General features: G+C 43.0%; 36 protein-coding genes. 29 read left to right on the top strand and 7 right to left on the bottom strand.

All coding sequences use genetic code 11. The features are described from left to right. Positions 1-146: 146 nt before the first annotated feature. From FD12_RS02725 to FD12_RS02740, 4 genes are all read right to left on the bottom strand, one after another. Positions 147-1,106 carry an ADP-ribosylglycohydrolase family protein gene (locus tag FD12_RS02725; protein ID WP_056981547.1) on the bottom strand — a complete coding sequence of 320 codons (960 nt, stop codon included), beginning with the start codon at positions 1,104-1,106 and terminating at the stop codon, positions 147-149. Between the two features lie 63 nt (positions 1,107-1,169). After that, entirely contained in the window at positions 1,170-2,120 is a 951-nt protein-coding gene (locus FD12_RS02730) for a diacylglycerol/lipid kinase family protein (RefSeq protein ID WP_056981550.1), read from the bottom strand. Positions 2,121-2,405: 285 nt separating this feature from the next. Beyond that, the gene (rnjA, locus tag FD12_RS02735) at positions 2,406-4,094 is read right to left on the bottom strand and encodes a ribonuclease J1 (RefSeq protein ID WP_056981552.1); all 1,689 of its coding nucleotides are present in this window, start codon (positions 4,092-4,094) and stop codon (positions 2,406-2,408) included. After that, positions 4,091-4,312 carry a DNA-directed RNA polymerase subunit epsilon gene (locus FD12_RS02740; RefSeq protein WP_056981554.1) on the bottom strand — a complete coding sequence of 74 codons (222 nt, stop codon included), beginning with the start codon at positions 4,310-4,312 and terminating at the stop codon, positions 4,091-4,093. Before FD12_RS02740 ends, rnjA begins: the two co-directional genes overlap by 4 nt. Positions 4,313-4,502: 190 nt before the next feature. On the opposite strand from FD12_RS02740, the gene FD12_RS02745 reads away from it, so the two are divergent. After that, on the top strand, positions 4,503-4,988 hold the full coding sequence (locus tag FD12_RS02745; RefSeq protein ID WP_054749084.1) for a hypothetical protein: 486 nt from the start codon (positions 4,503-4,505) through the stop codon (positions 4,986-4,988). Between the two features lie 147 nt (positions 4,989-5,135). Here the strand turns inward: FD12_RS02745 and FD12_RS02750 are convergent, their stop codons facing one another. Next, positions 5,136-6,047 carry a helix-turn-helix domain-containing protein gene (locus FD12_RS02750; RefSeq protein WP_054749083.1) on the bottom strand — a complete coding sequence of 304 codons (912 nt, stop codon included), beginning with the start codon at positions 6,045-6,047 and terminating at the stop codon, positions 5,136-5,138. A gap of 352 nt (positions 6,048-6,399) precedes the next feature. On the opposite strand from FD12_RS02750, the gene FD12_RS02755 reads away from it, so the two are divergent. Beyond that, positions 6,400-7,683 (top strand): MFS transporter, encoded by a 1,284-nt coding sequence (locus tag FD12_RS02755; protein ID WP_054749082.1) that lies wholly within the window; start codon positions 6,400-6,402, stop codon positions 7,681-7,683. A 135-nt stretch (positions 7,684-7,818) separates the two neighbouring features. Here FD12_RS02755 and def read toward each other — a convergent pair whose 3' ends face one another. After that, positions 7,819-8,385, bottom strand: a complete 567-nt coding sequence (gene def / locus FD12_RS02760; protein ID WP_054748713.1) for a peptide deformylase — start codon at positions 8,383-8,385, stop codon at positions 7,819-7,821. Between the two features lie 287 nt (positions 8,386-8,672). Between def and pdhA the strand changes: the two genes are divergently transcribed. The 16 genes from pdhA (at position 8,673) to holA (ending at position 25,405) form a co-directional block, all read left to right on the top strand. Further along, on the top strand, positions 8,673-9,794 hold the full coding sequence (pdhA, locus tag FD12_RS02765) for a pyruvate dehydrogenase (acetyl-transferring) E1 component subunit alpha (protein ID WP_054748710.1): 1,122 nt from the start codon (positions 8,673-8,675) through the stop codon (positions 9,792-9,794). Positions 9,795-9,796: 2 nt separating this feature from the next. After that, positions 9,797-10,774, top strand: a complete 978-nt coding sequence (locus FD12_RS02770) for an alpha-ketoacid dehydrogenase subunit beta (protein WP_054748708.1) — start codon at positions 9,797-9,799, stop codon at positions 10,772-10,774. Positions 10,775-10,809: 35 nt separating this feature from the next. Next, positions 10,810-12,135 carry a 2-oxo acid dehydrogenase subunit E2 gene (locus tag FD12_RS02775; protein WP_056981556.1) on the top strand — a complete coding sequence of 442 codons (1,326 nt, stop codon included), beginning with the start codon at positions 10,810-10,812 and terminating at the stop codon, positions 12,133-12,135. Between the two features lie 7 nt (positions 12,136-12,142). Next, a complete protein-coding gene (gene lpdA / locus FD12_RS02780; RefSeq protein WP_056981558.1) occupies positions 12,143-13,567 on the top strand; it encodes a dihydrolipoyl dehydrogenase in 1,425 nt (474 codons plus the stop codon). 496 nt (positions 13,568-14,063) lie between these two features. After that, a complete protein-coding gene (locus tag FD12_RS02785) occupies positions 14,064-14,363 on the top strand; it encodes a UPF0223 family protein (protein WP_056981559.1) in 300 nt (99 codons plus the stop codon). Next, positions 14,353-15,132, top strand: coding sequence for an inositol monophosphatase family protein (locus tag FD12_RS02790; protein WP_054748704.1), 780 nt, complete (start codon positions 14,353-14,355; stop codon positions 15,130-15,132). Before FD12_RS02785 ends, FD12_RS02790 begins: the two co-directional genes overlap by 11 nt. Positions 15,133-15,224: 92 nt before the next feature. Then, positions 15,225-17,072, top strand: coding sequence for a translational GTPase TypA (gene typA / locus FD12_RS02795; RefSeq protein ID WP_056981561.1), 1,848 nt, complete (start codon positions 15,225-15,227; stop codon positions 17,070-17,072). 165 nt (positions 17,073-17,237) lie between these two features. Beyond that, positions 17,238-18,413 carry an FtsW/RodA/SpoVE family cell cycle protein gene (locus FD12_RS02800; RefSeq protein ID WP_056981563.1) on the top strand — a complete coding sequence of 392 codons (1,176 nt, stop codon included), beginning with the start codon at positions 17,238-17,240 and terminating at the stop codon, positions 18,411-18,413. Positions 18,414-18,433: 20 nt separating this feature from the next. Further along, the gene (locus tag FD12_RS02805) at positions 18,434-18,715 is read left to right on the top strand and encodes a DUF2129 domain-containing protein (RefSeq protein WP_054748702.1); all 282 of its coding nucleotides are present in this window, start codon (positions 18,434-18,436) and stop codon (positions 18,713-18,715) included. A gap of 15 nt (positions 18,716-18,730) precedes the next feature. Next, a complete protein-coding gene (gene rsmD / locus FD12_RS02810; RefSeq protein WP_054748700.1) occupies positions 18,731-19,288 on the top strand; it encodes a 16S rRNA (guanine(966)-N(2))-methyltransferase RsmD in 558 nt (185 codons plus the stop codon). 4 nt (positions 19,289-19,292) lie between these two features. Then, positions 19,293-19,769, top strand: coding sequence for a pantetheine-phosphate adenylyltransferase (gene coaD / locus FD12_RS02815; protein WP_056981565.1), 477 nt, complete (start codon positions 19,293-19,295; stop codon positions 19,767-19,769). Positions 19,770-19,784: 15 nt separating this feature from the next. After that, on the top strand, positions 19,785-20,822 hold the full coding sequence (locus tag FD12_RS02820; protein WP_056981567.1) for a SepM family pheromone-processing serine protease: 1,038 nt from the start codon (positions 19,785-19,787) through the stop codon (positions 20,820-20,822). A gap of 58 nt (positions 20,823-20,880) precedes the next feature. Then, complete coding sequence (locus FD12_RS02825) at positions 20,881-21,609, top strand: helix-hairpin-helix domain-containing protein (protein WP_054748698.1); 729 nt, start codon at positions 20,881-20,883, stop codon at positions 21,607-21,609. A gap of 48 nt (positions 21,610-21,657) precedes the next feature. Next, positions 21,658-22,134 carry a ComE operon protein 2 gene (locus tag FD12_RS02830; RefSeq protein WP_225427285.1) on the top strand — a complete coding sequence of 159 codons (477 nt, stop codon included), beginning with the start codon at positions 21,658-21,660 and terminating at the stop codon, positions 22,132-22,134. A 50-nt stretch (positions 22,135-22,184) separates the two neighbouring features. Further along, positions 22,185-24,386, top strand: a complete 2,202-nt coding sequence (locus tag FD12_RS02835; protein ID WP_307725451.1) for a DNA internalization-related competence protein ComEC/Rec2 — start codon at positions 22,185-22,187, stop codon at positions 24,384-24,386. After that, positions 24,386-25,405: a DNA polymerase III subunit delta gene (gene holA / locus FD12_RS02840; RefSeq protein WP_056981569.1), complete on the top strand. Its 1,020-nt coding sequence runs from the start codon at positions 24,386-24,388 to the stop codon at positions 25,403-25,405. The genes FD12_RS02835 and holA overlap by 1 nt, the downstream gene beginning before the upstream one ends. A 181-nt stretch (positions 25,406-25,586) precedes the next feature. On the opposite strand, the gene rpsT is transcribed toward holA, so the two are convergent. Next, complete coding sequence (rpsT, locus tag FD12_RS02845) at positions 25,587-25,841, bottom strand: 30S ribosomal protein S20 (protein WP_054748696.1); 255 nt, start codon at positions 25,839-25,841, stop codon at positions 25,587-25,589. Between the two features lie 241 nt (positions 25,842-26,082). Here rpsT and rpsO point away from each other — a divergent pair, with 241 nt between their 5' ends. The 11 genes from rpsO to FD12_RS02900 all read left to right on the top strand — a co-directional run. Further along, positions 26,083-26,352: a 30S ribosomal protein S15 gene (rpsO, locus tag FD12_RS02850; RefSeq protein WP_008855546.1), complete on the top strand. Its 270-nt coding sequence runs from the start codon at positions 26,083-26,085 to the stop codon at positions 26,350-26,352. Positions 26,353-26,527: 175 nt separating this feature from the next. Then, positions 26,528-28,258 (top strand): ribonuclease J, encoded by a 1,731-nt coding sequence (locus tag FD12_RS02855; protein ID WP_056981570.1) that lies wholly within the window; start codon positions 26,528-26,530, stop codon positions 28,256-28,258. Positions 28,259-28,343: 85 nt separating this feature from the next. After that, a complete protein-coding gene (locus FD12_RS02860; protein ID WP_056981573.1) occupies positions 28,344-29,258 on the top strand; it encodes a hypothetical protein in 915 nt (304 codons plus the stop codon). Positions 29,259-29,440: 182 nt separating this feature from the next. Beyond that, positions 29,441-30,628, top strand: a complete 1,188-nt coding sequence (gene tuf / locus FD12_RS02865; protein ID WP_056981575.1) for an elongation factor Tu — start codon at positions 29,441-29,443, stop codon at positions 30,626-30,628. 350 nt (positions 30,629-30,978) lie between these two features. Beyond that, positions 30,979-32,310 carry a trigger factor gene (gene tig / locus FD12_RS02870; RefSeq protein WP_056981577.1) on the top strand — a complete coding sequence of 444 codons (1,332 nt, stop codon included), beginning with the start codon at positions 30,979-30,981 and terminating at the stop codon, positions 32,308-32,310. A 152-nt stretch (positions 32,311-32,462) separates the two neighbouring features. Next, positions 32,463-33,710: an ATP-dependent Clp protease ATP-binding subunit ClpX gene (clpX, locus tag FD12_RS02875; RefSeq protein ID WP_186825955.1), complete on the top strand. Its 1,248-nt coding sequence runs from the start codon at positions 32,463-32,465 to the stop codon at positions 33,708-33,710. A gap of 80 nt (positions 33,711-33,790) precedes the next feature. Next, the gene (gene yihA, locus FD12_RS02880) at positions 33,791-34,369 is read left to right on the top strand and encodes a ribosome biogenesis GTP-binding protein YihA/YsxC (protein WP_054748688.1); all 579 of its coding nucleotides are present in this window, start codon (positions 33,791-33,793) and stop codon (positions 34,367-34,369) included. 1 nt (position 34,370) lies between these two features. After that, a complete protein-coding gene (locus FD12_RS02885) occupies positions 34,371-34,682 on the top strand; it encodes a nucleoside triphosphate pyrophosphohydrolase family protein (protein WP_054748687.1) in 312 nt (103 codons plus the stop codon). Positions 34,683-35,288: 606 nt separating this feature from the next. After that, positions 35,289-36,584: an argininosuccinate synthase gene (locus FD12_RS02890; protein WP_056981579.1), complete on the top strand. Its 1,296-nt coding sequence runs from the start codon at positions 35,289-35,291 to the stop codon at positions 36,582-36,584. Beyond that, positions 36,585-37,967: an argininosuccinate lyase gene (argH, locus tag FD12_RS02895; protein WP_056981581.1), complete on the top strand. Its 1,383-nt coding sequence runs from the start codon at positions 36,585-36,587 to the stop codon at positions 37,965-37,967. It begins immediately after the preceding gene. A gap of 244 nt (positions 37,968-38,211) precedes the next feature. Continuing rightward, positions 38,212-42,494: KxYKxGKxW signal peptide domain-containing protein (locus FD12_RS02900; RefSeq protein WP_156404063.1), on the top strand; the 4,283-nt coding region annotated here is incomplete at its 3' end.

The following is a 42,494-nucleotide window of genomic DNA, read 5'->3' on the forward strand; positions in this document are numbered from 1 at the left end:
TTATGTGCCTGAAAATTATTAAATATTATCTCCAACTATTGGGGTTCACTTCAAAATGAATGCATTACTTTTTTGGCTTAAATTCTGGGATCAAAACGCCTATTATCCCAGTTTCGTTTGTTAATTAAGTTATTTTCGCTGTAATCTCAAAAATATTTGGATAATAACGCAGAAGATACCGCTACTTTGATCTGATTGCGCCCTTTAAGCTCGTTTAACCATTCCCTGGGGAAAGTTACCGGGGCGAACAATAAGGACGCTAGCATCGACGTTATGGACCCAATTGTGTCGGCATCGTTTCCCAAGTTGACTGCTCGGGTAACAGCTACTGAATATTGCTCAGAATTCATCAGACACCAAAAGACCGAATTCAGGGTATCAATCACGTATGGCGAACTTTCAATCAAATTGCTTGGCTGCCTTAAGAAATGGGGATCTTCAAGCTGTGAAAAGAGATCAGCATCCTCAGCAAATTCTTCTTTGGTTCGATAATAGTCCAGACACTCTTTTACTGCCCTTAGCATGGCGTATTTGTTTGGATTGTACACCAACCTGATAGTCACGTTCGTTAAGATGCCGGAAGCAATTAAACTCCGTGGATGACGGTGAGTCGTGGATGTGTATTCATGAACCAAGTTGGCGACATCATCGTTATACTTATACCCATTTGTACTAGTTAAAATATAGAACGCTAATGGCATCATCCTCATCAGTGCGCCGTTACCATTGTCCATTTCAGAATCGCCGCCACATAATTCCGGCTTGATACCGGAATCAAATCGGCGGATCGCATCCCCGGTTGTTTTACCAACGCCAAAAGTCATGCCAAATGGCGTATAGTCACCAAAGTGGTACCACTGGGAGTAGCGCATCATTAAGTCGTAAAGATTGTATCCTTGCGTCAGGCTAACCAGTGAAGCAAGGGTTAATGAGGTATCGTCCGACCAAGTTCCTGCAGGCACGTCATTTTCCTTGTGACCAATCATGGCATGGATGGGGTTTTCCAGTAAATCTTGTCGTTTTTCGCACTGAAAAGGAACGCCCAAAGCATCGCCTAAAGCAACGGCTGTTATAGATTGAAATAGTAGGTAGCTGGTTGAATACATGAAATTACCTCGTTTTAGGATTTCTTGATGAAATGTGGGGGTGTGGCGTTCTAACTGGATCGATTACCGGATCCAAAAGGGATAGCTGGCAGTTTCAAACTTGAGATTATAAGTCCGCTCACCTAGTTCTTCACCATCAATTTGACCGTATCTGGAGTCTTTGGTGGAAATTAAAAGTTCCTTTTGAACGTAGTGGTGGATGAATCGCAAACTTAAATGTCTCTTTAAAAATATCATACTTACGAATAAAAGCAATTGAATTGGATTAGGTTTTTCAACAATTATCAGGTCCAATTGATTTTTATACGCTGACGCATCTGGGGCAATCTTAATCCCACCGCCGAAGTAGGGCAGATTAGTCGTTGTTACTAAAAAGGCATTTTGGTAGACATCCTCTGGCTTGCCGGGAATCTTAACGTGGGTGTTAAAGCCTTGAAAGGTTCTTAATGCATTGATAACTGAAATCCAGTATGAAAATTTCCCAAAGTAGCGGCTGTTTTTTAGGGATGACCTGTTGGCATCGTGGACGACCGTGGCATCAAATCCAATGCCAAAATTGTTGGTAAAATAGCCCTCATCATGAGTATCCAGGTTGGTGTACTGACCAACGGTTAACGAGGCGGCCTTTGAGCAATGTAAAATTTGCTCCAGGGCTTTATCCCAATGTAAGGGGATCTTGAGCGCTCTGGCGAAGTCATTTCCCGAACCAATTGGTAAGAAAGCAATCGGGATCTTGGACTCGGAAGGATAAGTTGCATAGTAGCCGATGCAGCCCAAGAGGGTTTCGTGGAGAGTGCCGTCACCACCGGCAGCCATAACGACCGCATCGGAATGATGGGCGTGAGTTATTTGGCTCAGAATTTGGTTTGCTAATTCGACCGCATGACCGTCATATTGGGTAACAAAAGTGCGATAAGAAATATTTAATTGTTTTAGCCGGGCTTCAACTTTTGGCCATAGCAAACGTGCTTTATTACCACCGGCACATTTGTTCAAGATGATAAAATATTCCATCGGTTAATGATTACCCCCATAACAGTTAATTATAGTTAAAATTAAAAATATGTAGTAGAAAAGCTTGAGGTTGAGACAGTGTTGACAAATGCTCTATCAATGCAACTGAAAAGTACATTCTTATATTGATAAAACTTGCGACAAATGGCTGATCTTCGCCATCTAAGCAAAAAAGCAATGCATTCCAAAACCAGAATGCACTGCTTTTTCACTTAGATTCTGGGATCAAAGTGATTTTTGTCCCAATCTCAAGCCTACTAAGTCATTATGGAATCAGTTGAAAACCTATTTTTGATTTCCATTCATGATAAGCATTGGTAAAATCATTGGATGACGTTCCGTCTTATCATAGAGGAATTCTTGTAAGTCATCGATAACGGCGTTTCTAATTGAAGATTCCGTTGCTTTTTTAGCACGCATTGCTTTTCGAATGGTCTTGAAAACAAGTCGCCGGCCTTCATCAAGCAACTCGCCAGATTCTTGCATGTACACAAACCCACGGGACAAGATATCTGGACCAGATTGAATTTCCTGGTTGTGTAAATTGATTGTGGCAACGACAACAACGATGCCTTCTTCAGATAATAATTGACGGTCTCGCAAGACGATACTGCCAATATCACCGATTCCACTGCCATCAATGTAAACATCACCGGCTTGGAAATGACCAGCCATTCGGGCATTATCTTTTGAAAGAGCCAAAACATCACCATTTTGCATGATGAAGCTATGATCCATTGGAACCCCACATTGTTCTGCGAGTTCCGTGTGAATTTTCAACATTCGATACTCACCGTGAATCGGCATAAAGAATTTCGGCTTCATTAAACGGAGCATCAGCTTTTGTTCTTCCTGGCCACCATGACCAGAGGTGTGAATATTGTTTACTCGACCATGAATAACGTTGGCGCCGGCTTCTTCAAGCTTATTAATGACGCTGTTAACGCTGGTTGTGTTACCAGGAATTGGATTACTTGAGAAAATAACCGTATCACCTGGTTGAATTGAAATCTGACGGTGGGTCCCGTTGGCAATCCGTGAAAGGGCAGCCATTGGTTCACCCTGTGATCCCGTACATAAGATCAACGTTTTATTGGCAGGAAGTGATTGGAGATCATGGGCATCCACAAACGCATCGTCTGGAATATCCAGATAGCCAAGTTCGCGACCGTTAACGATTGCCGCATCCATACTTCTGCCGAAGACGGCGATTTTACGACCGTGAGCCATCGCGTTGTCACAGGCGGTCTTAATCCGCGAAATGTTCGAAGCGAAAGTGGCAAAAATAATTCGATCCTGAATCTGATCAAAAATATGCGCAATCGAATTACCAACCCATTTTTCGGAGTGGGTCCAAATTGGCTTCTCAGCGTTCGTACTATCAGACATTAAGCACAGAACGCCTTCAGCACCCAATCGGGCCATTTCTTGTAAATCAGGCGGCTGGTTGGTCACTGGAGTCAGATCGAACTTATAATCACCAGTTTCCACTATGACACCGACCGGAGTGTGAACGGCAATTCCGACTGTATCTGGAATTGAATGGGTCGTCCGGAAGAAAGAAACCTTCATTTTTCTAAACTTGAGCACAGATTTATCGCTAATCTCATGTAATTCAACCGAGTTCAGCAAACCGTGTTCTTCCAACTTGTTCTTGATAAGTGCCATCGCTAATGGGCCAGCGTAAATAGGAACATTCAAAACCTTCATCAGGTAAGGAACCCCACCAATATGGTCTTCATGACCATGGGTGATAACAAGCGCCTTGATTTTGTCCTTATTGTCCACTAGATATTGATAGTCAGGGATAACGTAATCAACCCCCAGAAGGTCATCTTCCGGGAACTTGATGCCGGCATCGATTAAAATAATTTCATCTTGAAACTGAATTCCATAGGTGTTTTTACCAATTTCACCTAGACCACCAACGCCATAGATAGCTGCTTCGTTATTTTTGACGTTTAATTTTTTCATTTATTATTGAACTCCGTTAACTTGTAGTCTTCATTGGCTTGCTCATATTCGAGGTGCTTACCTTGTAACGGCTCAATAAACTCAATTTCGTAATCGGTATGATCTTCGACAAGTGCATGAGCCTCTACTTCAGTATCTGCCTCCACATAAAGGGCATGGGTCGTTTCCCGGCGAGGGCTTTGCGTCTTGCTGGGTTGATATAGTACTTTCCAAATCATAAAAAAACTCCTTTAAAATTATACTTTATTTAAGAAACAGTTGGGTTTCTCTTCGGACTAGTGGTTGTGAAAACACAACTAATAACGATATATTACCATATTATAAAACATAAGTATATAAAGTTGAAAGTAATCGTCTTGATGATGTCATGGTAGAATTAGTGTAACGAAAAGAAATGGGGAGCTAAGTATGGAATTAATTATCCAAATTGTCATTGGCCTGGTTGCAGCGTTTGCCATCTATAACTTGATTCATTACTTATTCGTTACCCGGCCAAGCCGCAAACGAACAGCGTTAGCCCAACGAGTCTGTAACGAGGCGGTGAAAACGGCCGTTCACGAGCTGATGAAATCCGGTGATCTGGAGCCGTTTGACGATTCCGACTTACGCTCCGAACAAATTGCAGAAATTTGGGGGCGGGGGGTCATGGCCTTTGAATATCATCTGCCAATTAGTAAGATGAAAGGCACAATTCCTGAATTTAAAAAGCTTCTCGCCACGGCATTGGTTGATTATGGGAATAATCACCACATGCACGTTCATTTTGAAAACGTGGATCAGCCAGTCTTTATGGTTACAGATATGTGGCAGCTGGATGATCGGCTCCACTTCGATGTGGCCTACTTGGTGAACTTGACGACCGTGGAATATGTGGATGATTTGAAAAGGTTGTAATGTGTGGAATTTAAATACTTAATAGTTGATAAATCACTCTCCCCAAGCAGAAATTCTTGCTCGGGGATTTTTATTTTGAAACGACTTATTAATGATGTAGCACAGATAAAATTCGATAGACGACAACTTTCTTTCATGTAAAGCCAACTAATCAGTTGCCTGTTTACCCAATTCTTTTCGATATTGTTTCGCCAATTTCCGCCGAATTTCAATAATTCCCATTGCGTTATGATCGATCGGCGGTGAATACAGCCGCTCAAATTGTTCAATTGCTTTTAGAATTTGATCACCTTTTGTTTCGTCACCAAAATATAGTTGCCAAACGCCGTTAATCAGTTGCTGCATGATTCTCCCATCTGCTGATAGGGTGTGGGGATCAATGACCGTCACTTTATCGATGAGTTTTCTGGCACGGTCATATTCAGTCAAATTAAGCTGAATCTGAAAGACCGTCAAATACATATTCATTAATTCAGTTAACATGTCAAACGGATCGTTTTCAAGCGAAATGTATTGTTTACAATTCTTTTCAAATTGATCAAATATTTTAGGGATTAGCTCGGCTTTCCCTTTACTGATTGCAATGACAAATAGAATATCTGCAAACTTAATTTCTTGAATGGTCCAAGTCCTGGATGAAAATAGTTTATTCCAAAGATTGTCGATTTCTGGTGTAACCGTGATGGTTTTGGAATAATAAGACTCAATCAAAATTTCACCGGTCGCTGCCAAAGACCGTAACCCGAGATTTGGGCTTTCTTTATGATCGGCGACAATCTTGCCCATGATTTGAAGATTGTGAGCATCGTAGGCTTTCCGAAGTCGATTATCAAGTTCCTGAGCAACCGTCTGATGGTAATCATTTTGAATAAAGCGAAACTCATTGACTGAAATTGATAAGTTATCGAGAATGGCAAACAGTTTGGATGCACTGACATCATTGAGCCCGCGTTCAAATCGATTGGCGAAGGATCGTGACACGATGCCCGAATACACTTCTTTTTGAGTAAAGCCTTTGATGTTGCGAATTTTCTTAACCGTTTCCCCGATAGATGTCATCTTTATCCTCCTATGTCGCATATTTGCAACATATTTTAATCCTTTTAGCGCTGGATGGCTAGTAATATTCAAGTTAATCAATTAGGACAGCTCCTCCAGGCAGCAACCGGCACGTAAGCACCTCCAAGAAAAATTCCAGGACCGGGAATTCCCCTCGGAGGCGACTTACGTTCCGGTTACTAACCGCCTGGATCCGCTCACTATTCTTAGGACAGCTCCTCCAGGCAGCAACCGGCACGTAAGCACCTCAACCCAAAATTCCCAAACCCGGAATTTCTGTTCGAGGAGACCTACACTCCGATCTCTAACCGCTTGGATCCGCTCACTTTTGTCACTCAGGGAGGATTAACCGATGGAAATTAGTGATCATCAATCGAATATTCAAATCATTAAAGACTTTTCCAGCAATCTCATCAGTGCGTTTTCAGCGGACATGTTTTCGCTGGCGATGGGGTTGATGTTACTTGCCGAAACCGGGATGTCACTGAGCTTTGGATTATCGATGATCATCATGCCGCTGGTGAGCTTGTTGGGATTAATGCCAATCGGCAATCTGGTTGATCGGCACCGCCACAAACCATTACTGGTGATCAGCATCCTGATTCGCTTAATTGCCTTGGTCGGGTACGCCCTCACGATCGGTTATTTTCACGGCGTGGGTAAAATTATCCCAACGGTGTTATTCCTGATTATTAATTACATTGTTCAAAGTGTGATGACAACTGGTTATAATGCGGCTATTCATGAATTGGTGAATGAGAAGCATATTCAAAAATTAAGCTCGCTCACCCAATCAGCGACGTCATTTGCCAATATCTTTTCACCGATTGTTGCGACCTCTTTTTACGCGTTATTAGGATTCAGAACATTTATTGCCTTTTCGATTGCGGCTAATGCCTTGACCTTAGTGATCCTTCTTTCAATGAAGTTTCATTATCAACCCGTTGCTCAAATTCACAGTGACAATGAGTCGTCTCAGTGGACACTGTTTAAAGACGGGTTACACTATATCAGTTCCAATCGGTTTTTAAGGTACGTAATGAGCGGCGGCGTCTTTTTAAATCTGATGATTTCCGCGTTAAATATTGGGATGCCGTTCATGGTGGTGCATCAACTGCACGCTGGTGATCTATCCCTTGGAATCTTAAATTCACTCTATGCTTCCGGTGTGTTGATCGGGAATCTCGTCATTGCGATGTTGCCGCCAATTAAACGGCTGACCAGGATTTTGACGTCAGCATTCATGCTGGTTGGCGTGACCTTATTGATGTTTGGCTTTGTGGTCATTCCAGGATTGGGTGTTAAGACGCTCCGAGTGGTAGGGGGACTGATTCTATGTATCAGTGGGATTTCGTTGGCATTTCTAAATACGCCAATGGGGATCTATATTCAAAAGACAGTTCCTACTGACTTATTGGGGCGGGTTTCATCAACCGTCATGTCGATTAATATGGCATCAACCCCAATTGGCATTATTATCTTCACGGTCATTTTTCAAGTTTGGCCGAGTTGGCTTAACTTCACAGCCAGTGGGGCGATCTTAATCGGATTCACCTTGGTTCTAAGTCGGCTAATGTATCGTGAAGAACGTCGTGAGCCAATGGGTGCGAATCAGCCGATTGAGGAGAACCGTTAAAACGATTGAGCTGGTTGGTCGAAAAGCCGTTAGTTCATAAAAAATAAGCCACCCTCATCGACGATCCCGGCCGGGGATTGTCGATGAGGGTGGCTTATGTACGTGCCTTAAGCTGTTGATTCTGCGAATTAGCAACTAATAAATAAAAATTTCATCATCCGATTTGGCAAACGGATTATCTTTATTGATGTGATCATAGAACAACGTCCCGTGTAAATGGTCAATCTCATGTTGGCAGACGATGGCCGGGTAATTTTTCAGTCGGATCTTATGATCTTCACCCTTAACGTCCGTATATTTGAGTGTGATTCTGGCTGCTCTGGGAACGTATCCGGGAATATCTTTATCGACTGATAAGCAACCTTCCCCCTCGGTCAAAGCACCGCGTTGGACCGAATTTGAAACAATCACCGGATTAATAATGACATCTTTGAAAAGTGGCTTATCGCTTTCATTTTCGTCTTCATTAGGTACCAATACCGACGCCATCATTTCTGATACGCCGACCTGGGGAGCTGCCAAGCCAACCCCAGCACGCAATTTGTATTTTTCACACAGTTCAGGATTCTGACTAACCTCCAAGTATTCCATGAGGTCATGAGCTAGCTGTTGATCTTCTTTACTTAAGGGGAACTTGACTTTTTGAGCTTGTTTGCGGAGAACTGGATCTCCATCTCGAACAATATCTTTCATTAAAAACACTACAAAGACCTCCGAATAAATTTTGAACTAAACGCTAACAACCATTTTAGCGTAAATCTGACAAAAAAACTATCCGCAAATTATTTTGTGAATTTTCACAATCTCTTACTGCGACAAGTCATTTCAAATGTGATTTCAGTAACTTGTTAAAACGTTTCGAAAATGTTGTTTCATAGTAATGTAAGGGCTTGCAAACGGTTGCGAAAAATGCTAAATTTGAAGTGTGGTTTAGAAAGATTCGATTGTGCATCACAAGTCGAGCTTCACAGGAAAGGAAAGTGTTATCTATGGCAGCAGAAGACAAGCAAGTTGTTGATTTTGCCAAAATCAAATCCACAATGAGCGATCCTTATAAGAAACCGATTCAAGTTATTGATGAAAGCGGAAAAATCGTTAACCAAGAATTATTTGATCGTTTTAGCGACGACGAATTAGTTACTTTGATGGAAAAGATGGTTTGGGAGCGGGCCCTCCACGAACAAACGATGAACTTCTCTCGTCAAGGCCGTTTGGGTTTCTATGCTCCTACTTATGGTGAGGAAGCTTCTGAAATGGGAATTGCCTCCGCTATGAAGAAGCAGGATTACCTTTTCCCAGCATACCGTGACCTACCACAATTGATTCAACATGGCGCAACCGTTAAGGAAGGCTACCTGTGGTCCAAGGGTCACTATCAATGCTACGACTACTTCAGAGAAGGCGTCCGTGCTTGGATTCCACAGATCATTATCGGTGCCCAATATGTTCAGGCAGCGGGTGCGGCTCTTGGTATTAAGAAGAATGGTGAAAAAGATACCGTTGCTTATGCCTTTACAGGTGATGGCGGTACTTCACAGGGTGACTTCTATGAAGGGGTTAACTTTGCCAGTTCATTCCAAGCTCCGGCTGTCTTCTTTGTTCAAAATAATGGCTGGGCAATTTCAGTTCCTAGAAGCACCCAGACTGCGGCTGAGACATTGGCTCAAAAAGGGGTTGCTTCAGGAGTTCCTGGAACCCAAGTTGATGGAATGGATATCTTAGCAACTTACTTAGTTGCCAAAGACGCCCGTGACTTCGCTGCGGCTGGAAATGGCCCTGTATTAGTTGAAACTTTGACCTACCGATTTGGTGCCCACAGTTCAGCTGGTGATGACCCAAGTCGTTATCGAACAAAGGAACAAGAAAAGCCATGGTTCGACCGTGACCCATTGATTCGGTTGCGAAAGGTACTGACCGATAAGAAACTTTGGGATCAAGATAAAGAAGATAAATTAGTCGCCCAATATAAAGATGAATTTAAGCAAGCAATGAAAGATGCTGAAGCCGCTCCTAAGCAAAAGATCAGCGACTTCTTGAAGCACACATTTGAAGTTCCAACCCCAGATGTAGCTGCTGACATCAAGAAATTTGAAGCAAAGGAGTCGAAATAATCATGGCTAAATTAACGTATATTAAAGCAATTACCGACGGGCTTGACCAAGTATTACAAAACGACCCTAAAACGCTGATTTTCGGTGAAGATGTCGGCAAGAACGGCGGGGTGTTTAGAACAACTGAAGGCCTCCAAGACAAGTATGGGACTGATCGAGTCTTCGATACCCCATTGGCAGAATCAGGAATTTTAGGGATGTCCATTGGCCTATCATTGACCGGTTGGCGACCAATTCCAGAAATCCAATTCATGGGATTCACAATGGAAGCTGTTGACTCAATTGGTGGTCAAATGTCTCGGAACCGTTTCCGTTCTTCAGGCGATATCTCGATGCCGATTACGATTCGGACACCATTTGGTGGTGGAACTCATACCGCTGAACTTCACGGTGATTCGTTGGAAGGGTTATTCATTGGCATCCCAGGGTTGCGAGTTGTAACCCCTGCTAATCCATACGATGCCAAGGGAATGATTATTGCTGCTGTTGAAAATAACGATCCAGTTCTGTTCATGGAGAACTTGAAGCTTTATCGTTCAATGAAGGCCGAAGTTCCAGAGGGCCACTACACGGTTCCACTAGACAAAGCAAACGTTGTAAAAGAAGGATCTGACATTACCGTTGTTGCTTATAGTGCTGAAGTTAACGAGGCACTTAAAGTCGCAGACAAATTAGAAAAAGAAAACATCTCGGTTGAAGTGATTGACTTACGCTCATTATCACCAATTGACGATGAAACGATCTTTGCTTCAATTGATAAGACTCACAAAGTTGTCATCGCTCAAGAAGCCCAGAAAATGACCGGTGCCGGCGCAAAGGTTGCTGCAGACATCGCTGAAAAAGACATCATGTCACTGGATGCGCCGATCGGCCGAGTTGCTGCGCCAGATAGTGTTTTCCCATTTGCTATGGCAGAAAACGACTGGCTTCCGGATGCAGATGATATTGAAGACAAAGTTCGAGAAATTTTGAACTACTAAAATTCTAATTTGGTAAAGAAAGGAAGTTAGATCCCATGGCTTATAAGTTTAAACTACCAGAAATGGGAGAAGGAATTACGGAAGGTGAAATTGCCGCCTGGGACGTGAAGGTTGGCGATAAAGTTAAGGAAGACGATGTCTTAGTCGAAATCCAAAACGATAAATCCGTCCAGGAAATGCCATCTCCAGTTGCTGGAACCATTAAAAGTATTGATAAAAAAGAAGGAGAGACGGCTGAAGTCGGCGATGTCCTAGTCACCATTGATGATGGGTCTCCAGATACCGGCGATGATACGGCGCCTAAAGAAGCACCTGCTAAAGAAGAAGCTGCTCCCGCTCCAGCCAAAGAGGAAGCACCTGCTCCCGCTGCTGCTCCAGCGCCTGCCGCAACGGTAACCGCTCCGCCGGCTGCTTCAAACCCAAACGCAATTGTGAAGGCAATGCCATCAGTTCGTCAGTATGCTCGAGATAAAGGCGTTGACATCACGGCGGTTCCTGCGACCGGAAATCATGGGCAGGTCACTAAAGCTGATATTGACAACTTTAATCCTGCCGCCGCTCCAGCTGCTGCACCTGCTGAAAAGGCTCCTGAAGCTGCACCGGTACAAACAAAGGCCAGTGGTCAGGCAGTCAAACCATGGAAGTCTGGTGAACCTGATCTTGAGACCAGAGAACCAATGTCCATGATGCGAAAGACGATCGCAAAAGCAATGCGAACATCCAAGGACATCTCACCGCATGTTACTTCATTTGATGATGTTGAAGTGAGTGCCTTGATGGCTAACCGGAAGAAGTACAAGCAAATGGCTGCCGATCAGGATATCCATTTGACCTTCTTACCATATATTGTGAAGGCAATTGTTGCGGTCATGAAGAAGTATCCTGAATTTAACGCCTCCATTGACGACAGCACTCAAGAAATTGTTTACAAGCACTATTACAATGTTGGCATTGCAACGAACACTGATCACGGCTTGTACGTTCCAAATATCAAAAATGCAGATTCCAAAGGGATGTTTGAAATTGCCAAAGAAATCCGTGAAAACAGTCAGGCAGCCTATGATAACAAGTTGAAGGCTGACACGATGCAAGGTGGCTCCATTACGATTAGTAACGTCGGCTCAATTGGCGGTGGCTGGTTCACACCGGTTATTAATCAACCTGAAGTTGCAATTTTGGGAGTTGGCAAGATTGCCAAAGAACCAATTGTCGATGAAGATGGCGAAATCAAAGTGGGTAACATGATGAAGCTTTCATTGAGTTATGATCACCGGTTAATTGATGGCGCCCTTGCTCAAAATGCCTTGAATTACATGAATCAATTGCTTCATGATCCAGCAATGTTGTTGATGGAAGGATGATCGAATAATGGCAGATGTTGAAAAGAAAGAAACGGTTATTATTGGCGCTGGCCCTGGTGGCTACGTTGCCGCAATCAGAGCATCTGAATTGGGGCAAAAAGTAACCCTAATCGAAAAATCAGATACCCTGGGTGGGGTCTGTTTGAACGTTGGTTGTGTTCCGTCAAAGGCTTTGATTGCTGCCGGACACCGATTTAGAGAAGCAAATGACGCCTCGACTTATGGGATTACAACCCAACCAGCCACAATTGACTTTAAGAAGACTCAAGAATGGAAGCAAAAAAAGGTTGTTGATCGGATGACCAACGGCGTTAAAATGCTCCTTAATAAGCACAAGGTGGAAATTATCCACGGGGAAGCCGTTCTGGATAGTGACACCCAACTGCGGGTCATGCCGACTGGGCCTCAGCAGTTCATGAGCGCAGATACTGGCACGACCATCCAGTTTGAGAATTTGATCATTGCCAGTGGGTCTCACCCCGTTGAAATTCCTGGCTTTAAGTTTGAAGGCCGAGTAATTGATTCGACGGGTGGTTTGAATTTGCCGGAAATTCCGAAAGAATTTGTGGTGATTGGCGGTGGCTACGTTGGAACTGAATTGGCTGGCGCATATGCTAACCTTGGCGCCCATGTTACCATCATTGAAGGACTCGACTCCATTCTGAATGGCTTTACCAAGGATATGGTTGCCCTCGTCTTGAAACAATTGAAGAAAAAGGGTGTTGATGTTCATACCAGCGCCAAAGCAATTTCTTCAAGCCAAGACGATAACGGCGTGACTGTTACCTATGAGGAAGATGGCAAACAAACCACAATTAAAGCCGATTATTGCATGGTTACCGTTGGTCGCCGGCCAAATACCGATGACTTAGGGCTTGAATATACCAAGGTTAAGGTTAACGATCATGGTATTGTCGAAACCGACGAACAAGGCCGAACGGCTTCACCACACATTTTTGCGATTGGCGATATTGCCTCTGGGCCAGCGTTGGCCCATAAGGCCTTCTTCCAAGGCAAAGTGGCTGCTGGGGCAATTGCTGGTAAAAATACTGCTAACGATTATATTGGCGTGCCAGCGGTCTGCTTCTCCGATCCCGAACTCGCCGTGGTTGGTTTAACGGAAGCCCAAGCTAAGGATCAAGGATTGGAAGTTGCAACGGCGAAGTTCCCATTTGCAGGGAATGCCCGAGCAGTTTCTTTGGATCAAGCGGATGGCTTCGTTCGGTTGATTTATACGAAAGATGATCAAACAATTGTCGGTGGCGAAATTGCCGGCCCAGGTGCCAGTGATTTGGTCGCAGAATTAAGTCTGGCAGTTAACGGCCGGATGAATGTCGAAGATATTGCCTTGACGATTCATCCACACCCAACGTTAAGTGAACCTGTCCAAGAAGCAGCGGATATCGCATTGGGATACCCAACTCATATTTAGGGATGGAATAAGCAAAATTTGACGTGTTTTTATAAGGAGACTGAGACATAGGCGTTTTGATCCCAGAATTTAACGAAAATGACCAATTATTCCTGATTTTGGAATAGTTGGTCATTTTTGTTAAATGGCAGGGATCAGCCGTTTGGTGCAGCTTTTATCTAGGTGGCTATGGTGATCTATGTGAATGATCATCGATTGAAAATTAATATATGTCCAACCTTTTCGTTAAATAGCCGGGATCAGCCGTTTGGCGCAGCTTTTATCCAAGTGACTACAGCGATCCAAACGAATAATGACTGATTGAAAAATTAATATATGTCCCAACCTTTTTGGGTTCCGAAACAAACGATTTGATTGGCACGTTGACGAGGCTTTATCAGGGAACCAAAACACCAGTTTCCTAAAATCCGGCAAACTTTACCACAATAATATTTCACAAACTTTCAATTTCATCTATAATGACATCAAGAGTAAATAATGATCGGAGTTGATTTTCATGGCCGATGGATACGAATATCCATTGATCGATGGATTAGACGTGGACGAAGTCATCACCGTTGTGGGATTCTTCCAAAAAGTGGAGGAAGCTTATGAACAGCGGGAAGGCGTTGACCGAGCTGAGTTGATGAAGGCCTACAATGGTTTTCGGACAACGTTGCCGGCCCAGATGGAACAGAAACAATTGGAAAAAGAATTTTTGAAACGTTCTGGATACGATGCCTATGCCGTTGTTAAAAAAGCCAAGGCATCAGAAGTTAAGACTGTAAAAATGGATGGCGCAAACAATGGACGTTAGTGAAATTAAAAGAATAGATAAAACGGTTAAGAGTTGGTTAAGGGAGTCGCGGGACAACGTTCTCAGAAAGATCGATACCAGATTGACCGTAGATACCAAGACAAGCAGAACGGACTTAGTGACCAATATTGATAAACAAAACGAAAAATTCATTGTTGGCCAAATTCGAGCGTTTGATCCGGACGCCCAAATTCTGGGTGAAGAAGGTTCTGGTGACGATGTTCAATCGACTCGCGGTCATGTCTGGATAGTAGATCCGATTGATGGCACCATGAATTTTGTTAAGCAACGGAATCATTTTGCCATTATGATTGCCTTGTACGTGGATGGCAAGGGCGTCTTAGGCTATATTTTAGACGTGATGGGGAACCGAGTATTATCAGGCGGCCCTTCAATTGGTGTGTCTGATAATGGCCAGCCCTTGGTTGAAGTTGCTGACACCCCATTGCGGGAAGGCTTAGTGGGGCTAAGTGGTCCAATGGTTCTGCATAATGATTACAATATGGTCGATATTGCCAATCAATCATTAGGGATGCGAGTGTATGGCAGTGCTGGGATTGATATTATTTCTGTCCTGAGAGGTGAACTGGTCTGCTATATTTCATACCTGAAACCATGGGATTTCGGTGCCGGTCGGATATTGTGTGAAGCCGTTGGCATTAAGGTAACAACTGTTGACGGGCAGCCCTTAGATGTGTTATCATCAACCACGGTATTGTTAGCAACACGAAAGGCACATCGAGACATTCTTACAATTGTAGGTCAATAGTCATACTGTGACGGTTGTCACAGTTTTTTTATGCCAATAGATTAAGATGTGTATCATTCGGTAACGTTTTATAATGAAGGGAAGCAAACGACTTGGATACAAAACTAAAAACACGTGACGACATTCGTAACATCGCAATTATTGCCCACGTTGACCACGGTAAGACAACTTTGGTTAACGAACTATTGAAACAATCAGATACTTTGGATCAACACGTCCAGATTGAGGATCGTGCCCTTGACTCTAATGCAATCGAAAGAGAACGAGGCATCACGATTCTTTCTAAGAACACTGCTGTTAAGTATGGTGATAAGCAAATTAATATTTTGGATACACCAGGGCATGCTGATTTCGGTGGTGAAGTTGAGCGGATCATGCGAATGGTTGACGGTTGTTTACTAGTCGTTGATGCTTTCGAAGGAACCATGCCACAAACTCGATTTGTGCTTAAAAAGGCATTGGAACAACATTTAACACCAATTGTTGTCATTAATAAGGTTGACCGTGAGGGTGCCCGTCCTGAAGAAGTTGTGGATGAAGTCCTTGATCTCTTTATCGAATTAGGTGCTGATGAAGAACAATTGGACTTCCCAGTTGTTTATGCTTCAGCTATGAACGGAACATCAAGTTATGATTCCGATATTAGCAAGCAGGAACACACGATGAAGCCAATTTTCGACACCATCATCAAAAACATTCCGGCTCCAATTGATAATTCAGACGAACCATTACAATTCCAAGTTGCAATGCTTGATTATAACGATTTCGTTGGCCGAATTGGAATTGGCCGAATTTTCCGAGGAACTATCAGAGTGGGAGATAACGTTACTGTTATGAAGCTTGATGGTTCTAAGCAAAACTTCCGGGTAACTAAGTTAATGGGATTCTTTGGCCTCAAGAAAGAAGATATTCAAGAAGCCAAGGCTGGTGACTTAATTGCCGTTTCTGGGATGGAAGATATTAACGTTGGTGAAACGGTTGTCGATCCAAAGACACCAGAACCACTTCCAATTCTGAGAATCGATGCACCAACCCTGCAAATGACATTTGGAACCAATACTTCACCATTTGCTGGCCAAGATGGTAAGTTTGTAACTGCCCGTCAATTGGAAGACCGATTGAAGCGTGAATTGCATACCGATGTATCACTTCGAGTTGAAGATACTGATAATCCTGGTTCATGGACAGTTTCTGGTCGTGGTGAACTTCATTTGTCAATCTTGATCGAAACGTTGCGTCGTGAAGGCTTCGAATTACAAGCTTCTCGTCCAGAAGTTATCTATCGAGAAGTTGATGGCCAAATGTGCGAACCATTCGAGTCCGTTCAAATTGATACGCCTGACGAATATACCGGTTCGATTATCGATACCCTTTCACAACGTAAGGGTGAGATTCAGAACATGGAAACAACTGATAATGGCCAAACTCGGTTGACATTCTTGGCACCTTCTCGTGGCTTGATTGGTTATTCAACTGAATTCCTATCAATGACTCGTGGTTATGGTATCTTGAACCATACCTTTGAAAAGTACATGCCAGTTATTAAGGGTTGGAACCCTGGCCGTAAGAAGGGAACCCTTGTTTCAATGAACGCCGGTAAAGCCACTACCTATGCAATGATGGGGATTGAAAGCCGAGGTACTTTATTGATCGATCCGGGTACAGAAGTGTACGAAGGAATGATCGTTGGTGAAAATAACCGTGAAAATGATATTACGGTTAACATCACCAAAGGGAAGAACTTGACTAACGTTCGGGCCGCCGGATCTGATGATATGGCGCGGATTAAGACACCAACTCATTTAAGTCTTGAAGAATCTTTGGAATTCTTGAACGAAGATGAATTGTGTGAAGTAACGCCTCACCATATTCGTTTGCGGAAAAAGATTTTGAACTCCAGCTCTCGTGAAAAAGAAGCTAAGAGAAGAAAGCACAGCTAAGATAAATTTAATAAAACCTTTTCAACTAAGAGGATCAGGTAGCCTTCGGGTTTACTTCGGTCCTCTTTTTTGACCACTCGAACTTCAGTCATTTCAAAGAGATAGATATGATATAATGAAGTTCGATGTGGATACATAAACAAGTGGAAAAGTGGAGTGGAGCCAATGTCTCGTTTTAAGAATTTAGATTATTTTCTATTTATTCCGTATATCATCATGTCGGTGATCGGAATTATTATGGTATATTCAGCTAGTGCCAATATTGGTATCCAAAACGGCGGTAGTCCACTTAGCTACTTTAAAAAGCAACTATTTTACGTTATTCTGAGCGTGATCATTGTCGTCTTGATGAGTCGATTTAAACTCTCTAAACTGAGGAACAAACAATTCCTGTCTTCGTTAGAAATTATCTTTTTCATAGTTTTAGTCGGGTTATTGGCTTTTGGTGCCACGGTTAACGGGGCTGCGGGTTGGATTCGAATCGGTCCATTTAGCTTGCAGCCGGCTGAATTTGTCAAATTTTTTCTGATTATCCGGCTGGCAAATATCATTGATGCCAAACAAGCTATCATTACGCGGTCTGCCGCAGATTGGTGGGGCCAACTTTGGCCGACGATGGTGCGGTGTGGAATCTTGATTATCTTGATTTTTGCTCAGCCTGATGCCGGTGGCGCTGCAATCAATTTTGCAATTGTGTTTGTAATCTTCATGACCAGCGGGATTTCTTGGAAAAAGGCAGTTTCCTTCTTATTTGGCGGCGTGGTACTGGTTTACGCAGCCATTAATTTCATTTTAGTCCCGATGTCTAAGAGCAGTATGTTCTCTAATTCGTACCAACTCCAACGGATTATTGCCTTTACAAATCCGTTCGGTCACGCAACTGGAGCGGGTCAGCAACTGGTCAATTCTTATTATGCGATTAGTAACGGTGGTCTATTTGGCGTTGGTTTAGGAAATAGTGTCCAAAAAACGGGTTACCTACCAGAACCCAATACTGATTTCATCATGTCAATTTTAACCGAAGAATTAGGCGCCATTGGGGCGATTTGCGTGATGGCCTTATTAACGTTCATTATTGCCAGAACGGTTTTACTTGGCATTCGGAGTAACAGCACGTATCAAAGCTTAATTTGCTATGGCGTTGCGACCTATTTAACGATACAGACATTATTTAATATGGGTGGCGTCCTCGGTGCCTTACCAATTACCGGGGTAACTTTCCCATTCATTAGTTACGGTGGTTCCAGTATTTTGACGTTATCGCTTTGCCTCGGGCTGGTACTAAATGTTTCTAACCGGCAACGAGAAGCCCGGCGAGCGTTGCAAGCCACTACCAATTAAGTTTCAAAGGAGATGTCAATTTGGCATTTGAAATTCAACCGACAATCGGTTTGATTGTGTATTTACATTCAGTTAAACATTCAAGAAGCTTGAAGCAATTCGGTCGCCTCTACTACGTATCAAAGCGGATGAGGTATGCTCTGTTGTATGTGAACAAGGATCAGCAGGAAGAAGTCACGAAGAAGCTCACATCCGAAGGCTATGTCAAACAAGTGGTCCCGTCTCACCTGAACGAGCTCGTGAGTGAGGTTGAGGGCAAGAATTCGGTTGAGGATGATGATTCGTTTGATGAAGATTTTTAAGATGAGGTTAGTAGATTGAGAATTGTATCTGGAAAATATGGTGGCATTCGGTTAACACCCGTCAAAAGTGATAAAACGCGGCCAACCACTGATAAAGTCAAGGAATCGCTCTTTAGTATGACCGGTCCTTATTATGACGGTGGGGTGTTTCTTGATCTATTTGCGGGCTCTGGCGCCGTTGGCATTGAGGCCGTTTCTCGTGGGATGACCAAAGCAGTTTTGGTGGATAAGCAATTTCAAGCTATCAAGGCAATCAAAGAAAACGTTGAAAAGATTCATGCCGCCGATCAGTTTGACATTATCAAAGGAAATGCGGAGACGGTATTAAAGCAACTGGCAGATAACCAACAGAAGTTTGATATGGTCTTTTTGGATCCGCCTTATAAAAAGCAACGGATCATCGACACAATTGACAGTTTATTTGAGCTGGGGTTGCTAAATGACGACGCGATCATTATCTGTGAGACGGATAACCAAACTGACTTACCGGCAACTCACGGTTTGTTTAAAGCGATCAAGCAGAAGAATTATGGATTAACAAATTTAACGATCTATCGATTTGGTAAGGAGTAACGACATGACAGAGGTTTTGTATGCAGGCAGTTTCGATCCGATCACTTTGGGTCACGTTGACGTGATTCAGCGGGCGAGCCGGGTGTTTGACAAAGTGTATGTTGCGATTAGTATTAATACCCACAAAAAAGCAACGTTCACCCCTGAACGGCGGGCGGATTTTGCCAAAGACGCCTTGGCCGATCTCGATAACGTTGAGGTCATGATCTCTGATGAATTAACGGTTGAACTTGCTAAGAGCCTTGGGACAACTGTCCTATTGAGAGGTGTCCGCGGAAGTTCTGACCTGGATTCAGAAATGGCGATTGCCGGCTTAAATGAAAAACTGGATTCACATATTCAGACAGTTTTCATTCCAACGGCTGCTGATTACCGAGATCTTTCATCGAGTATGATTAAAGAGATTGCCAAGTTTCATGGAGACATTTCGAAATTTTTGCCTGCCAAGGCTGCAAATGCACTTAAAAATAAATACCTTTAGAAAAGTGGGAAAACAATGAAAAATTCCAAGCTCAAACGGTACCTGTTAGGGGCGGTTATTTTTGTGATCGTTCTGGCAGGACTGTTCTGGCCGCTGCCAAACTACATAGAAGGGCCTGGGGATGCTTCCAATTTAAGCAAGATTGTCTCAATTAAGGATCATCCAGATAAGCATAAGGGTCAGTTCATGCTGATGTCCGTCAGCATTGCCAAGGCGCGGCCAGTGACATATTTGTACGCTAAATTAAGCCCATATTATTCAGTGGTTTCGGATGCGAGTGTAACTGCTGGGCAAGATATGCAGGAATATGACAAGGTCCAGCATTTCTACATGGAAAGCTCGATTGGCCAAGCAATCTACACGGCTTATAAACATGCCCACAAGGAAGTTAAGTTGGACTACCGCGGCATTTATGTCTTGGATATTCAAAAGAAGTCAAAATTCCGTCATAAATTGCATGTCGGTGATGTTGTCGAATCGATCGACGGTCATCGTTTCAAGAGTTCAACCGGTTTTGTGAACTATGTTAAAAAGCAAAAATTGGGTCAGCGACTTACCGTGACTTTTCGGCGAAACGGCCATCTCCATAAAGTAACGGCCCCGCTGATTATGATTGCCAAGCATCGGGCAGGAATTGGGATTACTTTGACCGATGATGTGAAGGTCCAAACCAATATCCCAATCAAAGTGAACCCAGGCGATGTTGGCGGCCCCTCAGGCGGATTAATGTTCTCACTGCAGATATACAGTCAATTAACAAACAAAGATCTGCGCCACGGACAAAAAGTTGCCGGTACCGGGACCGTTGATGGCTTTGGAAATGTCGGTGAAATTGGCGGGATCGATAAAAAGATTATCACGGCTAAAAAGCACGGCGCAAAGATCTTCTTGGCACCGTACATCAAACCAACTAAAGAAATTTTGAAGTTAGAACCGGGTCATCAAACTAATTATCAATTAGCTAAAGAAACTGCGAAGAAATATGCCCCGAACATGAAAGTCATTCCGGTTCAAACTTTTGCTCAAGCAGTCAAAATTTTAGAAAAACAATAAAGGATTAGATAATTCTAGTCCTTTTTTTCGTATATAAAAGATAGAAGGGAGGAACAGTATGAATAGGATACGTGAGTTTATTGATGAATATCTTTATCAAGTATTGATCGGGTTGGTTGGAATCATTGTGGTGTTTATGTTCGTAATTGGTGGCTTGTTGATCAGTCATGGTGATAAGCAAACGATGGATGATGCCAGTGCGATTGAATCGACGTCGTCTCAGAGTGGGCAAGCGACGTCCCAATCAGCAGTTCAGGAGAGTACGCGACCGATGGCATCCAGCAGCACTGCGGCTCAACAAATGTACGTGGACGTTAAGGGAGCGGTTAAGAATCCCGGCGTTTACCAGATTAACGCCAATATGCGGGTGGTTGACGCGATCAATTTGGCCGGTGGCTATAATCGCTCTGCGGACAAGAAACAAATTAACCTCGCGCAAAAATTGAGTGATCAGCAGGTCATTTACGTCCCCATCCGCGGTGAGAAGGGGGCGCCAGTGACCACGACGACAGCCCCTCAAGCTCCGGCCAGTGGTGGCGACACCGCGGCAGAAGCAACGAGTTCAGCTGACGGAACTTCTGATTCCCAAAGTGGCCAACAAATCAATTTGAATACGGCGGATAAAACCAAGCTGCAAGAACTCAGTGGGATTGGTGACAAGAAGGCCGATCAAATCATTGCTTATCGCCAAGCCCACGGCCAATTCAAAAAAATTGAGGAGTTGAAAGATGTTCCTGGCTTTGGTGATAAAACCTTCGCAAATTTAAAATCTTCAATCTGTGTGTAGCCCAGATGACGTTTTTGAGATATGATTTACATCATGGAAGGTGAAACTATGGATAAGCGGATCAAATGGGACCAATATTTTATGATGCAGGCAGTATTGCTTGCCTCCAGGAGTACCTGTGAGCGGCTATCAGTCGGCGCCGTGATCGTTCGAGACAAGCGGATCATTGCAGGTGGCTACAACGGCTCAGTTGCCGGTGATGACCATTGTATTGATGTCGGTTGCTATCTGGTGGATGGTCATTGTGTCAGAACGATTCATGCCGAAATGAATGCGATCTTGCAATGCGCGAAGTTCGGTGAAAGCACAGACAACGCAGAGATCTACGTAACGGATTTTCCCTGTCTTCAGTGCACCAAAATGCTGTTGCAGGCAGGTATCCGCAAAATTAATTACCTTAGGAACTATCACAATGATGAATACGCCCAAAAGCTCATCAAACTAAAAGATATTGCATTAAATAAAATTGAATTAACTCAATCTGATATGGATCGAATTCCATTTGGGGCCTATTTATCTGACTAAGGATTAGAAATTGGTTAATTATTCCATCACTGGCGATGCTCTTCTTGAGTATGGCCTTGTTTGGGAATAAAATCATTGGGATTATCTTGCTCATCCTGTTAGTGATTCGGTTGCTGGCACTCAGAAATGTTGGGTTGCTGGTGATGACGATTGGGGTTTCTCTGGGCTTCATTGTGACTTCGACGAGCATTAATTCGAAGCTGAAAGTCGATTTACCCGATCAATTAGAAAATCAAGTGTTGAAAGTTTATCCGGACATGGTGAAAACCAACGGGGCCAGCTTTAGCTATATTGGTAAATTGACGGGTGATGCTCACAAGTTCGTTTTTTATGGCCGCTTCAAGACTCAGCAACAGAAACGCCAGCTGTTGGAATCCAATGAGCCGATATTGCTGCGAATAAGCGGTAAAGTGGTCGATTTTAATCCTGCAACCAACGTCAACCAATTTGATATGCGGCAGTATTACCACCATCAAAAGATTGCCAGAGCCGTGGTGGTTGATGAAATTGACTCTTTGGGGCCAAGTCCGCAATTGACAATGGTGGACCGAATTCATCGACTACGGTGCCAATTTAATCACTATTGTGAAACGCTGCCGAAAACATTACAAATCTATGCGATGGGGCTTATTAGCGGCAGTCGCCAAACAGATTTTTTTGATGAGATGACTGGCGTTAAGAAGCTGGGATTGCTGCATGTTTTTAGCATTTCGGGGATGCACGTTTATTATTTCTTGGCAATTCTCAATCAGTTTCTTGCGTGGTTGCCACTTTCTAAATATGGGAAAGCCGGCATTGAGTTGGTATGTATTGCTGCCTACTTTATTTTTTCTGGTGGTTCACCAGGGCTTTTTCGAGCCGTTGTGATGGCGGTAATTGCAATCTCCAATCGATTACTCCAAATCCGGTTGTCGCGGCTGGACATTTGGAGCCTGTGCCTGATGATTAACCTCTTCTTGATGCCTGAAGCCATGTTTTTGATGGGGGTTCAGCTGAGTTATGGGTTGTCACTGGGATTAATTGTGTCTGATGGCTTGTCCTATGTAAAACAAACGGTGTTGCTGAATCTATTGACATTACCAATTCTGCTTTATCACGTATATGAGTGGCATCTGTTGAGCGTGGCCGTGAATATCATTGTATTGCCATTGTTTGGAAAAGTAATTTTTCCGTTGGTGATCTTTGGCGTTATCGCTGGGAAGGTGCTGCCAATGATGGTATTACCAGTAGAATTTGGATTAAAGGCGTTTAATGACGGCCTCAATTGGATCAGTACGCTGCCCGGATTGATTACTTTTGGCAAGCCCAGTTTAGTGATTGTGATCGCGATGCTACTATTAACGTTTTGTCTGGTCCTTAAAAAAGTTAATCATAAACGATTAATGATTGGATTGTGTGGTCTGTATGTTGGAACTTTTCTGGTGATTCATTTCCCACTTACCGGCGAAATTACAATGTTTGATATTGGGCAAGGGGATAGTTTCCTCGTCAGGACACCAATGAATCGTTCTGTGACGTTGATTGATACCGGTGGTAAAGTGGACTTCAGCACCCAGTCATGGCAGCGTGGGGTGAAGAATTATCAGGCGAAACGGTTGTCGATTAACTACTTGAAAAGTATTGGCGTCTCACGGATTGATTACTTGTGTGTCAGTCATCAGGACGCTGACCATTGCGGGGATTTGCCAGCCTACATTCAAGAAATGCAGATTGGCACTATTTTAATTCCGTTGGGGATGGACAAGAACCCTAATTTTATGAAACGAATTGAAGGGCGTCATCGGGCTACCCGTGTATTACCAGTTAACGACGAGATGCGGGTCAATGGGTTGCCATTGTCCATTTATCATCCTTATGAACCGGGTCTGGGTGAAAACCATGATTCGATGGTGCTTGGGGCAACGATTGGCGGCTTAAGCTGGCTGTTTACAGGTGATCTGGATCGGCCAGGAGAGCTTGACACCATTTCCCGCCATCCAGAGCTCCATTCCGATGTGCTCAAAGTTGGTCATCATGGCAGTAAGACGGCTTCAGACCCGCAGTTTGTTGCGCACATCAAACCGAAGATTGCCTTAATTTCGGCCGGAAGAAATAATCGTTATCATCATCCCAACGTTGAAACGCTAGAAACCTTGAAACAGTCGGGGGTGATGGTCTACAATACGCAGACGCAAGGTATGGTAAGATATGTATATCATCACAATTCCGGTCATTTTGAAACCACATTAAATGAACATGAAGGGAACTTGTAATGGATTTTTCAAAATTCAAAAAACAGTTTGATAAGGAGCATCCGGCCACCGTTTACCTGATTTTAGGCGATCAGGAATACCTTGCCCAACAGATTAAAGATATGTTTGTTGACCTGATTCCGGAAGAAGAACGATCGATGAATATCGGCAATTACGACATGGAAGATGTTGCTGTCTCGGCCGCCGTCGAGGACGCCATTTCAGTGCCGTTCTTTGGTGAGCGCCGGTTAGTGATGATCAATCGGCCGTACTTTTTGACCGGGAAGAAGGTTAAGACCAAAGTTGACCAGACCACGGACGATTTTGAAGACTATTTAAAACATCCAGAACAGTCAACTATTATGGTTATTTTCGCCCCATATGAAAAATTAGATTCACGCAAAAAAATAACCAAAGCACTGAAAAAAGTGGCGACCACAGTTGAAATTGGCAAGTTGCGTGAAGCTGAAATCAAGCATTTGGTGACTGAGCGGGTGACGAGTCAAGGCTTCAAGATTAACCCCGACGCACTGGATAGAATGATGCAACTGACCGGTGGCAAGTTGACCTCAATGATGGGGGAACTGCCTAAATTATGCCTCTACAACAACGACACAAAAGTCATCAATATCGATTCGGTAAATGGCCTAGTCAGCCGATCGATGGAACAAAACGTGTTTGATTTGGTGAATATGGTGTTGAAGAAAAATGCCAAGCAGTCCATGGACATCTACCAGCAATTACTTTTGGAAAACAACGAACCAATTAGGATTAACGCCGTATTGGTCCAACAATTTCGCTTGTTGCTTCAAGTGATGATTTTACAAAAGCATGGTTACTCGCAGGGGAACTTGGCATCGGCGCTCAAGGTTCATCCCTATCGCGTGAAGTTGGCCATGCAGACGGTCAGGCAATTTAAGTATGATCAGCTGCGGGATGCCTATATTGGCTTGATTGAGACTGAAAAGGAAATGAAGTCGACAAGTCGGTCACCCGAATTATTGTTTGAGTTGTTTGTGTTGAAGTTTATGAAACACTAGTGTGACGAAAAGTCGTTTAACGTATTTATAAAACGGGCTCACCAGTTAGAATCCTAATTTTGGATTTTAACGGTGAGCCTCTTATAATAGATCTGTCAATAAAAAAGAACCCGCCAAATTGGTGAGTCCTGCAAGAATATGTATCATAAAAGTTGTTAGCTTGACTAACAACTTGGAAGTCTTAATTTGCTAATTTCTTAGTTAAACGTGACTTGTCACGTGAAGCTTTGTTAGCTTTAATTAAACCCTTTGATTTTGCGCGATCAATTGCACTGATTGCGTTGATGTATAAATCCTTGGTATCGTCAGCACCAGCAATTCGAGCTTTTTCAAACTTCTTAACAGCAGTCCGGTATGTACTCAACTGAGCTGCGTTTCTGCGTTGGGCCTTTTCGTTGGTTTTAACACGTTCGATAGCAGATTTGATAATTGGCATTTTGTTCACCTCCGAAGATCATTCTAAATATAACCATTAAATTTCAACAGACATCATTATACAAAAATGACAAGGCGATTGCAAGCAAAACTGAGCGGTATCATGTAAGATATCCTTGTATTACTCGTTAAAATCCGTTATACTATTTTTTGTGCGTTGCACAGACCTTCAACTTAGTTCGTCGGGGACCACTGCCGCTTACTCAGTTGTTGGATCATTTTAGAAAAGGTGGTTGTGAACTATGGCAGTTACACAAACAAAGAAGAATGAAATTATCAAGAAGTATGCGCGTCATGAAGGTGATACTGGATCAGCAGAGGTACAAATCGCTGTTTTGACTGCAGATATCAACGAAATCAACGAACATATGCGGACACATCGAAAAGATTATCATTCACAACGTGGACTTATGAAGAAGATTGGTCATCGTCGTAACCTACTTGCTTACCTTCGTGGTAAGGATGTTGCACGTTACCGTGACTTAATCCAAAGCTTAGGAATTCGTCGTTAATATTTGAAGAGGGATGTTGCAGGGCTTCGGCTTTGTACACATCCTTTTTTTCTGCCCAAATTTAAATTATTCAACAATCTCTTACTAAAAATTCGGTTTTCTGGAAAAATATGGTAAACTAATAGAAGCTGAAAACGAACGTAAAAAAAGAACAAATTATTTTTTGAGGTGAAACATGAAAAGCGAAATAAAAATTATGCCCATTGGCGGAGTCCGTGAAAACGGCAAAGACATGTATGCTGTGGACATCAACGGCGGTATCTATATTTTAGACTGTGGTTTAAGATACCCCGAAAATGAATTGCTGGGAATTGACGTTGTGATTCCCGATTTTAGTTATTTGGAAAAGAATAAAGACCGAATTGTGGGCGTCTTTTTGACGCACGGGCATGCGGACTCAATTGGTGCGATTTCGTACTTCTTGAGTGAATTTGATGTGCCAGTGTTTGGTTCAGAAATGACCATTGAACTCGCTAAATTGAACGTGGCTGACTCTGAACAATTAAAGAACTTTGATGATTTCCATGTTGTCAGCGATCACAGTGAAATCGATTTTGATGACGTTAAGGTCACCTTCTTTAAGACAACCCATTCGATTCCTGGATCACTTGGAATTGCCATTCATACTTCTGAAGGAGCAATTGTTTATACAGGTGATTTCAAATTTGATCAAACGGCCGCTCCACTCTATCAGACCAATTACTCCGCTCTAACCCAGTTGGGTGATGAAGGGGTTCTAGCATTACTGAGTGATTCTGGCAATGCCGAAAATCCCAAGCCAAGCGCCTCGGAAAAGCAGATTGCTGAGTACATTTACGATACATTTAACTATCAGGACAGCCGCATCATCGTTGCAAGTGTTGCTTCCAACATTTTGCGGATGCAACAAGTCTTTAATGCCGCTGCCAAGTGTGGTCGTCGGGTTTATTTGACGGGCCATGATTTGGAACGAATTGTTCGGACCGCAATGCGTTTGAAGACCTTAACCTTACCAGAAGATGATCTCTTGATTGATTCAATCGATGAGTTGAACAAGATGGCTCCAGATAAGGTTGTCATCATTCAGACCGGCAAGATGGGTGAACCGATCAAAGCCCTTCAACGGATGGCTAATAAGGAACAAAGTGACATCAACATTGAGCCCAAAGACTTGGTGTTCATCACAACAACGCCGTCAACTGCCATGGAAACGACCGTAGCCAAAACTCGGGATATGGTTTATCGCGCAGATGGTGAAGTTAAAATGATTTCCGATCAAATGAATTCATCGGGTGATGCCAGTCAGACAGATTTGCAATTGCTCATTAACTTATTACATCCCAAGTACATTATTCCTGTTCAGGGTGAATATCGTTTGCTGGAGGCCAACGCACAACTGGCCAAGCAAATTGGTTACACTGATAAGCAAATTTACATTCCTAATAAAGGTGACAAGATTTCGGTCAACAAAGACGAAATGTGGGTTGGTGGCAGTGAAGATCTTGCTGACACCATGATTGACGGAATCGGAATTGGCGATATTGGTAATATCGTACTGCGAGATCGAAAAGTATTGTCTGAAGATGGTATTTTTGTGGCGGTCGTCACAATTGATCGCAAGAAGAAGCGGATTGTTGCCGAGCCTAAGCTCACTTCAAGAGGATTTGTTTACGTTAAGGCTAACAAGGATCTCATGAAAGAAGCAGCTGGCATTATTGAAAAGACAGTTACCAACAATCTTGAGCATAAAGAATTCGATTGGAGTAACTTGAAGCAGGACGTTAGGGATGATCTAAGTGATTACCTGTATAAGCAAACCAAGCGGCGTCCCGTGATTTTACCAGTTATAATGGAAGTTAATCAACATCATAAGCGTTCCAAGAAAAAGCAAAAGAACAACGAGAAGAAATCGGAATCAGCAAATTAATTTCGATCACATGAATAAAAATGGCAACGAGTGGTTCATTTATTTGAATTACTCGTTTTCTGTCCAAAGATTGTGAGGCGAAGAAATGCAATTATCGAAGAATGATCAAGTTATCCTGATGAGTGCCCAAGAAGACTACGACGACCAGCGGTTTAATCAGGTAATGCATAAGGTTGAACATTTGTTGGCCAAATATCCCAAGCAAATTGACGTTAATTTTCTACGGACCAAAGCGTTGTTTAAGCTAAAGCGGACTGCGGAAGCTCAGTCAATTATTAATCGCTATGAAGATGAATTTGTCAGGGTTGCCGAGTGGATTCCATCATTGATCGAGATATCACTGAAGAATGCCCACTTTATGGTCGCAAGGGAAATCGCTGCTCAATCGGTTGCCGACTGGCGGACACAAATTCTGGCTGCTGAAGAAAATTATCGCCAGCAACATGCTGAATTACTTGATCAGCAGATTAACCAATTTGCACATATTGGTGGTTTGAATGCTTATACCCAGGTGAGGCGGGTGGAGGACGCCAAACAGCTACCGTTTGACGAATATGTATTGGCAGGGAAAAACATTTTGAGGGATCCATTCCTATGGGAAGTTCCGAAAAGTCAGATTTTGTTGGAATTGGTCAAAATAAAAGCCAATGTTTCGGTTACCCTCAATTGGTTGGACAATCGAGACTATGAAATTAATATTCTAAAATTGAAATCCATTGATCAATATTCTTCATTAGTAGCCGTTTTGAATATTATTGAAGACAATTATGCTTCGTCTGATCCAATCAAATTAGCCTTACTTGAAAAGGAACTATTTACACAAAGTAATTATATTTATCCATTTTTCGATAAGGTGATAACTGATCCGGAATATTGGTTCCAAGCCATCGTTGCGCGATCGTTCGGTGATCAAATTGATGTCAACACTTCAGATCAACGGTTAATTATGAAATGGATAAGCATTATTTATGACCAGGAAAGCAAAATTAAATTGATGTAACCAAATTTATTTTCGGAAAATGAGCATAATCTGTTTACAAACAAATTAACTATCGATATAATACTTAAGGATTCTTCGAAAATTGACTGCTTTGTCTTTTCCAGAAGATGTAGTATAATAACACTTAGAAATGCATTGATGCGAATTGATGTAATTCTTGAAAACAACAGGAGGTTTCATTAATGGCAAAAGAACATTATGAAAGAACAAAACCCCATGTAAATATTGGTACTATTGGCCATATTGATCACGGGAAAACTACTTTAACTGCTGCTATCACCAAGGTATTAGCTGAAAAAGGTCTCGCTAAAGCTGAAGACTACGCTGATATCGATGCAGCACCAGAAGAACGTGAACGTGGTATAACAATCAACACTGCCCACGTTGAATACGAAACTGAAAAGCGTCACTATGCCCATATTGATGCCCCAGGACATGCTGATTACATTAAGAACATGATCACTGGTGCCGCTCAAATGGATGGTGCTATTTTGGTTGTTGCCGCAACTGATGGCCCAATGCCACAAACTCGTGAACATATCTTGCTTGCTCACCAAGTTGGTGTTGATTACATCGTTGTATTCTTGAACAAGACTGATTTAGTTGATGATGACGAATTGGTTGACTTGGTTGAGATGGAAGTTCGTGAATTACTTTCTGAATACGATTATCCTGGTGATGATATTCCTGTCATCCGTGGGTCAGCTCTTAAGGCCCTTGAAGGCGACAAGGAACAAGAAGAAGTTATTCTTCACTTAATGGATGTTGTTGATGAATACATTCCAACTCCAGAACGTGATGACAGCAAACCATTCTTGATGCCAGTTGAAGATGTCTTCACTATCACTGGTCGTGGTACTGTTGCATCTGGCCGTATCGATCGTGGTACTGTTAAAGTCGGTGACGAAGTTGAAATTGTTGGTTTGAATGATCAACCCCTTAAGTCAACTGTTACTGGACTCGAAATGTTCCGTAAGACATTGGATCAAGGTCAAGCCGGAGATAACGTTGGTGTTCTTCTTCGTGGTATCGACCGTGACCAAGTTGTCCGTGGACAAGTTCTTGCTGCTCCTGGTTCAATCCAGACCCACAAGAAGTTCGAAGGCCAAGTTTATATCTTGACTAAAGAAGAAGGTGGCCGTCATACGCCATTCTTCTCAAACTATCGTCCACAATTCTACTTCCATACCACCGATGTTACCGGTGTTATTGAACTAGAAAAGGGCGTTGAAATGGTTATGCCTGGTGATAACGTTACATTCCAAGTTGAATTAACGAAGCCAGTTGCCATTGAAAAGGGTACTAAGTTTACCATCCGTGAAGGTGGCCATACCGTTGGTGCCGGTGTTGTTAGTGATGTTAACGACTAGTTCGCTAAGCTAATGACCGCACGAAGCTGTGAGGATTTTCCTCATGGCTTTTTTGCTGTCTCAGTATATTTTTGGATCAATTGTAACAGTAATATTCGATTACGATTTCTGGCGTTCCGGACATGACCACAAATTATTCTGATACCACTAAGTTGTTCGATTGGGAATTGAATAGGTCGCTAGGCGTCACGCTGAAGCCGAACAATTGATTAAAACGGGGTTCAAAAAAGCTGATACAATATAGATGTGTTCAGGAAATAAATTTTACATTTCACTGTTAATACGTTAAAATAACAATGTTATGCAATTATGAATTGTAAAAATAATCTTTTCGTCTCGGAGGAAAAAGAATGTCTGCAAAATGGGAAAAGAAGGGTACCAATGATGGAGAATTAACTTTCGAAATTGGTGCTGACTCAATTAAAAATGGTTTAGATCGTGCATTTGAAAAGAACAAGAAGAGCATCCGGGTACCTGGATTCCGTAAGGGCAAGGTTCCCCGCTCAATTTTCACCAAGATGTATGGTGAAGAAGCATTGTACGAAGATGCTTTGAACATCTTACTTCCAGATGAATATTCAAAGGCTGTTAGTGAAGCCAAAATCGAACCCGTTGATCAACCTAAGATCAATGTTGAATCAATGGAAAAGGGCAAGCCATGGGTTATCAAGGCTAATGTGACCGTTAAGCCAGAAGTTAAGCTTGGTGATTACAAAGGCTTGAGTGTTCCTAAGCAAAACACTCGGGTATACCAAAAAGACGTTGACGCTGAATTGGAAAAGAAGCGTGAAAGCCAAGCAGAACTTGTTCTTAAAGAAGGCAAGGCTGCTGAAAAAGGTGACACAGTTGTCATCGATTTTGAAGGAAAAGTTGACGGCAAGCCATTTGAAGGTGGTAAGGCTGAAAACCATTCACTAGAGTTAGGTTCCAACTCATTCATCCCTGGTTTTGAAGATCAATTGATTGGTCACAAAGCAGGCGAAGATGTTGAAGTTAAGGTGACCTTCCCTAAGGATTACCAAGCTAAGGAATTAGCTGGTAAGGATGCCGTTTTCGAAACTAAGATTCACGAAGTTAAGACTAAGGAATTACCTAAGTTGGATGATGACTTTGCAAAGGATGTTGATGAAGATGTCGACAGCCTTGAAGAATTAAAAGAGAAGATCAAGGACGACTTAAAGAAACAGAAGAAGAGCGAAGCCCGCGACGCAATCGAAGACGCAGCCATCAGTGAAGCAACTGATAACGCTGAAGTCAAAGATATTCCAGAAGCCATGATCAACGAAGATATCCAACGTCAAATGGATCAATATCTTGCTGGCATGCAACAACAAGGAATTAACCAACAGATGTACTTCCAGTTAACTGGAACGAAGCCTGAAGATCTGAAGAAGCAATTCTCAGATGGCGCTGAAAAGCGTGTTAAGACCAACCTTGTTCTTGAAGCAATTGTTGACAAAGAAAACATCGAGCCTTCAGAAGATGATGTTAAGGCTGAAGTTAAAGATTTAGCTAAACAATACGGAATGAAGGAAGACGCTGTTCGTAAAGCTTTGACTGATGATATGTTGAAGCATGATATTGCGATCAAGCAAGCAATTGACATGATTGTTGATTCTTCAAAGCAAGACGCTAAAGCAAAAGATGATTCAAAGGATAAAGAAGACAGCTCAGAAAAATAGTTTTCTTCCTAAGGAGATCCGTTAATCAGACGGATCTTTTTTTCGGGAGTGGTCAAGCCTTCTGATTGCAATTTCACCGTGGTATGATAAAGTATCAAATAGTTGATTGATAAAAGTGATTAAAGTCCATCTCGGATGGAGGAGTGACTATATTGTTTGAAGATAACGAATCAAGCGGACCCATTACTTGTTCGTTTTGTGGTAAAACCCAAGACCAAGTAAAGAAAATTGTCGCTGGTCCAGGCGTCTACATTTGTAATGAATGTATTGATTTATGTAAAGAAATTATTGACGAGGAGCTTGCTCCTGAGAAGTCTTCAGAAGATTTACTCAAAGTTTTGACACCTAAGCAAATCTTGGATAAATTAAATGAATTTGTGATCGGTCAAGATAACGCTAAACGAACCCTTTCAGTAGCGGTTTACAACCACTACAAGCGAGTGAATGAAATGATCAGCGAGCCTGATGAAGATTTGGAACTCCAAAAGAGTAACATTTGTATCATTGGACCAACTGGTTCAGGTAAAACTTACCTGGCACAGACGCTTGCCAAGATTTTAAACGTACCGTTTGCAATCGCTGATGCGACTACATTGACCGAAGCTGGTTATGTTGGTGAAGATGTTGAAAACATCCTCTTAAAACTATTGCAAAATGCCGATTATGATGTTGAGCGGGCTGAACATGGGATCATCTACATTGATGAAATCGATAAGATTGCCAAGAAGTCAGAGAATGTTTCAATTACCCGTGACGTTTCCGGTGAAGGTGTTCAACAAGCTCTGCTCAAGATTCTTGAAGGGACAATTGCCAACGTTCCGCCTCAGGGTGGTCGTAAGCATCCTCAACAAGAGTTTATTCAAATCGACACAACCAACATTTTGTTCATTGTTGGTGGTGCATTTGATGGGATTGAAGGGATTGTCAAGAGTCGTTTAGGCGACAAGACAATTGGTTTTGGAACCGATTCTGACAAAGCACCCGATCTTGATAACCGCAATATCATGCAGGCCGTGATTCCAGAAGACTTGCTGAAGTTTGGATTGATTCCAGAATTCATCGGTCGTTTGCCAATCTTGACTGCATTAGATAAATTGGACGAGAAAGATCTTGTTCGGATTTTGACTGAGCCTAAGAATGCATTGGTTAAACAATACAAGAAATTGATCGAGCTTGATGGCGCCGAACTGGAATTTGCACCTGGTGCGTTGACTAAGATGGCTGAACTGGCTATCTCAAGAAACACCGGTGCTCGTGGTTTACGGTCAATCATTGAAGACACAATGCGAGACATTATGTTCGATTTGCCAAGCCGTAAGGACGTATCAAAAGTTATCATTACACCTGAAACGGTGACTGATCATAAAGAACCAGAGCTGATTTTGAAAAAGGCATCGTAATTCGAGAAAGTCTGATGTAAGCTTTAGTTAGTTTGCGATCGGACTTTTTTATTTTAATGACAAATTAAAGGAGTGGTTTGATGGAGGTTCAAAATGTCGATTTGACAATAAGCGCGGTGGCAGAAAAACAGTATCCAAATACCATGTTTCCAGAGATTGCACTTGTTGGTCGGTCTAATGTCGGCAAATCTTCATTGACCAATGTGCTGATTAACCGACGAAAGTTTGCCCGGACGTCAAGTCAACCCGGGAAGACCCAGACACTCAATTTTTACAATATTGATGATAAATTATACTTTGTTGATGTGCCTGGATATGGTTATGCAAAGGCATCCAAAGCAAGTCGGGAAAAGTGGGGCAAGATGATCGAGACTTACTTGACCAAGCGCGATCAACTCAGAGGCGTGATTGCCCTTGTGGATGGTCGCCACGCCCCAACTGACGATGATATTTCGATGCACGAATGGCTGGTTTACTATGGCATCGATGTCTTAACAGTTGCCACTAAAATGGATAAAATTTCTAAGGGTAAATGGAACAAACAAGAATCATTGATTAAAAAGACTTTGCAAATTAATGATGAAGATTTTGTCCTGTTTTCAGCATTGACAAAGGCTGGTAAAAACGAAGTCTGGCAGTGGATTGAGGGGAGAATGTAAAATGGATTTTGATGAATACCAAAAGGCGGCGAACCGGACTTTGATGGGCAAAGAGCAGGTGCTCACTAATTGTGCGCTGGGTTTAACCGGCGAATCCGGTGAAGTGGCTGACTTAATTCGTAAATATACATTTCAGAGTGAAAAATTAGATCACGATCAACTCATTAAAGAGATGGGGGATGTGCTATGGTACTTATCCCAAATTTCCGAATGGGCTGACATTCCCTTCGATAAGGTCGCTGAAGATAATATCAAACGGCTCAAGAAACGTTACCCCTCACAATTGGGCGGCGTCAATCAAGTTAATATCTAAAATCATTTCAAGTGTCCAAGTTAGGTAGTCAAATATCTGATTTGGGCTTTTTATTAACAATTGATTTTGTGAAGTTAGAAAACCCAAATTGGCATTTAAGGGACGTATTTTCATTCAAAATGTATATTACGGATAATATTTATCAAAATATTGAATAAATCATAAAAAAGGTTGCAATTAATGAATATCGGTGTTAACCTCATTACTATTAACTTTATAGGACGGCTCCTCCAGGCAGAGATCTGCGCATAAGCACCTCAAACAAAAATTCCCAAAACCGGAATTTCTGTTCGAGGAGCCTTACACTCCGATCCCTAACCGCCTGGATTCGCTCACTATATTAGGACAGCTCCTCCAAGCAGAAGTCTGCGCGTAAGCACCTCGAAGAAAAATTCCAAAATCGGGAATTTCCCTCCAAGGAGCCTTACGCTCCGACTTCTAATCGCTTGGATCCGCTCACTATATTAGGACAGCTGCGCAAAGCAGAAGTCTGCATGTAATCACCACGGAGAAAAATTTCAGAACCAGGAATTTCCCTCCGTGGAGCCTTACACTCCGACTTCTAACCGCTTTGCTCCGCTCACTACACAGATAAGGGGTTTTAACATGACAGAAAATAATAAAGTAATCCTAGCTTACTCCGGTGGCTTGGACACATCCGTTGCAATTGCTTGGCTGAAGGACAAAGGGTATGACGTTGTTGCTTGCTGTATCAATGTTGGTGAAGGCAAGGACCTTAATTTTATTAAGCAAAAGGCTTTAAACGTTGGTGCCGTCAAAGCATACGTAATTGACGCCTTAGATGAATTTGCCGACAACTATGCAGCCGTTGCTTTAAAAGCTAACGCAATGTACGAAGGATCATATCCATTGATCTCTGCTTTGTCACGCCCCCTTATTTCTAAAACGTTAGTTGAAGTTGCCCATCAAGAGCACGCAGTTGCCGTTGCTCATGGCTGTACTGGAAAAGGAAATGATCAGGTTCGTTTCGAAGTTGCGATTCATGGGCTTGATCCCCAACTTGAAGTTCTCAGCCCAGTTCGTGACTGGCACTGGTCTCGTGAACAAGAAATTGAATACGCTAAGGACCACAACATTCCGATTCCAATCGACCTTGACTCACCATATTCAATCGATGCCAACATCTGGGGCCGAGCTAACGAAGCCGGTATCTTGGAAGATCCATGGCAGAGTGCGCCAGAAGATGCCTTTGCAATCACTAACCCAATTGAAAACACCCCGGATACACCAACGGAAGTGCAAATTACTTTTGAAAAGGGAATTCCAGTTGAATTGGACGGTAAAAAGATGAAGTTCGCTGACATCATTCAGGATTTGAACAAGATTGCCGGTGAAAATGGCGTTGGCCGAATCGACCACATTGAAAACCGTTTGGTTGGGATTAAATCTCGTGAGGTATATGAAGCCCCTGCAGCAACTGTATTGCTCAAAGCCCACAAAGAATTGGAAGACTTAACGTTTGAGCGTGACTTAGCTCATTTCAAGCCAACTGTTGAGAAGCAACTCAGCGAACTCGTCTATAATGCCCTTTGGTTCTCACCATTGATGGATTCAATTCAGGCCTTTATCGACAAGTCACAAGAAGTCGTGAACGGCATCATCAAATTGCAATTATTCAAAGGCAACGTCATGGTACTTGGCCGTAAATCAGATTCGTCACTCTATGACAAGGATTTGGCAACTTACACGTCTTCTGATTCATTCGATCAAGAAGCTGCTAAAGGATTCATCAAGCTCTGGGGACTACCAACTCAGGTTTATCAACAAGTTCAACTCAAAAACAAACAAGCACAGTTTGTTCAAGCCGTTACCAAATCACAATTAAAAGACAAGGTGACGGTTCACGATCAATATTCCACACATACGGGAGCTAAAAAATAGATGAGTACTAAGAAACTTTGGGGCGGCCGGTTTCAAGCCCAGGCATCCAAATGGGTGGACGAGTTTGGTGCCTCGATTTCCTTTGATCAGTTGATGGCTGAAGAGGATATCGAAGGCTCACTTGCCCATGTGAAGATGTTGGGTCATACGAAAATTTTGAATGAGTCAGATGTTGACCAGATTGTTCAAGGACTGGAAGACCTGCGAGATGAGTTGCATGCTGGCAAATTACACTTCACGGTTGAAAATGAAGATATTCATATGAATATTGAGGCACTGTTGACTGAGAAGATCGGTCCAGTCGCTGGTAAGCTGCACACTGCCCGTTCACGAAACGACCAGGTTGCCACTGATTTCCATTTATACCTCAAGAAGCGGCTGCCAAAAGTGATTGACGAAATCACAACTTTACAGCAAACGCTGGTTGAGATGGCTGAAAAAAATGTTGAGACCATCATGCCAGGATATACGCATTTGCAACATGCCCAACCAATTTCTTATGGTCATTACTTAATGGCTTATTACCAAATGCTGAAACGGGATAAGGAACGGTTTGAATTCAATATGAAGCATACTGATATCTTACCGCTTGGAGCTGCCGCGCTTGCCGGAACCACTTTCCCAATTGACCGGGAATACACGGCTCAGGAACTCGGCTTTGATGCTGTCTATGCCAACTCGCTGGACGCCGTTTCTGATCGGGACTTCGCGCTGGAATTCTTAAGCAACAGTTCCATTTTGATGCTGCATTTATCTCGTTTTTGCGAAGAAATCAGCATGTGGGTCAGCCATGAGTTTAAGTATCTTGAACTCAGTGATGCCTACACCACTGGCAGTTCGATTATGCCTCAAAAGAAGAATCCGGATATGGCCGAGTTGATCCGAGGTAAAACGGGTCGGGTATATGGCCACTTGATGCAATTACTAGCCACGATGAAATCCTTGCCGCTTGCTTACAACAAGGATTTGCAGGAAGATAAAGAAGGCGTCTTTGATACCGTCAAAACCTTGCTGCCAGCGTTGAAAGTTTTCAATGGGATGTTGAAGACTGCAAAACCAAACGTTGAACGGATGAAACAAGCCACTGAAAATGATTTTTCCAATGCCACCGAGCTAGCCGATTATTTGGCAGCTAAGGGCGTTCCGTTTCGGCAGGCACACGGGATTGTGGGTCAGTTGGTCCTTAAGGGATTGCAAACGCATCAAAATCTTCAGGACATGTCTTTAGCAGACTTGCAAGCAGCCTCCCCTAAAATCGAAGCAGACGTTTATCACGATCTCAAGTCAGAGGTGGCGGTTGAACGGCGGCATTCACTGGGCGGCACTGGCTTTGACCAGGTTAAGCTGCAGATTGAAAATGCGAAAAAAGAATTGAATAATTAGTCTTAAAAACAGCTACGTTTGATGGTCGTAAGTGACACATCAAGTGTGGCTGTTTTTTGGCACAAATAGGTCTTTAAAACAGAGAGTAAGGCATCTGTGCTATTAATTTAAATGGTGTGTAATAATTCTTCACCTTAATTAATTATGGTGGTATTATAGTGCTGTAGATCAGTAAGTAATGGTTTTTGCTGGTTTGATAATTAAATATTAATAAGTGCAACAAATTATTCAAGGGGGTTCACCAATGCGACGAAATAATTGTTCGCGAAATAATTTGTGGGGGAAATCTGAAAAAACAGATTTGCACTACAAAATGTACAAGGTTGGCAAGAAATGGGTGTTTGCTAGCCTTTTTATGTTGTCTTTAGGTTCATTTATGTTATCAGGGGTTTCCGTTCATGCCGATACCCAGGCTGAATTGGCAAAGAGTGAAGCCACTACGAGTACGACACTGGTCAAATCAGCGGCTAATGATACATCAGCAGCCGCGAACAGTCAGGGGACCAGTACCGCAGCGACTTCTGAAGCTGGATCCACGGCAAACTCATCAAATGACACAACGAGTACAAGTGCCGATAAGACAAGCACAACCGCTACTACAAATGCTTCAAGCACAAGCAGTTCGGATGCAGTTAAAGCAACTTCAACAGCCAGTGCTGCGGTGAGTCAGGCAAGTCAGGCGGTTGCTTCTGATAGTACGGCCACCAGCAATGCGCAACAATCGTCAACTTCTGCTCAACCTAGCGATGCTTCGGCAGCAAGTTCCAAAGCTGCAACATCCGCTGAATCGGGGGCAACGAATTCTGGTACCAGCACAGCAAATGCCAAGTCAGATGCAAGTAAGGCTGCTAGTGAAACGAGTGGTGCATCGAACGCTGCCAGTGGTACTAGTCAAGCCGCCAGCCTATCCAAATCAGATCAGGCTAAGGCAACTGATACACTGAATAGTCTGTTGAAACAAGATAACATCAACGTCAACGGTTCAACAATCGATGCCAGCAAATTGACGTCTGATCAGTTGACGGCATTGAAGGCTGCTTTGGCGGCTTCAGGTCAAAAATTGACAGTTAATGAAACCGATGCACAAAAGGCAGCTGATGCCGCAGCTGCAAAGGCAACCGATTCGCTGAACGACTTGTTAAAGCAAGACAATATTACCGTCAATAATTCCACTATTGATGTCACCAAATTAACAACGGCTCAATTGACGGCCTTGAAAACTGCTATTGCTTCTTCTGGGCAGAAGATTACCTTGAATGAAACCGATGCCCAGAAGGCTGCAGATGCGGCGGCTGAGAAAGCAGCCAGTGCGGATGCCATTTCAAATGCCTTCAATGAATTGGTTAAGGAAGGTAAGATTACCAACGGATCAACCATCAATGTTGCCGGCTTGTCAACTGATCAGTTATCGACGCTTCAGTCGGCGATTGCTAAGGCAGGTGTAAGCCTGTCGTTGTCGACAACGAGTGCAGTGGATACAAGTTCTGCTTCATATGCATTTGGACTGCAAAATGGGGATAAACAGTTAGACTCAATTTTTAACTTTACGCTCGGAACGAGTTCACCAGTGGATATTGCAACGAATATAACGCTTATTCCTAAAATGGCAGCTATTCTTGAGGCATTTATATCAACTAATGGAACCATGCTTAATGCCGATGGCAGTCTTGCTTGGCCTTCAGGCTATACAGAACCTTGTACGGATGGCCAAACCATTTATCATCATTATATTGGTAATTATTGGGATGCCAATAGCGGTTTGTCTGATAAAAATGGAACATTCAACACAACTGACTACAATGCTGGCTTTGCAGCAATTTTGAAAACTTACTGCGAAGAAATCAATTCTTATTTAAATCAGGTTAAAAACAACGTCAATGATCCAACATATGCTGATGCCCTGGTTAATGATAAAAATGCTGCATACGATCCAACAGACTTGCATAATACTACGAACGGTTGGGGAGATCTTGCCGCTCTCATTAAAGCTGGAGGAGCGTTATTTAATAATCCGGTTAATGACAATAATGATATCTTCAGTAAAACAGCAACAACACCAACTGATGCCAACGCAACTCTCACTACTTCATATAATAAAGACATTACGCAAGATGCTCAGACAAGTATTGACGTGATCAATACTTTCATTGGAATTGCGATTACGAACATTCAAAACGGAATTATGAAACAAGCGTTGAGTGATATTCGTTCTCTTGGTGGTAATCAAGGCAATAGTCAGGCTGGATCAACTGGTAACGTGAACGGGTCGATTGCGATCCCAGGGACTTTGACTGAAGCGCTGGAACTCAATGCTTCGCTTAACAGTTTGATTAATACCTTTGGCTTTGGAAAGACTGTTGATTCATCAGTTATTAACGGTGTTTACTTGGACATTGCTTATGGCATTCGTAATGCGATTTCACTACACTTCCAAAAGGGTGTTAACGAAGCGATTGACCATGTCTTAAATGGTAAACCAGCCCCTGATTTTAGTAGCGTAGCTGGTTATACAGCTAACTCGTCAAATCCAGAAGCCATTGCCAACACAGCACAAGCGGCTGGTAGCGATACATTGTTTGTTGAAGCAATCGGCTATGCATGGGCTTCTAAGATTGCCCAACCGATTGTTAATGAAGCTGTTAACGATATTGCCTCCGATACCGTTAAGTCTACGGCCACTGAAATTGTTAATGCATTACCGGCTGGTACTTTATCAGATACAGAAATGAGCGAATTACTTACTGAAGGCGCTTTTGATAAAAATCTTGATTCCTCGGACACAACAAATCCACACTATACACCATCAGCTAAAGGTGCCTTGCAAACCATTTTAGATTTATACAATGCCGAAGTTAATGCATTGAAACAAGCTCAGGCAGACTACATTGCCAATCCTGATGCAACTCCTGATGCCAACAATGGACCGAAGTTTGCTAACGAAGGAACTTCTGGGATTGTCACATATGATGCCACGACCGGTAAGTATAATGCGCCAATGGCTGCAACTTCAATTTCTGCGGCTGGTGATTATGTTCGGGCAATCGAATTCTTGCAATCGACACATGCTACTGGTTATGGTCAGGCGGATGCAGACGATATTTCACATACGCAGCATAACGGTGATGTTGCGACGATTACGTCAACTACTAAAACATTCACCGGTGATGAAACTAAATTAGATAGTGTTCAATTAGCGGCTTATAAGGATAAGATCGCAGCTTTCTTACTGGGGACTGGTTCAAATGCTGCCCAGCAGGCATATATCAAAGCGTATAATGATGAGGCAGGATTGGCTAATGCTGCCTTTGAGGCAGGCGGTAACGCTGCTTATGATCAAACCAATTCTACTTACTTCATGACAAACGGAACCATTCCAGTTATTACTGTGGGTAATAATACCGTGACGATTAAGGTTGCTGATGTCACTTATAGTGCGAGTGATGATGGAACTGCCTCAAACTACAGTGCCACATCTGGTCTGGGTGGCCAACCAACTGGAACCGCATTTGTTGATGGTTATGTTGCCAGCACGATTGCCGCTATTCAGGCTGCTATTAAGGCGATTGCTAATGATACGAAGAAGCATGCTAATTCAGCTGCGGCAGATGCGACGAATGCTTCAAATGCTGCTCTGTCGGCCGATGCGTATGCTTCTCAAGCTGAAAGTGAATCTGCATTGTTCCCAAGTGACGCAGCTGCTGCGAGTGATGCTAAAATTGCATCGGATGCGGCGGTTGATGCTGATACGAATTATAAGAATGCGAAGAGTGATGCTTCAGATGCATCTGATCAAGCTAAGACTGCCAGTGATCAAGCGGATGATTCCGCTACTTCAGATGCTAAAGCAGCCTTGTCAGCCCAGAGTAAGGCAACTAGTGATGCAGGGAGTGTCAAAGACGATCTTACCAAGATTAATACTAATCGAGACACCGCTTCGGATGCTTCCGGGCGCGTTACAACTGATATTATTAATGATGAGAAAAATGCGGCTGCTGATGCGGCCACGAGTGCAGCTAATGCTGCCAGCGCTGCTTCTGAAGCCAATGCGGCTGCTCAATCTGCTGAAGCATCCGCGGCTAGTGATGAGGCAATAGCTGCTAATGATGCCAAGAGCGACAGTAATGCAGTAGTTGCTGGCGATGCGAAAGCAGCTAGTGATGCGGCGACATCTGCTGCAGCTGCAGCAGCAAGTGCGGAGGCTGCTTATAATAAAGCCAATGCGGCTGCTTCGGATGCTGCCAAGGCTTCTAGTTTTGCAGCAAGTGCAACTACCCTTGATGATGCTAAGAGTGGTGCCGATGCTGCGATTTCTGCAAATACTATTGCAAGTGATGCTGCTGATGATGCCACGGATCAAAAGAATGCCGCGGTTACCGATGCAGCAACTGCTCATGATGCCGCCGGTCGGGCAACGGCTATCAGTACCGCCGATAGTGCCGCAGCCAGTGCCAATGCGGCGGCCACCAGTGCGGCGAATGCCAACAACTCAGCGCAAGCGGCTGCCAGTGCAGCTTCTGATTATGCGAA

It is taken from the genome of Lentilactobacillus rapi DSM 19907 = JCM 15042 (assembly GCF_001436255.1).
GTDB lineage: Bacteria > Bacillota > Bacilli > Lactobacillales > Lactobacillaceae > Lentilactobacillus > Lentilactobacillus rapi.

Coding starts and splice junctions, on each gene's coding strand:
- pdhA (WP_054748710.1), top strand. CDS start 8,673: ATGGCAGCAGAAGACAAGCAAGTTGTTGATTTTGCCAAAATCAAATCC.
- FD12_RS02790 (WP_054748704.1), top strand. CDS start 14,353: ATGGACGTTAGTGAAATTAAAAGAATAGATAAAACGGTTAAGAGTTGG.
- lpdA (WP_056981558.1), top strand. CDS start 12,143: ATGGCAGATGTTGAAAAGAAAGAAACGGTTATTATTGGCGCTGGCCCT.
- rpsT (WP_054748696.1), bottom strand. CDS start 25,841: ATGCCAATTATCAAATCTGCTATCGAACGTGTTAAAACCAACGAAAAG.
- rpsO (WP_008855546.1), top strand. CDS start 26,083: ATGGCAGTTACACAAACAAAGAAGAATGAAATTATCAAGAAGTATGCG.
- FD12_RS02800 (WP_056981563.1), top strand. CDS start 17,238: ATGTCTCGTTTTAAGAATTTAGATTATTTTCTATTTATTCCGTATATC.
- FD12_RS02855 (WP_056981570.1), top strand. CDS start 26,528: ATGAAAAGCGAAATAAAAATTATGCCCATTGGCGGAGTCCGTGAAAAC.
- FD12_RS02890 (WP_056981579.1), top strand. CDS start 35,289: ATGACAGAAAATAATAAAGTAATCCTAGCTTACTCCGGTGGCTTGGAC.
- coaD (WP_056981565.1), top strand. CDS start 19,293: ATGACAGAGGTTTTGTATGCAGGCAGTTTCGATCCGATCACTTTGGGT.
- FD12_RS02755 (WP_054749082.1), top strand. CDS start 6,400: ATGGAAATTAGTGATCATCAATCGAATATTCAAATCATTAAAGACTTT.
- FD12_RS02730 (WP_056981550.1), bottom strand. CDS start 2,120: ATGGAATATTTTATCATCTTGAACAAATGTGCCGGTGGTAATAAAGCA.
- FD12_RS02830 (WP_225427285.1), top strand. CDS start 21,658: ATGGATAAGCGGATCAAATGGGACCAATATTTTATGATGCAGGCAGTA.
- FD12_RS02820 (WP_056981567.1), top strand. CDS start 19,785: ATGAAAAATTCCAAGCTCAAACGGTACCTGTTAGGGGCGGTTATTTTT.
- FD12_RS02745 (WP_054749084.1), top strand. CDS start 4,503: ATGGAATTAATTATCCAAATTGTCATTGGCCTGGTTGCAGCGTTTGCC.
- holA (WP_056981569.1), top strand. CDS start 24,386: ATGGATTTTTCAAAATTCAAAAAACAGTTTGATAAGGAGCATCCGGCC.
- FD12_RS02825 (WP_054748698.1), top strand. CDS start 20,881: ATGAATAGGATACGTGAGTTTATTGATGAATATCTTTATCAAGTATTG.
- argH (WP_056981581.1), top strand. CDS start 36,585: ATGAGTACTAAGAAACTTTGGGGCGGCCGGTTTCAAGCCCAGGCATCC.
- tuf (WP_056981575.1), top strand. CDS start 29,441: ATGGCAAAAGAACATTATGAAAGAACAAAACCCCATGTAAATATTGGT.
- FD12_RS02885 (WP_054748687.1), top strand. CDS start 34,371: ATGGATTTTGATGAATACCAAAAGGCGGCGAACCGGACTTTGATGGGC.
- FD12_RS02740 (WP_056981554.1), bottom strand. CDS start 4,312: ATGATTTGGAAAGTACTATATCAACCCAGCAAGACGCAAAGCCCTCGC.
- FD12_RS02835 (WP_307725451.1), top strand. CDS start 22,185: ATGGCCTTGTTTGGGAATAAAATCATTGGGATTATCTTGCTCATCCTG.
- FD12_RS02785 (WP_056981559.1), top strand. CDS start 14,064: ATGGCCGATGGATACGAATATCCATTGATCGATGGATTAGACGTGGAC.
- FD12_RS02860 (WP_056981573.1), top strand. CDS start 28,344: ATGCAATTATCGAAGAATGATCAAGTTATCCTGATGAGTGCCCAAGAA.
- rnjA (WP_056981552.1), bottom strand. CDS start 4,094: ATGAAAAAATTAAACGTCAAAAATAACGAAGCAGCTATCTATGGCGTT.
- FD12_RS02775 (WP_056981556.1), top strand. CDS start 10,810: ATGGCTTATAAGTTTAAACTACCAGAAATGGGAGAAGGAATTACGGAA.
- FD12_RS02750 (WP_054749083.1), bottom strand. CDS start 6,047: ATGACATCTATCGGGGAAACGGTTAAGAAAATTCGCAACATCAAAGGC.
- yihA (WP_054748688.1), top strand. CDS start 33,791: ATGGAGGTTCAAAATGTCGATTTGACAATAAGCGCGGTGGCAGAAAAA.
- FD12_RS02725 (WP_056981547.1), bottom strand. CDS start 1,106: ATGTATTCAACCAGCTACCTACTATTTCAATCTATAACAGCCGTTGCT.
- FD12_RS02770 (WP_054748708.1), top strand. CDS start 9,797: ATGGCTAAATTAACGTATATTAAAGCAATTACCGACGGGCTTGACCAA.
- tig (WP_056981577.1), top strand. CDS start 30,979: ATGTCTGCAAAATGGGAAAAGAAGGGTACCAATGATGGAGAATTAACT.